Here is a 55997-nt window from a genome sequence, read left to right on the forward strand (position 1 = left end):
GCCGGGCGTGAGGCTGAAGCCCGCTACGTCGAGCGCATAGCCTGCGCCTATCTCCGTGCCCCAATGACCGTCGGCACGGCCATAGTTGAGCTCTGCGCCCAGCCCTTCCGCCTGGGCGGTGGCGGGCAGGGCGGCCAGCGCCGTGGCGATCAGGGCAGTGCGAAGGACGATCATTTCATGGCGCTAGGACGACGGCCTGCCCGCGGCAAGGCCCAAGGGGCGAGGTGAGTCGCGGATGCGGCGGAATGTTCAGCTTCCCACCCGCCTGACCGACTGGCCTTCGGGATAGGGCATGATCGCCTTGCCGTCCGGCGCGGCGGTGAAGCTGGTCTGGGTCGGATAGGCGAACTCGATGCCCTCCGCATTGAAGCGTTTCCAGATGGCGAGGCCGATGCGGTGGCGCATCTGGAAATAGTCGTGATGGTCGGGATCGGGCACGTCGAAATTGAGCTGATAGTCGAGCGAGCTGGCGCCGAACTGGATGATGCCGGCATTGACGAAGATCATGCCCTCCGCTTCGACGATATCCTTCAGCATGTCCGGGATCGCCTCCGCCTTGTCCTCGGCCGTCTGGTAGATGATGCCGATGGCATAGGTGACGCGCCGCTGGACCAGCGTCTGGAGGCTGGTGATTTCCTTCTGGAGCAGGTTGGCGTTGGAAATGACCTTCTTCTCGCCGCTCATGGCGCGCAGGCGGGTGCTTTTGAGGCCGATCTTCTCGACCCGCGCGGTCGTCTGGTCATAGGTGATGATCTCGCCCCGGCGGAACGGTTTGTCGAAGATGATCGAGAGCGCGGCGAACAGGTCGGAGAAGATGCCCTGCGCGGCAAGGCCAATGGCGATGCCGCCGATGCCCAGGCCCGCCACCAGGCCGGTGACGTTGACGCCCAGATTGTCGAGCACCACGATCGCCGCGATCGCGAACAGCGCGAAGGTGACGAGGACGCGGATCAGGCCCATCGCATTGGCCAGCGTCTCGCCCTGGCCATCCTCGGCCAGCGTCTTGCGCTCGATCAGGCCGAGGATGATCTCCCGCGCCCAGATGGCGGCTTGCAGGACGGCGGTGATGGTGAAGAGGAAGGCGACCGTGCGGTAGAGCGCGGGCGGCGCGTCGGCATAGCCCACGACCAGTCGCGCGGAGACCATGATCATGAAATAATGGGTGGTGCGCGCGGCGGCGCGACCCAGCACATTGGCGTAGCCCAGCGGGTCGCCGCGATGGCCGGTGTAGCGTTTCCCCACCTCCTTGAGCGCGGTCAGCGCGAGATAGATCAGAATGCCTGCGCCGATCGCGATCAGTATCTGTCCATAGTGAAGCTGGAACCAGCCGATGGTGGAGTCCCACATCTCGCGCAGATTGGGCGCATCGACACTGATGTCGGGCAGGGCGGGGTCTTTCTTGTCGGCCATGCTGTTCCGTCTGGTGAAGGGCGGGTCAGGCGGCCGCTGCAAGCGGCGCGCATTCCGCGATGGAATCGAGGAAGGCGATCAGGCCGCGTTCCTCGCGGGACAGATAGCGCGTCCTGCGCGGCAAGCGAAGTCCTGCGCGCCATTCATCCTGTCCGTCCCTGCACAGCGCGATCAGCGCGGGGTGAATGTAGCTTTTGCGGCTGATGGCCGGCGTGTTGCCCAGCGCCTCCGCAACCGGGGCGATCATCGCCTTCAACGAGACAGGACCGGCGGCGAGCGTTTCGAAAGCGATGGTCGATGCGCCCCAGGTGCGGAAATGCTTGGCGGTGAAGGGCGCGCCCATGGCGTCCGCGATATAGGCATTGACGTCGCTGGAGCAGATCGGCCGGGCTTCCCCATCCTCGTCCAGATATTGGAACAGATGCTGGCCGGGCAGATCCTGCACCTGGCGCACGAAGCGCAGCAGGCGGCTGTCGGTGACGGTCAGTCGATGCTGCTTGCCCGACTTGGCGCGGTAGCACAAAGTCAGCGACCGGCCCTGTATGTCGAGATGGCGGCGGCGCAGCGTGGTGGCGCCGAAGCTCTTGTTGGTGGTGGCATAATGTTCGTTGCCGACGCGCAGCTTGGCGAGGTCGAGCAAGCGCACGACGGCGGCGATGGTCCTGTCCTTGCGCAGGCCGCGCCGCGACAGATCCACCTCCAGCCGCGCGCGCAGCCTGGGCAGGGCGCGGCCGAAATCGGGACAGCCGGCATATTTCTCCGCCTCCCGCGCGGCGCGGAAGTCCGGGTGATAGCGATATTGCTTGCGACCCCGGTCATCATAGCCGGTCGCCTGGATATGGCCCCAGGGCGAAGGGCAGAACCAGCAGTCGCGATAGGCGGGGGGCAGCGCGACGGCGTTAAGCCGGTCGATCTCGTCCCGGTCGGTGATGCGTCTGCCCTGCGCATCATGATAGGCCCAGCCCCGCCTGAGCGCGCGGCGCGTGATGCCGGGAATGCTGTCGTCCGCATGGACGATGGAGGTTTGCGCCATAATGTCCTTCTCATGGCGCAAACCCGCAGATTGTCGCTTCGTTCCGAAGCAGCGCGATCAGGGCAGCCGCGCCTGGATCGGCCACAATCCCCGCTTGGCGACAGGCTGGCCGTCGGGGCGCCACGGTACCGGGCGCTGGCGCAGAACCGACAGATGTGCCAGCGCCAGCGTCGCGCAGACCGTACCCGCGAGGAAGGCGAAGGGCAGGGTGGCAGGCAACAGCAGCGGCGCGACGATGGCCGCGCCCACGCCCGCAGCGGCCAGCGCCAGCGCCCGTCCGTCGCCGTCCGGACCGCGCAGCCAGAACAGGCAGCTGCTCATGCCGATGACGAAGGCGACGATGTAGCGCATCGGCTCGCTCGCCGCCGCGCCGATGCCCAGAATCAACAGGACCAGCAGTCCGCCTATCACCGGACGGCCCAACCGGCCGAGCAGATGCGCGCAGACCGGGTAAACAAGCAGTTCGCAGAGCAGCGCCGCGCTCAGGATCGCCTGGGCGTCGTCCATCCTGCCCGCAATCAACGCCACGACCGCCGCGGCTGCCCAGGGGAGCAGGCGCCGGGGCGCCATGCGGATATGGCTGATCCAGCCCAGCGGCCCGCCGCGCAGATCCCAGCGGCGATCGGCCAGGCGCAGCTGAAAGCCGCCCAGGATGAACAGGGCTTCGACGGCCCAGGGCAGCAGGTCCGGCGCCACCATGGGCGAGGCGAGCAGCAGGCCCAGCAGCAGGCCATGGACCAGGCCCAGCGCGCGCAATTCTCCGTTCATGCCGGTAGTCCCCTCTGCATGGCGAGCGACGCCCCCAGACTTTGCCGCGCCGCCGCCTTGCGCCTGCGCGTGAGATAGGTGTCCAGCCCGATTTGCAGGGCCAGCATCATGAAGATGAAAGGCTGATAGGCGATGCCCACGAACAGCGATCCGATCATGTAGATGATATGTCCTTGTTGCAGCGCCACGGCGAAGGGCGCGATCCAGGCTTCGTCCGGTCCGTCGCGCTTGCGGTACAGCCGGCGGATCGATTCGGTGCGGACGAAGCAGATGAGGTGCAGCAGCGCCCAGAGGGCGAAGCCGACATAGCCCTGCTCGCCGAGCAGCTCGAAATAGGCGCTATGATAGGCGCGGCCGCGATCAGTGACGATTCTCCGCTCGATCCGTGTGCCACCGCCGTCCGTGACGGTGCTCTGGGCGACATAGGTGAAGCTGTTCTGGAGATAATTGTCGAAGCCGCCGCCGCCCGGATGCTGCTTCACATAGTCGAGCGTCCACATCCACACCGCGACGCGGGTGGAGGCGCTCTCGTCGCCCTGGTGATTCTCGATCGTCTGCATCCGCTGGGTGAAGCTGGCGGGCAGGAACGGAATGGAGACGAGCGCCGCCAGCAGCATGAGCGGCCCGTAGACGAATTTCCGTTTCGATCGCATCAGCATCAGCCCTGCCAGGATCACGATGCAGACGAGCCCCGTGCGTGCCTCCGTGCCGACCGGCATTAACAGGCAGGCAAGGCAGAGCGCGTAGCAGAAGCCGCTCGTCTTCCAGTCCGACGGGAAGATGGTGCCATGGTTCGCCACCCAGAGGATCAGCGGTATCAGCGCGATGGCGACGCAGCTGATGATGCTGCCTTCATACAGGCCGCTATTATTGTCGACCATCAGGTTGAGCACGCCATAGCCGCCGCCCGACAGCGCGGTCTTCATGCCGCCGTTTATGATGATCGTGCTGGCGCACAGGATCATGAACAGGGCAAGTGCCTCGATTCGCAGACGGGTGCGCAGAACCAGCGGCAGGAAGACGCCGGCGATGATCGCCTTCCACACCCAGTTCCATTTGGTCAGCGCCTCGACCGGAAAATCCGCCGTCATCGTAGTGTAGCCGCACCAGGCGAGCAGCATCAGCATCAGCCCCTGGCGTGCGGAAAAGCGGCAATCCTTTTTGTCGTCGACCAGCAGCCATGCGCCCACCATCGCGGCGAAGGCGATGAAGGAAATGGGGATGGAATTGAGCAGGAAGTAGGAGAGGCGCTGGGGCGAGACGATGTCGATATAGGCATAGACCGCCACCAGCAGGAACGGCCTGCGGAAGCCCATGAGGAAGAAGAGGCCGAGAAAGGCGACGAAGAAGAGATCACGCATCGCGGTGCGGCTCCTGCGGCTCGACGTCGCGGTCCAGATCGGCGCGCGGCAACAGGCGCCAGGCGGCGAGCAGGATCACGCCATGGCTGATCAGCAGGGACAGGGTGTCGATCATCGCTCGTTTGGATTTCCAGTGCCTCTGCGGCGACTGGTAGCGCGACAGAGTTGACGGGCCGTTAAACCTTTTGCGGCACACAGGGCGGGCTATGACTCGCATTCTCCATGTGCTGGACCACAGCCTGCCGATGCACAGCGGCTACACTTTCCGCACCAGGGCGATCCTGCGCGCGCAGATCGCCAAGGGGTGGGAGGTGCGCGGCATCACCGGACGCCGCCACAAGGCGGGCGGCCCGCAGGAAGAACTGGTCGACGGCCTGGCCTTCCACCGCACGCCCGGGGAACCGGCGACGGGCAATCCGCTGCTGCGCGAATGGCGCGACATTGCCGCGCACGCCGATTCGATCGACGCGCTGGTGCGCGCGTGGCGGCCCGATGTCATTCATGCCCATTCGCCGGTGCTCAACGCCATCGCCGCGCATCGCGTGGCGAAGCGCCACGACATTCCCATGATCTATGAAATTCGCGCCTTCTGGGAGGATGCGTCGGTCGGCAACGGCACGGGCGTCGAGGGCAGTCCGCGTTACTGGCTGACCCGCCAGCTGGAAACCCACAGTGTGCGATCCGCCGATGCCGTCGCCGTGATCTGTGAAGGGCTGCGCGGCGATCTGATTGCGCGCGGCATCGATCCGGCCAAGATCATCGTGTCGCCGAACGGGGTCGACATGGAGCAGTTCGGCGCCCCGGTGCCGCGCGATCCTGCGCTGACCGCGAAGCTGGGGCTGGAGGGAGCCGAGGTGGTCGGCTTCATCGGCAGCTTTTACGATTATGAAGGGCTGGACGACCTCATCGCCGCCATGCCGCGACTCGTGCGGGTGCGGCCCAGGGCGAAGCTGTTGCTGGTCGGCGGTGGTCCGATGGAGCAGGCGCTGCGCGATCAGGCGCTGGCATCTCCCTTCGCCGATCATATCCGGTTCGTCGGGCGGGTGCCGCATGACCAGGTCGAAAATTATTATTCCCAGGTCGATGTGCTGGCCTATCCCCGCAAGGCGATGCGGCTTACGGAACTGGTGACGCCGCTCAAGCCGCTGGAGGCGATGGCGCAGGGCCGGCTGGTGGCGGCGTCGAGCGTCGGCGGGCACCGCGAACTGATCGAGGATGGCGTCACCGGCACCCTGTTCGCGCCCAATGACCCGTCCGCCATCGCCGCCGCCCTGGCGGACCTGCTGGCGAACCCGGCCATCTGGGAGGAGCGTCGCGCCGTGGCGCGCGCCTTCGTCGAACGCGAGCGTAACTGGTCGTCAAACATTTTGCGTTACGAGCCTGTTTACCAGCGCCTGCTGGCCTGCCCCGGTCGGGCGCGGGCGGCGGCGTGAACAGGAATGAAGGTCGATGCGTTGACTGGCCCGGGAATCGGACGCGGAGCGACAAGGGTGGTGCTGGCCGCCGTAGGCGCCGCGATCGCCCTGTTGGCGACGCCGGTCGGGTTGCTCGAAACGGTCGTGGCGTCGAGTGGCCTGAGCGAGGTTCTGGCCGCCGCCGCGCCGCCGCTGGGACTGACGGCCCGGTTGTCGATGGCCGGCTTCGCCGCGCTGCTGGCGGCAGGAATAGTGGGTATTACTCGGCGCGATCCGCAAGAAGCGGATGGCGGATTGGACGATGAGGAGCGCGGGTCGCGCATCCAGGGAGCAAGCAAAATGGGTTTCGCCTTTTCAAAGCTGACCGCTCTTGCGCGAGGCCGCGCCATGCCGGAAGCCCGGTCCGATGCGCCCTCGCTGCGTCGGGCCGACGCGCACCCGGATGCGCCGTCGCGCCCGCCCATCTTCGCGAGCCGGGATTTCGAAGGGGTCGAAATTTTCGCGCGACAGGGCGCGGGGCGGCGTCCCCTGGTCGCTCATCCTGAATCCGAACCCGAATCGGTAAGATCCGTCCCCGGCTTCACCATGCCGCGCGCGCCTGAGCCGCTGGCGGAGGATGCCATGCCCCAGCCCGCCTTCCTGCGCCCGGCCGCCTCGCTCGTGGAAACGGCGAAGGAAGCACCAAAGCCGGTCGGGGATGATGAAACTGCGTCGGTCATCCCTGCATCCGATGAGCAATGGGCCGATGCGATGTCCGGCGATGCAGAAGCGATCGACCGGGACATGATGGCAGCGCCGGTCCAAATGGCGGCGACGGCATCGCTCGCACCTCTGCCCCTGCCGACTCATGGGCTGTCCATAGCCCAGCTTACCGAGCGGCTGGAGCGCGGCCTGGCCCTGCGTCGTCGCGGCCTGCCAACCGGCGCGGCCCAGGTGCTTGCCGACATGCCCGTCGTCCCGCCCGTGCCGGTGCGCGATTCGGTCGCACCCGACGCGGACGAGGCGCTTCGCGCGGCACTCGGCGCGCTGCGCAGCATGGCGGTGGCCCGCCAGCGCTGACGCGCATCTACCAGTCGCGAATCGTCAGTGCCGACATCTCGATCCAGACGCTGTCCACATGCTCCCCCTGATCGTCGATGACGATGTCGGCGACGAAATGATGGGGCAGTGTCCACTCGGCTTCCGCCAATCCCTGGGCGAACAGGGCGCCGCGTGCGGCCGCATCGTCCCCGCCCAACGTCAGCCTGACGACATGGCGGCGCCCCTCGAACAAGGCGCTGGCCCAGGGCCGGCTGGTGGCGCGTTCGATGACGGCCGGCGCGCCTGCCCGCGCCAGCAGCTGCGCCAGGAGGCGGGGCAGGGGATCGGCCGTGCGATTTCCTATTGCTTGAGAACGGACAAGGTTGGCGCGGGCGAAAAGCGGATCGACGCTTGTCATTGGCCGATGCTCCTGCGATAAGTGTTCATGAAATGTTCTATCCTCCTCCGTACCCGTGTGCCAGGTTCGCGGCCGTTGCGCAGGTCGAAGACAAGCCGCGGATCGCGCGCGCATTCGCGGCCGAATCGGGTGGGTGGCATGTCGTGCCGGTGCAGGAATTTCTCGATCGTCATCAGCAGAAGCATTCGCTCTGGTCTCCCTGTTCGATGCGACTCGACGGATATGAGTCGATAGGCATATTCCTATCTCATGCTCAATTTCCTACTTGTCTAGGAAAAATCTTATCGATAATGGATCGGATATGGATGACTCGCAGGACGCCCGGATCGCGCTTGATCGGCTGATCGCCGAACGGGGGGAAAATTATGCCGATCTCTCGCGGCTGATCGGCCGCAACCCGGCCTATATCCAGCAGTTCATCAAGCGCGGCACACCGCGCAAGCTGGACGAGAATGATCGGCGGGTGCTGGCGCGCTATTTCGGCGTGGCCGAAGCGATGCTGGGCGCCGCAGCGGTGGAGGCGCCGCCGCCACCGCGCGTGCGCGCGCTTCCCTCCGTGGTCGCCGTGCCCCGGCTGGCGCTGGGGGCATCGGCGGGCGTGGGCACATTGGACGAGGATGAACGGGCTGCGGGCGTGATGGCGTTCGATGCGCGCTGGCTTCGCCATCTTGGCGTGCGGCCGCAGCATGTGTCGATCATCCGGGTCGATGGCGAATCGATGGCGCCCACGCTGAGCGACGGCGATGACATCATGGTCGATCATGATGACGCCGCGGAACGGCTGCGCGACGGCGTCTATGTGCTGCGTCTCGACGGCGTGTTGATGGTCAAGCGCATCGCTATCGGGCCGCTGCGGGGGCGCTTCAGCGTCGTCAGCGACAATCCGCATTATCCCGACTGGGCCGATATCGACCCGGCCCTGGTCGATATTGTCGGGCGCGTGGTCTGGACCGGGCGACGCTTGCACTGAACGCGCCGCGGCTTCATTGCCGTCAAGCGGGCGTTGACCGCTGTAACAGGATGACCGGTGCAGGAGTGTTCGCATTGACCGACAATGGCGCGGTGATTCGCAAGGCGATCGAATGGCGCGGCGCGCCGATGGCGCTGGCGACCGTCATTTCCACCTGGGGATCGGCGCCGCGTCCCAGGGGCAGCCATATGCTGGTTCATCAGGATGGCCGGCTGGAAGGCAGTATTTCAGGCGGTTGCGTCGAAACGGACGTATTGCAGCGTGCGGCCGAAGTGATCGCCGGCCGGCCGGCCCATATGCAGATTTACGGCGTGGCTGACGGCGATGCCTGGGAGGTCGGGTTGCCGTGCGGCGGCGAGATTGCGGTGCTGATCCAGCCAGTCGGGGAAGGCGGCTTCGCCGCCGATCTGTTCGACCGCATCAGGACCGAAAACGCGCGGGGGCGGGCGTTGGCGCTCGCCACCGATCTCGAAAGCGGCGTGACCCGCGAGGGAATGGAGGAGGGCCGATTCGTCAACCGCTATGATCCGCCGCGTCGTCTGCTGATCGTGGGCGCGGTGCAGATCGCGCAGTCGCTGGTGCCGCTGGCGCAGGCGATCGGCGTGACGCCGGTGGTGATCGATCCGCGCGGCCGCTTCCTGACGGAGGAGCGGTTTCCTGGCGTCGAACTGGACGACCGCTGGCCCGACGAGGCGGTCGCCGCGCGCCTGCCAGGCGAATCGACCGCCATCGTCACGCTGAGTCATGACATCAAGATCGATGATCCGGCGCTTGTCGCGGCGCTGCGCGCGCCGACAGGCTATGTCGCGGCGCTCGGGTCCCGACGCAGCCATGCCGCGAGGCTGGAGCGGCTGGGCGCCATGGGGTTTTCAGCGGAGGATCTGGCACGGATTGACGGGCCGGCTGGGCTGGATATCGGCGCGGTCGGTGCGGCGGAGATTGCGCTGTCGATCACCGCGGGCATGGTCGCAGGGTTCAACGTGAAGCGCTGAAATGCAAGAATGTCCCCTGCCGCAAGGGATGGGCAGGGGACATATCCCTTACGCTGTCGGGCACAAAGGACGGAGGGGCGTTAGCAAAGCGACTGGCAGGATCAATAGCTCGGATGACGTATTTGTGAAATTTCCTGTCGCAAGATGGGATTTTACATTTGTAATATTGCGAAACATTGCGGCGCGCTTTGCCAGAAAATGTCATTATCCTATTGATTAACAATGCTTTCTAGCAGCATCGCCCGCCATTTTTGCCGCCATAACGTGCTTCCTGCCGGTCGCGAAAAAATTGGGTGCGGTCCATGACGGGTTGTTCGGGATGTAGATCGGCCATGTGGCGCCGATAGGCGTCATAGTCGGGCAGCCCGACCATCAGCCGCGCGGTGTGCGTCCATGTCCGGAAAAATCTGTGGAGCAGGCGCGTCATTCCGCCGGCACCAGTTGCGCCGGGATTTCGCGCGCGGTGGGAGCAGCGATCCGGCGCGCGGCCAGGCAGGTCCGGATCGTGAAGAGGAGGATCGAGAGCACCACCGCCAGGAATAGCGCGACCAGCGCCGCATCGACCCTGTCGTTGAAGATGATGCGCTCCATCTCCGCCATCGACTTTGCCGGGCTGAGCAGTTCGCCGGACTGAGCCGCAGCGCTGAACTTGGCGGCATGGGCCAGGAATCCGACCTTGGGATCGGCCGAGAAGAGCTTGAGCCAGCCCGCGGACAGGGTGCAGATCAGCAGCCAGGCGGTCGGCAACATGGTGACCCAGGCGAACTTGTCCCGTTTCATGCGGAAGAGCACGGCGGTCCCCAGCATCAGCGCGATGGCGGCGAGCATCTGGTTGGAAATGCCGAACACCGGCCAGAGCGTGTTCACCCCGCCCAGCGGATCGGTGACGCCCTGGTTGAGGAAGAAGCCCCAGGCCGAAACGCACAGGCCCGTGGCGATGATGCCGGGGACGTGGCTTTTCGTGTCCTTGAACGCGGGGACGGCGAGCGCGATCAGGTCCTGGAGCATGAAACGCCCGGCGCGGGTGCCGGCGTCCACGGCGGTCAGGATGAACAAGGCCTCGAACAATATCGCGAAATGATACCAGAAGGCCTTCATGGCCGGGCCGCCGACGACATGGGAGAATATCTCCGCCATCGCCACCGCCAGCGTCGGCGCGCCGCCCGCACGGCTGATGATACTCTGTTCGCCCACATCCTTCGCCGTCTGGGCGATGAGGTCAGGCGTGATCGGGAAGCCCATTGCGGTGACGGCGGCGGACGCGCTGGCGGCGTCCGTCCCGATCAGCGCGGCGGGGCTGTTCATCGTGAAATAGATGCCGGGGTCTAGGATCGACGCGCCCACCAGCGCCATGATCGCCACGAACGCCTCCATCAGCATCGCGCCATAGCCGATCATCGGCGCATGGGTCTCGCTGGCGATCAGCTTGGGCGTGGTGCCGCTGGAAATCAGAGCGTGGAAGCCCGACACCGCGCCACAGGCGATGGTGATGAACAGGAAGGGGAAGAGGCCGCCGGCCCAGACCGGGCCGTCGCCGCCGACGAACTGGGTCAGCGCCGGCATCTTCAGAGGCGGGGCCATGATGACGATGCCGACGGCCAGCGCTGCGATCGCGCCGATCTTGAGGAAGGTCGACAGATAGTCGCGCGGCGCCAGAAGCAGCCAGACCGGCAGGACGGAGGCGACCGCGCCATAGCCGATCAATATCCAGCAGAGCTGGACGGGCGTGAAGGTGAAAGCCGGACCCCAGACGGGCGAGGCGGCAATAGCCTGGCCATAGACGATGGCGGCGAGCAGGCCGATCAGGCCCAGGATCGACACTTCGCCGATGCGGCCGGGCCTGATCCAGCGGGTATAGGCGCCCATCAGCATGGCGAGCGGCACGGTGGCGGCGACCGTGAACATGCCCCATGGGCTTTCGGCAAGCGCCTTGACCACGATCAGCGCCAGCACGGCGAGGATGATGACCATGATCATGAAGGCGCCGAACAGGGCGATGGTGCCTGCAAGCTGCCCCATTTCCATGCGGATCAGTTCGCCCAGCGACTTGCCGTCGCGACGCATGGAGATGAAGAGGACCATGAAGTCCTGCACCGCGCCCGCCAGCACCACGCCGACGATGATCCACAGCGTGCCGGGCAGATAGCCCATCTGCGCCGCCAGCACCGGGCCGACAAGCGGCCCCGCGCCGGCGATCGCCGCGAAATGATGGCCGAACAGCACGGTGCGGTCGGTCGCAACATAGTCGAGGCCGTCGGCGCGGCGGATCGCGGGGGGGGGCCGCGACGGATCGAGCCGCATCACATGGCGCGCGATGAACAGGGCATAATAGCGATAGGCGACCAGGAAGCAGCTGACCGCCGCCACCACGATCCAGAGCGCATTGACGGCCTCGCCGCGCGACACCGCGACGACCCAGAGCGCGATTGCGCCGATGATGGCTGTCAGGAGCCAGGGAAGATGGCGGGTCATGGTTGGCGTCGGTCCTCGATCAGCGGCGATGGCGCACCCTAGAACCCAAGGTTCCGAAATCAAACCATCATTCCCGCGGCGGTGGGGCAGATCATTGCGTCGCGGCTCTTCCATCCTCCGCCCACTGTCCATGTGCGCGGTCGGGAGGCGAGGGCGGAAGGGCCGGGAAGCATCCGGAACGGAAGCGGCGGCCGCCCGTTCCCCTTCTTCCCCCTGAGGAAGCCAGCCCATGACCTGTGATCCCGCCGCCTTCGATCCCCCGCCCGAAGCAAGGCAATTCTACACCGAAAGCCTGGCGGAGCTGGTCGCGTCGGGCATACCCTTCATGCTGTCGAGCACCTATGCGCTGGGATGCCACACCGGGATCGTGCGGCCGACCAAGGATCTGGACGTCTTCTGCAAAGCGGGCGACGCGCCGCGCATCCTCGCCCATTTCAAGCATCTGGGCCATGACGTGGAGTTCGAGGACGAACGCTGGATCGGCAAGGTCTGGAAGGACGGCAATTTCTTCGACGTCATCTACAATATCTCCTCGGCGAGCCTGCCGGTGACGGAGGAGTGGTTTCGCGACATTTCCTATGCCGAGGTTTACGGCACCCGCGTCCGCATCACGCCGCCGACCGAATTCATCCTCTCCAAGCTCTTCATCCAGGATCGCTACCGCTATGACGGAGCGGACGTCGCCCACATGATCCTGAAGCAGCATGAGGCGATGGACTGGCAGCGACTGCTCGACGCGATGGAACTGCATTGGGAATTGCTGCTGATCCACCTGCTCAATTTCCGCTTCATCTATCCGACCGAGCGCCACTGCATTCCGCTCTGGCTGTTCGAGGAATTGCTGGGCCGGTTGCAGACACGGGCGGAACTGCCCGTGCCCAACATCCGCGTCTGCCGGGGACGGCTCCTGTCCCCGCGCGACTATCTGGTCGACATCACCGAATGGGGCTTCGCCGATGTCGTCGGGAAAGGACTGGAGGAAAGCCATGACCGCAACAAGTGAGGGCGGCCTGACCATAGCCGCGATCGGCGACCTGCATGTGACCGACACGTCGGAGCATAAATATCGGGACATGTTCGCCGAGATTTCGGAAAAGGCCGACGTGCTGGCCTTGTGCGGCGATCTCACCAATTTCGGCAAGACGCGGGAGGCGGAGATACTGGCCGAAGATCTGCACGCCTGCACTATCCCCACGGTCGCGGTGCTGGGGAATCATGATCATGAATGCGGCCAGCCGGAGGAAGTGGCGCGCATCCTTCATGGCGCGGGCGTCACCCTGCTGGACGAGCAGGCGGTGGAGATAAGGGGTGTGGGCTTTGCCGGGGTGAAGGGCTTTGTCGGCGGCTTTGGCCGGGGCGAACTGGGTGCCTTCGGTGAAAGGGCGATCAAGGGGTTCGTCGAGGAATCGATCAACGAAGCGCGCAAACTGGAAAATGCGCTGCGCAGCCTGCGCACCGACCGGGTGGCGGCGGTGCTCCATTATGCCCCGATTGCGGACACCGTGATGGGCGAGCCGCCCGAAATCTTCCCCTTCCTCGGCTCCTCGCGCCTGGCCGACGCGATCGACCGGTTCGACAATGTACGCTTCGCTGTCCATGGCCATGCCCATCGCGGCGCTTTCGAGGGCAAGACGCGGCGCGGCGTCCCGGTCTATAATTGCGCGCAGTTTGTGGTGTCGGAACAGTTCGGCCGCCCCTATGCGCTGATCGCGGTATAGGTGCGCCCGGCCGCTCTTGATCCTGCGCGCCGTCCGCTGTTCCGGCCGAGCCGGTTATGGTTTAAGGCCGGCGCGATGACCCGCTTTGCCGCCTTGCTCGCCCTCGCTCTTCCTGCCGCCTGTTCCAGCCCCCCGCGCGCCGCCGATACCGCCGCATCCGCGCAGGAGAATAGGAACGCGCTCGTCCCGGTCGTCATCCGCACCGCTGGTGGCGCCCGTCGCTTCGCCGTGGAGGTCGCGCGCACGCCCCAGGAACAGGAAAAGGGGCTGATGTTCCGCAAAGAGCTGCCGGATGACGGCGGGATGCTCTTTCCCATGGAGCCGCCGCGCACGGCCAGCTTCTGGATGAAGGACACACTGATCCCGCTCGACATGCTCTTCGTCCGCACCGACGGCACCATCGCCTTGCTCAAGGCCGAAGCCGAACCTTATTCGCGCATACCCGTGTCCGCCGGCGTGCCGGTGGCGGCGGTGCTCGAACTGCGCGGCGGGCGCGCGGCGGAACTGGGCATCGGCGAAGGCGACCGGGTCGCCTGGGGCGGCTGCGCGGTGCCGGGGGAAAAGCTCACGACCGACCTCAATTTCTGTCCCGCCCCGGCGCGATAGCGCCATATCCACCTTGCCGAGGCGGGGCGCAGCGGCTAAGCGCATGGCCCATGGGAATCCTGGCTAACATCTTCACCTGGTGGAATGGCGCCACCTTCGGCACCTGGCTCTTCACGACCCGCAAGGGCACCAAGGTGGGCGAAGACCATCAGGGCAATGTCTATTATGAAGGCGGCACCGACCCCAATGGCCTGACCCGCCGCTGGGTGATCTACAACGGCGCCAATGACGCGAGCCGCGTGCCGGCCGAGTGGCATGGCTGGCTGCATCATTCGATCGAGGGCGCGCCCGAAAGCTTCCTGCCGCCGCCGCGTATCTGGGAACGGGAATATACCCCCAACGCGACCGGCACCGCCAACGCCTATCGCCCGTCGGGCGCGCTCGAAAAGGGCGGCCAGCGCCAGAAGGCGACCGGCGACTATGAGGCGTGGAGCCCCGACGCGGCATGACCCGGCGTCCGGCGGGGGCGTTCCCGCCGATCCTGCATGGCCTTCCCCTGCTGTCCTGCGCCCTGGTGCTGGCTGCCTGTGGCGACAATGATCTGCCCGCCGCCAACCAGTCGGGGCCGGTCAAGGTCGAAGGCAGCTCGATCCGCACGGCCGACAATGGCGTGTTGCCCGGTACGCCGATGGCGCAACGCAGCGCCGTCATCGGCCTGCTCAACAAGCGCAACGGGCTGACCCGCGATTTGACGATGAAGCCGGGCGAAGCACTGCGTGTCGGCGATGCGATCGTCCGCCTCCAGGCTTGCGAAACCAGCGCGCCCTGGGAAAATGTCCAGGAAACCGGCGCCTTCGTCCAGCTCGACGTGCGATCCAGCGCCGACAATAAATGGCGTCGCGCCTTTTCCGGCTGGCTGTTCCGCGACCGGCCCGACCGCAATGTCGTGCAGCACCCGGTCTATGACGTCTGGGTCAGGAGCTGTGCGATGGAATGGCCGGAAACCGGCCCTGACACGGTCAAGCTGGGCGGCAAGGGCGAGCCGGTGTCCGCCGCCTCTCCTGCGAGCGGGGCGAACGCCAGTTCGGCCGCCAGCCCCGAACCGGCCGACAGCGGGTCCGCGCCTACGCCCAGCGGTACGCCCGCGACCGCCGCGCCCAATAACTGAAGATAATCGCGCTGGCTGATCTCGATCGCGCCCATGGAGCGCAGATGATCGGTCATGAACTGGCAGTCGAGCAGGGTGAAGCCGGCAAAGCGCAGTCGCGCCACCAGCCAGGCCAGCGCGACCTTTGACGCGTCGGTGCGGCGCGACACCATGGATTCGCCGAAAAACGCCTGGCCGAGCGCCACGCCATAGAGCCCGCCAACCAGTTCCTCGCCCTCCCAGACCTCGACCGAATGGGCGAAGCCGCGCGCATGGAGATCGCGATATGCGCGCTCTATCTCATGGTTGATCCAGGTGGAGGGGCGATCCGCCGCGGCCTGCGCGCAAAGCGCCAATATCTCGCCGAAGGCGCGGTTCGCGGTGACGCGGAACCGTTCGCGGCGAATCACTTTGGCCAGCGAGTGGGAGAGGTGAAAGCCCTCCAGTGGCAATATGGCGCGATATTTTGGCTCGACCCAGTAGACCTCGCGCGCGTCGCGATCGTCCGACATGGGGAAGACGCCGATGGAATAGGCCTGCAACAGGATCAGCGGGTCGATCATCATGCTCCATCAGGATTAGCAGACCCGGACGGAAGGACCAGCCCCTTACGACCGCTTTCGGCGCTGTCCCGCGCGGCTTATGATGCCCCATGCGCCTTGTGCTGATTTTCCTGCTGCTGGCCAGCCTTGCGGTTCCCGTCCTTGCTCGATCCGACCGCAGCGGCCATTATTATCTGCGCGGCGTGATGGAGACGGGGTCGGAACTGCTGCTGCGACCCGATGGCCGATTTCAATGGTATCTGGTGATCGGCGCGCTCGACCTGTTCGCCGAAGGGCGCTGGAGCGAGAAGGACGGCATTGTCCTGCTGAAGGCCGAGAAAACGAAGGACGTGCCGGAGCCGGGTTTCGAGACGCTGCAGTTGACGGTGCGCGACAGCGACCTGATCCCGCCGGACGGACATGGCGCCTATGTGTTGCCAATGCGCGCGGGCGATTGACACGGGCTGGCGCGTGCCTAGCGTCGTCTTCCATGAAAAACATATGCTTGGCGCTGCTGCCGCTCCTCCTCGCCATTCCCTCCGTGCACGCTGCTGACGCTCCGGTCGCCGGTCCCTATGCCGCGCGGATCGACAAGCTGCTGAAGGCCACGCCGCTGATCGATGGCCATAATGACTGGCCGGAGGCGCTGGCGGAGAAGGCGAAGGACGCCCGCTGGACGATGGACCTGACCCGGCTCGACCCGAAGCAATATCATACCGACATCACCCGCCTGCGCGCCGGCGGCGTCGGGGGGCAATTCTGGTCGGTATGGGTGTCGGCGGATCTGCCGCAGGTGCAGCAGGTGAAGGACACGCTCGACCAGATCGGCATGGTCCACAGCCTCGTCGCCCGCTATCCGCAGCATTTCCGGTTGGCCCGCACCGCCGCCGACATGCGCGCCGCGCACAGGGCAGGGCGGATCGGATCGCTGATCGGGGTCGAGGGCGGTGGCCAGATCGACGGCAGCCTGGCGGTGCTGCGCGCCTATCGGGAATTGGGCGCTTCCTATCTGACTCTGACCCACAGCCGCACCATCGCATGGGCCGACAGCGCGACCGACAATCCGCAGCATGATGGTCTCACCCCCTTCGGCGAGGCGGTGGTGCATGAACTGAACCGGCTGGGGATGCTGGTCGACCTCAGCCATGTCAGCGAAGCGACGATGCTCGACGCGCTGCGCGTGACGAAGGCGCCCGTGATTTTCTCCCATTCCAATGCCCGCGCGCTCTGCAACACGTCGCGCAACGTGTCGGACAGGGTGCTCAAGCAGGTCGCGGTCAATGGCGGCGTGGTGATGGTCAATTTCGCGGCCCAATATGTGTCCGAAGCGCGCCGCGTCTGGGGATCGGACCGCAGCGCCGAAATCACCCGCAACAACGCCCCGCCTTTCGGCGGCCTGCATATCGGCGACCCGGACGCGGCGGCGAGGGCGCTGGCCGACTGGGAAAGGGCGAACCCGGAGCCGGTGACGACCATCGGCCAGGTCGCCGATCATGTCGAGCATATCGTCAGACAAGCCGGCATCGACCATGTCGGGATCGGCAGCGACTTCGACGGGGTGGGCGCGCTGCCCCAGGGGCTGAGCGGCGTCGAAACCTATCCCGCCCTGTTCGCCGAGTTGATGCGCCGCGGCTGGAGCGACGGCGACATCGCCAAGCTGGCCGGGGAGAATGTGCTGCGTGTCATGGCGGCGGCGGAAAAGGTCGCGGCAAGCATGAAGGGCGAGCCGCAGGGCCATGCGGTGCTGGCGGTGGCCAAAGAATAAGGGGGCAGGCTGGCAAAAAGGGCTGAGGGGGTGCAAGCGCGCGAAAATGAGCCCGGCTATCGCAAAGCTCCCTCGTCCAACTTCGCCTGACCGCTCCAGCTAGGTCTCCGGCATCCCGCCCAACGGAAAATAGGGTCGCCACGGTCGTGCTTCCTCCACCGCGCGGGCGAAGGATAGCCGCTCCAGCAGCCGCCTCAGATAAGCGCGGACATGGCGCATGGCCTCCGGAACGGGATGCGACCAGTGGGCGTAGAAAAGATGCGGCGCGGCGGCGCAGTCGGCCAGGCTGAACATGTCACCCGCAGCCCATTCCCGCCCCGCCATATGCGCGTCGAGCCAGGTATAGGCCTGGTCCAGCGCAGCCCGCGCATCGGCGACGCCCGCCGGGTCTTTCTGGCCTTCGGGACGCAAAGCATCCAACACCAGCTTCTGCTGCGGCGTCGCCACATGATTGTCGAAGACACGGTCGAGCAGCCGCACCTCCAGCGCCGCGGCAGGATCATCCGGGATCAGCCGCACCGGCCCGGGATGATGGATATGAAGATGCTCGACGATGATGCTCGCTTCGAACACCGCGTTCCCGTCATCCTCCAGCACCGGGAATTTGCCGATTGGCCAGAGTTCGGACAGTCGCGCGCCATTGTCCGGGTGGTCGGGGTCGAGCATCCGGAAGGTGAAGGGAATATCATTCTCGTAAAAGGCGATCAGTGCCTTCTGGCAGTAGGAGGAGAAGGGGTGGCCGAACAATTGCAGCATCGCCATCCTCCTCCCCTGCAGGCGATCAGTGGACGAAGCGTGCCACCACGTCGCGATAGGATCGGCTGACCTTTACCTGGGCGCCCGATTCCAGCACCAGGAAACATTCGCCATTGGTGTGCGGCTTCACCTGACGCACCTGGCTAAGATTGACGATGGTGGAGCGGTGGACCCGCTGGAAATTGCGCGGATCGAGCCGCTTTTCCAGATCCTTCATCGTCTCGCGCAGGATCAACGAATTGTCGGCGGTATAGATGCACATATAGTCGCCGGCCGCATCGATCCGCTCGATCGAATCCACGTCGACGCGGAAAATCTGGCCGCGATCCTTGATGTTGATGAGCTTTTCGAACCGATTGGACGCAGGGGCATCGTCGTCCGCCGCGAAATCGCTCATCGCCTGCGGAGCGACTTCGGCCAGCACCTCGCGCAGCTTCTCGGCTTCCTGCACCTGGCGCTTTTCGCTCAGGCGCTGCCGCACCCGGTCGAGCGCGTCGGCGAGGCGGCCTTCCTCCACCGGTTTCATAAGATAGTCCACGGCCTGCGCCTCGAACGCGCGGATCGCATGGTCGCTATAGGCAGTCACGAAGATGAACAGCGGCGGCTCCACCTCCATCATGCCCTGGACGACGGAAAAGCCATCGAAACCGGGCATTTGAATGTCGAGGAACACAAGGTCGGGTTTATGCGTCTTGATGGCACGGATGGCTTCGCGGCCATTGGTGCAGGTTTCAATGATTTCGACATCCTCATGCGCTTGCAGACGCAGCTGGAGACCTTGAATGGCCAGGCTTTCGTCATCGACGAGGATTGTTCTGATGGTCATGCGGCCACTTTCGATGTTTCTTCCATGTTCAGCGGAATTTCGATGATGACCGAAAATCCGCCTGGCGTGGAACGCGTTTCGAAGCTCTGTCGTTCCCCGAAGGCCTGAATTAACCGGTCCCGGATGTTCGGCAGGCCGACGCCCGTTCCTTCGCTCATGGGAATGTGCGGTTTCATGGCGCCGTCGTTCAATCCCGGTCCGGTGTCCGATACGACGATCCGGACATTTTCACCGGCGGGCTGCGCCGCCACCGAAATCTCGGCCCCTTCTTCCTTGGGGGTCACCGCATATTTGATCGCATTTTCGACCAGCGGTTGCAACAGCAGCGACGGCAGTCGCGCATGGGCCACCATCGGATCGATGGAAAAGACCGGGCGGAGTCGATCCTCGAACCGCATCTTCTCGATCTCCAGATAGAGTTTCAGCGTCTCCACCTCCTGTTCGATCGTCACCTGGGCCGTCGGCTCGTTGATCAGGGTATAGCGCAGGAAGGAGGACAGGCGCGACAGCATCGCATTCGCCCGGTCGGTCTGCTTGAGCAGGACCAGCGTCGATATGCTGTTGAGCGTGTTGAACAGGAAATGCGGGTTGAGCTGGTAGCGCAGCATTGCCAGCTGGGCGTTGGCGGCCTGGTTTTCCAGCCGCAGCAGCTGGTCCGCCTGTTCCTCGACCGTCAGGTAGAAGTTGATCGCATAATAGAGCGCTGACCAGGCGCCCACCAGCGTCATAGACAGGTAAAAGGCGCCCAGGAAGAGTTGCAGGCCCGCCGTCTCGCTGCCCCGGTTCTGGGTGGAAAAGACCCAGGAGTCGATGAATGCGACCAGGCCCGCCGCCAGCACCACGGTCAGAATCGACACACCCCAGGTGACGATCGGCCGCTGCTTGAGCAGGAAGCGGAAGACGACCGCGATCAGCAGCGTCACCGAATAGCCGGTGACGGTCGAAATCATCACCGGCACCAGACTGGACAATGGCTGCCCATTGGCGACCGTGGAGGAGCCGCGCAGCAGGAACGCGCCCGCCCATCCCAGCGATTGCAGGTTCCAGAAGGCGCGGTTCTTGTCAGCGAAAAAGGGCTGAGGCTGGATACGGGGAGCAGACATCTCCCCCAGCCTAGAGACTTTCCGCGCCGGGGTGAAGCCGCGTCAGGCCGCCGCTGCGGGTTCTTCCGCCATCGGCGTCACCTCGTCCCGGCACAGCCAGACCAGATCGGACAGGTCGAGGGTGCGTCCGTCATGCGCCTGGATGCCGATCAGGCGGATCGGCTGGCCGTCCCGCTTGTCCGCCAGCACCTGGCAGGCCGGGGTGCCGCAGCCCCATTTCTCGCCCCATTGGCGCAGCGCGATCATGGCCGGCGCCAGATCCTGCCCCTTTTCGGTCAGCCGATATTCGACCTTGCGCCGGTCGCACTGCATCGGCTGGCGCAGCATGATGCCGTTTTCCACCAGTCGCGCTAGCCGGTTGGCAAGGATGTTGCGGGCAATGCCGAGGGTCGACTGGAACTCCTCGAAATGGCGGATGCCTGACAGGGCGCCGCGCAAGATCAGGAACGACCAGCGTTCACCCATCATCTCCAGCGCGCTTGGAAGCGCGCATTGTTCCAGATCCTGGGCCAGATTATGTTTCATGGTGGTCACGCATAGCGTAAAGCTGGGAATGTTGCAAAATCGCCGCCTAATTGCTGCAACATGGGATTTTTTTGTTGCACCACAAGGGGGTTCCAACACAATCGGGCAACGATGCTACGCCAATATGAACTCGTCGAACGTGTAAAGCGCTATGATCCGCAAGCGGACGAGGCGATGATCAACCGCGCCTACGTCTTCTCGGTCCAGAAACATGGCTCGCAAAAGCGCGCGAGCGGCGACCCCTATTTCAGTCATCCCATTGAAGTCGCAGGTATTTTGACGGACTTCAACCTGGATGACCAGACTATCGTGACGGCGTTGCTGCACGACACGATCGAGGACACGCTCGTCACCTATGAGGAGATCGAGCAGGCGTTCGGCAAGGATGTCGCGCGCATGGTCGACGGCGTGACCAAGCTCAGCAAGATCGAGGCGATGAGCGAGAATGAGCGGGCGGCGGAAAATCTCCGCAAGTTCCTGCTCGCCATGTCGGACGACATCCGGGTGCTGCTGGTCAAGCTGGCCGACCGGCTGCACAATATGCGGACGCTGCATTTCATCAAGAATCCCGACAAGCGCCGCCGCATCGCGCGGGAGACGATGGATATCTACGCCCCGCTCGCGGAGCGGATCGGCATGTATGACTTCATGCGCGAGATGCAGCTGCTCGCCTTCCGCGAGATCGAGCCGGAAGCCTATGACAGCGTCACCAAGCGGCTGGAGCAGCTGAAGGAAGGCGGCCATGACAAGGTCGACCGGATCGGCGCGGAACTGCAATTGTTGCTGGCGGGCAAGGGCATGTCGGTCAGCGTGTCGGGCCGCGAAAAACATCCCTTCTCCATCTGGAAGAAGATGCAGGAGCGCCATATCAGCTTCGAGCAGCTGACCGACGTCATGGCCTTCCGCGTCATCACCGCCACGACCGAGGACTGCTACCGCGCGCTGGGCATCATCCACCAGACCTACAAGATGGTCCCCGGCCGCTTCAAGGATTACATCTCCACGCCCAAGCGCAACGGCTATCAGTCGCTGCACACCACCGTCATCCACCAGGACAATGCCCGTATCGAGGTGCAGATCCGCAGCCGCGAAATGCACCATGACGCCGAACTGGGGCTGGCGGCGCACTGGGCCTACAAGCAGAAGGGCGATGCCGGCGACCATCATGCCGCCTGGCTGCGCGACCTGGTCGAAATCCTGGAGCAGAGCCAGGATGCGGACGAACTGCTCGAACATACCCGCATGGCGATGTATCAGGACCGGATCTTCGCCTTCACCCCCAAGGGCGAACTGCACCAGCTGCCCAAGGGGTCGACGCCCGTCGACTTCGCCTATGCGGTCCACACCTCGCTCGGCAACCAGACGGTCGGCGTCAAGGTCAACGGCCGGGTCGTGCCGTTGCGCACCAGCCTCGAAAATGGCGACCAAGTCGAGATATTGAAGTCGGAAGGGCAGGAGCCGCAGCCCGGCTGGCTCACCTTCGCCATCACCGGCAAGGCCCGCGCCGCGATCCGCCGCTACATCCGGCAGAAGCAGCGCGGCGAGGAAATCAAGCTGGGCGAAAAGCTCTATCAGGAGATTGTCGGCCGCTTTTCGCCCGACCTTGCCAAGGAACTGGGCGACAAGGCGCTGAATGCCGCGCTCAAACGGCTGAAGCTGGAGGATCGCGCCTCGCTGATGGTGGCGATCGCCACGCATCGCGTGCTCGATTCGGAGGTGATGGAGGCGCTGATCCCCGGCTCCACCACGGCCGAAGGGATGGAGGAAGCCCATCCACGCCAGCATGAACCTGTCTCGATCCGCGGCCTGACGCCCGGCATCGCCTATAATCTGGGCGATTGCTGCCACCCGGTGCCGGGCGACCGGATCGTGGGCGTGCGGCGCACGGGCGAGCCGATCGAGGTCCACACCATCGACTGCCGTTCGCTGGAGGTGGAGCAGGGCGACGACTGGGTCGATCTCAGCTGGGACAGCAAGTCCAAAGGCGGCACCGCGCGCCTCTCCGTCATCGTCAAGAACCAGCCGGGCGCCCTCGCCGCCGTCACCAATGTGTTCGGCGCCACCAAGGCGAACATTCTGAACCTCCAGCTGGTGAACCGCGAAGGGCCTTTCCATACCGACATCATCGATCTGGAAGTGGCCGACGCGCAGCATCTGAACCGCATCCTGTCGGCCTTGCGGGCGCTCGATACGGTGGTGCAGGCCGACCGGGTGTAACCCGCGCGCCCCGAACGGCAAGGAAAGCCAGGGACGGCCTTTCCCCTTTGGCGGAATCGCTATAGGGCGGATTGCATGACCAATATGTTTCTTGTGATGGGCGGCGGCGCGGTTGGCGCGGCGTTGCGCTATCAACTGGGGCGCTTCGCCGGGCAGATGGCTCCCGGCGCGGCCTGGCCCTGGGGTACCTTCGCCGCCAATCTGATCGGCGGATTCGCCATGGGGCTGCTGGCCGGATGGCTGGCGCGGGGCAGTGCCGTGTCGGGTGAGCCGATGCGCCTGCTGCTGGGCGTCGGCGTGCTCGGCGGCTTCACCACCTTTTCCGCCTTCAGCCTGGAAACGATGCTGATGATCGGGCGTGGCCAGGTCGCGCTGGCGCTGGGCTATGCGCTCGCGTCGGTGATCGGGTCCGTAGCCGCGCTGGCGCTGGGCCTCACCGTTGTAAGGAGTGTCGCGGCATGAAGGGGCGGCCTCCAGGCAAGGGCGGTGCCCGTTCGTCCGGCAATGACTCGCGCGGCGCCGGGCCGCGGGGAGGCAAGCCTGCGGGCGGACGCCCTTCGGATCGCAAGCCCGGCGCCGCGCCGGGTCGCGGCAAGCCGTCCGGCCCGCGCCAGGGCGATGGCGACAAGCCGGCCTTCAAGCCAAGAGCGCCCGCTGCGGCCAAGTCGGCGGCGGCGAAATCCGCCCCCGCAAAGGCTGCGCCCGTTCAGCCCAAGGCGGCAAAGCCCAACCCCGCCAAGGGCGTCTCGCTCGACGTGCGCCAGTTCCGGGTGAAGGCGGACGACGACGGTATCCGCCTCGATCGCTGGTTCCAGCGGCATTTGCCCGATGTCGGCTTCAATCTGGTGTCGCGCTGGTCGCGCACCGGGCAGTTGCGGGTCGATGGCGCGCGCGCCGCGCCGGGCGATCGCATCGCCGAAGGGCAGATGATTCGCGTCCCTCCCGCCGAGCAGAAGCCAGAGGCCGCCGAAAAGCCCAAGCGCGTCCGCGTGATCGATCTGACCCCGGACGAGATCGCCTATGCGCAGGAGATGGTGATCCACCGCGACGCGCAGGCGATCGTCATCAACAAGCCGCCGGGCCTCGCCACGCAGGGCGGCACCAAGACCGACGAGCATGTCGACAAGCTGCTCGACGGCCTGTTGTTCGACGCCGAATCGCGGCCCAAGCTGGTTCACCGGCTGGACAAGGACACGTCGGGCGCGCTGTTGCTGGCGCGCAGCAGTCGTGCTGCCGCCCATTTCGCCAAGGCCTTTTCGAGCCGCACCGCGCGGAAAGTCTATTGGGCGCTGGTGATGGGCGTGCCCTCGATCGAGGACGGCATGGTCGAACTGCCGATCGCCAAGCAGCCGGGCACCGGCGGCGAGAAGATGCATGTGGACGAAGAGGAGGGGCTGCCCGCCCGTTCGCGCTATCGCGTGATCGAACGCGCCGGCAATCGCGCCGCCTGGGTCGAGTTGCAGCCCTATACCGGCCGCACTCACCAACTGCGCGTGCATATGGCGGCGATCGGCCATCCGATCGTGGGGGACGGCAAATATGGCGGCAAGGACGCCTTCCTGTCCGGCACGATCAGCCGAAAGATGCACCTTCATGCGCGCCGCATCCGGGTCGATCATCCCGATGGCGGCCGGGTCGACGTGACGGCCGAATTGCCGACGCACTTCGCCAACAGCCTGCATGATCTCGGCTTCGACCTCAGCCTGGGCGATTTGCCGCTGGACGACGAGATCGACCGGACGCCGACCCGCGAGGATGAGAAGAAGGCCGCCCGCCAGCACGCCAAGCAGATTCGCAAGGGCCGCAAGGGGGAGCGCCGGTCGCGGGGGAGCGCGCGCCAGGGATGACGCCGGGGGCGCCCTATCGCTGGTCGGACGAGGTGGCGATGCGCGCCTTCGTGGCGCAGACCGGGTTCGGCCTGCTGTGCGCGGCCGGGCCGGATCGGCTCCATGCCGTCCACCTGCCGATCGTCTGGCTGGACGAGCGGCGGATCGGGCTGCATCTCCACCGCGCCAATCCGATCGTGCGGCATCTGGATGAGGGCGAGGCGCTGATCGTCGTCACCGGGCCGCACGCCTATGTCAGTCCCGACTGGTATGGCCTGCCCGACAAGGTGCCGACCTGGAACTATCTGGCGGTCGAATTGCGGGGGCCGATGGTGCGGCTGGACCATGATGCGACCGTGGCGCAGGTCGACGCGCTGAGCGCCGAACAGGAAGGCCGGCTCGCGCCCAAGCCGGCCTGGACCCGCGACAAGATGACCGAGGGCGTGTTCGAGCGGACGCTGACCGGGCTGGTCGGCTTCGAAATGCGCGTGGCGGCGATGCACGGCACCGCCAAGCTGGGGCAGGACAAGCCGGACGCCGCGCGGGCCGGTGTGGCCGATGCGCTGGCGGCGGCGGGCGACCATGCCATCGCCGCCCTGATGCGGCAGCCGCCGGCATGAACGATGGGCATGAGCGATAGGCCATGACCAACAAACTGGTCGTATTCGATTGCGACGGCACGCTGGTCGACAGCCAGCACAGCATCTGCACGGCGATGGTCCGCGCCTTCGAGGAAGTGAAGCTCATCCCGCCCGAGCGGCTGGCGATCCTGTCGGCCGTCGGCCTGTCGCTGCCGATCGCGATGGCGCGGCTCCTGCCGGAGGCGGACAGCGATTTCCACGATCATCTGGCCGATTGCTACAAGCGCGCCTTTCATGCCCTGCGCCGCGAAAATGCGGTGTCGGAACCGCTCTATCCCGGCATGGCCGACCTGGTAAGGGAACTGGACGGGGCCGGATGGCTGCTGGGCGTGGCGACCGGAAAGTCAGACCGCGGCCTCCATCTCTGCCTCACCCATCATGGCATTCTCGACCGGTTCGTCACGCTCCAGACCGCTGACCGGCACCCGTCCAAGCCGCACCCTTCCATGCTCCACACTGCCATGGCCGAAGCGGGCGCGGCGCCGGAGACTACGGTGATGATCGGCGACACCAGTTTCGACATCGACATGGGGCTGGCCGCCGGCGCGCGGACGATCGGCGTGGGATGGGGCTATCATCCCCCCGATGATCTTCTGGTCGCCGGTGCCCATGCGCTGGCGATGGACAGTTTGGAACTGCGCGGCCATATCGGCCCACCATGAACGACATGCCTCCGCCGCCTCGGCCAGACCCCGACAAGATCGCCCGCCAGCGCCATTTCGCGATTGGCCTCTTCCGCCTGTCGGGCGCCCTCATCGTCATGTTCGGCTTTCTTGCCCTCATGCAGCGCTTTTCCTGGGTGCAGGGGGACAAGGCCAAGGCGTTCGGCGCGATCATGGTCGTCACCGGCCTGGTCCAGTTCATCATCGTCCCGCGCCTGCTGCTGGCGCTGTTCCGCACAAGGCCGCCGGAATGAAGCGTTTTTACACCGATGTCACGGTTGTCGAGGGCGAGGGGATGTCGATCCAGCTCGACGGGCGGCCGGTCCGCACCCCCGCGCGCGCGCTCCTGGCGCTGCCGACCGCCGCGCTGGCCGAAGCGGTCGCGGCCGAATGGCGCGCGCAGGGCGAGGTGGTCGATCCCGCGTCCATGCCGATCACCGGTCTAGCCAATGCCGCGATCGATCATGTCGCGACCGACAGGGATAATTTTGCCGCTGGCGTGGCCCGCTACGCGCAGAGCGATCTGCTCTGCTACCGGGCCGATGGACCCGCCACGCTGGTCGCGCGGCAGGCTGCGGCCTGGGATCCGCTGCTCGACTGGGCGCGGACGCGCTATGACGTGACCTTCGCCGTGACGCACGGGATCATCCCGGTGCCGCAGCCCGACGACATGCTGGCGCGGCTGGGCACGGCGGTCGCGGCGCTCGATCCCTTCACTCTTTGCGGCCTGTCGACCCTGGTGACGTTGAGCGGCTCTCTGGTCTGCGGACTGGCGGCGGTGGAAGGGGGGCACGACATCGACGCGCTCTGGCAGGCGGCCGAGCTAGACGAGACATGGCAGGCCGAACAATGGGGCGCGGATGCCGAGGCAGCGGAACGGGCGGCCCATCGCCGCGCGGCATTTTCCACGGCCGGAGCCTTTTGCGCGATGAGCCGCATTTGAAAGATCGGGAACCGGGCTATTCCTTCGTTGATTGAAAAGCCCGACCGCGCGAAATCCGCGCCGGACCGACCTTTTCGATGCGATCATGCAAAGGAGGCCCTGACATTGGCCGAGTTCACCAAGTTTTTTCTGATGACCCTGTCGGCGCCGCTGGCGCTTGCGACGCCTGCTCTGGCGCAGCAAACCCCGGCTCCCCAGAGCGCCCCTGCGGAAGCTGCGCCGGCGGAAGCGGCCAAGGCCGAAACGGCCCCCGCCGCCAGGGCACTGACCCCGGACGAGATCGCCGCCTTCAATCAGGCAGTGACCGACTTCACCGCCGGACAGAGCGCGCAACAGACCGGCGACAATGCCGGCGCTGTCGCCAAATATGATGCCGCCATCCCCGCCATCCGCACGGCGGTGGAGGCCGACCCGACCAAGATCGACAATGTGAACTTCCTTGCCAATGCGCTCTATGCCGACGCGGCCGCCTATGGCGCGCTGGGGCAGATGGACAAGGTGATCGCGCTTTATGCTGAATCCCTGCCGCATTGGCGCAAGCTGGTGGAGGGGAAGCCGGCCGATGCGGCCAGTCGCAACATCCTGGCGGGCATCCTGATTCAGCTGGGCAACCGGAAACTCGGTGCAGGCGACACCAATGGCGCAGACCCCTTCTACCAGGAAGCGCTGGCGCTCGCGCGCAAGTCGGTCGCGGAACAGCCCGCCGATGCCGTGAACAAGAATATCCTGCTCTCGGCTCTCATCGGCGCCAGCCAGACCTCGATGGAAGAGGGGCTGCGCGACGAGGTGATCAGCATGGGCAAGGCGATGACCGCAGACGGCTCGATCGACGCAACCAACAAGCCGTCGATCGCGGCGATGATCGGGGCGGCAGGATAAGGCGCTGCCCCTGTCGCAGCGGGCCGGGGCGTCGCTCCGGCCCTTTTCCTGCCGCGCTGATCAGTAAATCCCGCCCTGGCCTTCCAGGAAGTCGGCGTCGGTGCGCTGGCGGCCGCGTGAGATGGCCGATGCAGCGCGGGCGGCGGCGACCTTGGCCTGTTCCTCGGCCTCTTCCTTGCGGATCGAGCGTCGCGGTTCGGATTCGGGCTTGAACGCTTCCCAGATGACGGCGGGCTTGGGGTCGGTTCCGGGCCACACGCCGTAGACACGCTTGCCCGATCGCCGGTCGATCGCGACCATGCGGACGCCGGCGGGCGCGATGAACGGCGTCTTGGGCATGGTTTCCAGCATCGGCGCCATCGCCGCCTTCCAGATCGGCGCGGCGACGCGGCCGCCCTGCGCCCAGCCGCCCAGGCTGCGCGGCTGGTCGTAGCCGATGTAGACGCCCGCCACCAGGTCGGGCGATCCGCCCACGAACCAGACATTGGTCGGGCCGTTGGTCGTCCCCGTCTTGCCGAACAGCGGGCGATTGAGGTCGGCCAGCACCGTCGCGGTGCCGCGCTGGATCACACCCTCGGTGATGTGGACCACCTGATAGGCGGTCATCGGGTTCATCACCTGCTTGCCCTCCATGCCGAAGCGGGGCATCGGCTTGCCGTCCCAGTTCGCCATGTTGCAGCCTTCGCATGGACGCCAGCGCTCCGGCCAGATCACCTTGCCGCGCCGGTCCTGCACATAGTCCATCACCTTGGACGGAAATTGCCGCCCCTGGTTGGCCAGAGCCGCATAGGCGTTCACCATCCGCTCCACCGTCGTCTCGCCAGCGCCCAGCGCGAAGGAGAGATAGGGCTGATAGTCGCCGATCCCCATCGCCTTGATCGTGCGAACGACGCGGTCCATGCCGGTCTGGCTGGCGGCGCGCACCGTCATCAGGTTGCGCGACTGCTCGACCCCCCAGCGCATCGTCTGCGGCCCCGCGCTGCCGCCCGAGAAGTTGCGGAAGCATTTCTGGCCGAGGCCCGCGCCCTGATAGACGCACAAGGGGCCATCGACGATGATGGAGGCCGGGGTCATGCCATTGTCCAGCGCGGCGGCATAGACGAAGGGCTTGATGGTCGATCCGGGCTGGCGCAGCGCCTGGGTCGCGCGGTTGTAGGAGGACAGGCGCGAATCGAAGCCGCCCTGCATCGCGCGGATGCGGCCCGAATGGACTTCCTCGACTACCATGCCGCCCGACACTTCGGGAATGTTGCGCAGCGCCCAGCTCGCGCCATTGCGGGCGACGACGATCAGGTCGCCGGGCTTGAGCGCGTCGAAGGCGGGGCCGCCGGTGCGGCGATAGGACATCTGCGCCATTCCGGCGGGCAGCGTGCCGGTCGTGCCGTCGGAAAAGCCGATCCGCGCGTCACTGGCGGAGCGGCCGATGACGGCGGCGACACGCCAGCTGGCATAATCGACGCTGATATAGCTGGCGGCCAATTCCCGCTGCCAGCCATTGTCGGGATTGATATGGCCGACCGGCCCGGACCAGCCGCGTCCCGCATCGAAGCGCAGCAAGCCGTTGCGCAGCGCATCCTGCGTCCGTTCCTGCGCCACCGGATCATAGGGGCTGCGCACCCACAGGCCGCCGGCATAGACGCTGTTGGGGCTGTCTTCCGCCTTCTCGCCGAACAGCTGGATCAGGCGGCGGCGCACTTCCTCCATATAATAGCCGCCCGCGCGCGCGTCGAAGCTGGAGCCGTGCGCCGCGACGGTGCCCAGCGGCTGGGCCTGCGCCGCATCGCGCTGCGCATCGGTGATCCAGCCATTCTTCTCCATCTCGCCCAGCGCCCAGTTGCGCCGTTCCAGCGCGCGCGCATGGCCGGTTTCGCTTTCGGGGCGATAATTGGCCGGCCCCTTGGGCAGGATGGCCAGATAGGCCATTTCGTGCAGTTGCAGGTCGGCGACATCCTTGTCGAAATAGGCGCGCGCGGCGGCCTGTACGCCATAGGCGTTGCGGCCGAGGAAAATCTGATTGAGGTAGAGTTCGAGTATCTGCTGCTTGGACAGCACATCTTCGATGCGCCAGGCCAGGATCATCTCCTTGACCTTGCGGGTGGGCGAATATTCGTCGCCGATCAGCAGGTTCTTGGCCACCTGCTGGGTGATGGTGGAGCCGCCCCGCGCGCGCTGGCCCGATCCCAGCTTGCTCGCATAGTCGACCACGGCCCCTGCAAAGCCGGGGAAATCGACGCCATGATGGTCGAAGAATGTCTTGTCCTCCGCGGCCAGATAGGCGCGGATCAGCAGCGGCGGATAGTCGCTATATTGCAGCTGGACGCGGCGCTCGCGGGCATAGCTGTGGACCGGTTGGCCGTTGATGTCGCGCACCATGGTGGGCAGCGGCGGCTCATATTCCAGCAGCGTCGCGGCATCGGGCAGGCCGCGCGCGAAGATCAGCCAGAAAAGGGCGCAGGCGAGCAGGAAGCCGCCCAGCAGGATCGCGGCCCAGCGGAACAGGCGGCGGCCCCAGAGCGGACGGAGCCGGTCCAGAAAGCCGCCGGCGTCGCGGCGCAGGCGATAGGCGAAGGACGTCGGGGCGGTTTCGGAACGGGCCTCTTCCATGGGGAAGAGGCTCTAGGGTCAAAATGCGCGCAAGGCCAGCGGCGTTTCGATCAACCGCCCGCCGTGCCGCCGCGCATAGCCATCTTGCGGGCGAAATGCACCTCGATCGCGCGGGCGACGCCCTGGGCGACCCGGCCTTGGCCCTCGCGCGACGACAGGAAGGCGGCATCGTCGGCATTGCTGATATAGCCCGTCTCGAACAGCACCGACGGCGTGTCGGGCGCTTTCAGCACCATGAGCGATGCGAAACGGTGATAGGCGCTGCGGAACGGCACTAGCGGCGATGCCTCGCGCTGGAGCAGCCGCGCGAAGCTGGCCGAGATGTTGAGCGATTCGCGCTGCGTCAGGTCGATCAGGATCGAGGATACGTCGCCCGACTGGCTGCCCAGATTGACGCCGTTGATGATGTCCGCCTTGTTCTCCCGCGCGGCGAGCCGCGCGGCCTCGCGGTCCGATGCCGTTTCGGACAGGGTGTAGACGGTCGCGCCCCGCGCTTGCGGGTTTTCGGCGGCATCGGCATGAATCGAGATGAAGAGGTCGGCGCCCAGCCGGCGCGCGATGCCATAGCGTTCCTGCAGCACCAGGAACTTGTCGTCGTCGCGGGTCAGCGCCACGCGCACCCGGCCGGCCTTGACCAGCTGATCGCGGATCGCCTGCGCGATGGCCAGCGTCACATCCTTCTCGCGCTTGCCATTGTCCCGGTTGATCGCGCCCGGATCATGGCCGCCATGGCCCGCATCGATCACCACCAGCGGCCGCGCGCCGTCATTGGCGCCTTCCACTGCGGGCAGCGCGACCCCGCGCGCCGCGGTCGGGATCGGTACGCTGATCGAATGGAGCCGCTTCTGCGGCCGGGCCGCCATGTCGGCGGGCGCATCGAACCGCGTGCGGCCCTTTCCGACCTCGTTGCGGAAACGGCCGTCCGACACGTTCTGGAGCGAGAAACTAAGCGACTTGCCGTCGGGCGCGATCCGGGCGTCGCCCAGAGTCGCGGGGGCGGCGAGGTCCAGCACCACGCGCGCCGTCGCGTCGTTCAGCTGCCCCTGGCGCACGGCGGCGATGGCGCCGTTACCCGGCGCGAAGCGGGCGCGTCCCATCTGCGCGCCATCGATGTCGAGCGCGATCCGGCGCGGCGCGTCGAGCAGGAAGGCTGATGCGCCCTCGACCCGGTCGTCGAAACGGACGATGACGCGGTCGTCGCGCACGTCGACGCCGGAAATCCCCCCCGCGCTGCCGGGTGCGGCAAACAATATGCCACTTGCCAGGGCAAGGCTCAGAAACATACGATGCTTGTGCAACGCACGATGATCGGCCGTCCAGCCATATTTCATGACGTTAATCCGTCCAGCGTCCCCACGCTGAACAACGGATTAAGCATCGGCACCTTTTGCCTAGGTAAAATGAGAGAGTTAACGCCGTCTTCAGGATGATTGGGGCAAAAGACCGCCGGGGCAGGTGGCATGTCACAATATTTCGGCCACCCGTTGCTCCCTGGGTCTTTGGCTGCTACCCATTCACATTCCTGCAAGAACCGCCCATATGCTAGCGGTCCTGTGGGACGATAATGACGCGCCGGCATTTTCTGGCCGGCGGTACAGAACAGGTTGACGCTGCATGAGGCATGAATTCCCTTCCACGCTTGCCCCGGTCACGGGCGCAGCGGCGTGGATGGTTCGGCCCGGCGCCTTGTCCGGCCCTGCCGATGCAGCAGACGCGCATATTTTCCTTCAAACCCGGACGATGCCGACATCCGCGCCCTTACCGGAGCGCGCCCGGCCGTCCCTTCACTATCGCGTGGCGGCGCGGCCCTGTGCCGCGGCCCGTCCACGCCGGAGACTAATAAATGACAATGCGTATGCTGATCGATGCGCGCCACCGGGAAGAGACCCGGGTCGCGGTCGTCAAAGGTAACCGGATCGAGGAGTTCGATTTCGAATCGGCCGAGCACAAGCAGCTCAAGGGCAATATCTATCTGGCCAAAGTGACCCGCGTGGAGCCCTCGCTCCAGGCGGCTTTCGTCGATTATGGTGGCAACCGCCATGGCTTCCTGGCCTTCAGCGAAATTCACCCCGATTATTATCAGATTCCGCGCGAGGACCGCGAAGCGCTGCTGCGCGAGGAGCGTGCCCACGCCGAGGAAGAGGCCGCGCTGCGCGCCGACTATGATGATGACGAGGATGAAGGTCATCATGGCGAGGACGGGGTCGAGGTCGTCGAGGCGACCCATCATCATGACGATGAGGAAAGCGCCGAGGGCGAAGCGCCCGAAGCCGCCAAGGGCGGTCGCCGCAAGCGCGAGAAGAATGGCGACGATGCCGCCGACGAACTGCGCCGCAAGCGCATGGCGCTGCGCCGCCGCTATAAGATCCAGGACGTCATCAAGCGCCGCCAGGTGCTGCTGGTCCAGGTCGTCAAGGAAGAGCGCGGCAACAAGGGCGCTGCCCTGACCACCTATTTGTCGCTCGCTGGCCGCTATTGCGTGCTGATGCCGAACACGTCGCACGGGGGTGGGATTTCGCGCAAGATCAGCAACGCGGCCGACCGCAAGCGGCTGAAGACGATCATCGCCGAAATGGCGCTGCCCTCCACCATGGGCTGCATCGTCCGCACCGCCGGCCTCCAGCGCACCAAGCCGGAGATCAAGCGCGACTTCGACTATCTCGCCCGCCTGTGGGACGAGATCCGCGAGAAGACGCTGAAGTCGGACGCGCCGGCGCTGATCCACAATGACAGCGACCTCATCAAGCGGGCGATCCGCGATATCTACAACAAGGATATCGAGGAAGTGATCGTCGAGGGCGAGGAAGGATATCGCGCCGCCAAGGACTTCATGAAGCTGCTGATGCCCAGCCATGCGCGCCGGGTGAAGCAATATGCCGACGCCGTCTCGCTGTTCCAGCGGGCCAGTGTCGAGGATCAGCTGGCGGCCATGTATAATCCGGTCGTGCAGCTCAAGTCCGGCGGCTATCTGGTCATCAACCCGACCGAGGCGCTGGTGTCGATCGACATCAACTCGGGCCGCTCGACCCGCGAGCATGGCATCGAGCAGACCGCCGTCGCCACCAACCTCGAAGCCGCCCGCGAAATCGCGCGCCAGCTGCGCCTGCGCGACATGGCGGGCCTGGTCGTCATCGACTTCATCGACATGGAGATGAACTCCAACATCCGCAAGGTCGAGAAGGCGATGAAGGAGGCGCTGAAGGACGATCGCGCCCGCATTCAGGTCGGCCGCATCTCCGGCTTCGGCCTGATGGAAATGAGCCGCCAGCGTTTGCGCACCGGCGTGCTGGAGGCATCGACCCGTCAGTGCCCGCATTGCGAGGGCACCGGCCTCGTTCGCACGGCATCGTCGGCGGGCCTGGGCGCGCTGCGCATGTTGGAAGAGGAAGCGGCACGCGGTCGCGGCAGCGTCATCACGCTACGCGCCAGCCAGGAAGCGGCCTTCTACGTCCTCAACAACAAGCGTCGCGAGCTGGACGAGATCGAACAGCGCTATGGCGTGACCATCGTGATCCTGCCCGATGGCGAGATCGAGGGCGCGCGCATGTCTGTGGAGGCCAGCGGCCCCCGTCCCGAACGCGTCGTGACCTACGCCCCGCTTGCCGAGGAGGAGGATGACATCGACCTCCCCGAGGAGGAGGAAGAAGAAGAGATCGAGGAAGCCGAAGCGGCGCCCGAACGCGAGGCGCGCGGCGAGGACCGCGAAGATCGCGAGGGGGGGCGCCGTCGCCGTCGTCGCCGTCGCCGCCGCGGGGGCCAGCGCGATGAGAATCGCGCCGAAGGCTCGACCGAGGACGAGGATGAGGGCGAAGCCGGCGACGAAGCAGAAGGCGAAGCCGCCGAAGCCGATGAGGCTGTCGCGGACGAGGCGGTTGCCGCCGAAGCCGGTGAGGGCGATGCTGAAGCCGAGGAGGGCGGGGCACGCCGCCGCGGTCGTCGCGGTCGCCGTGGCGGTCGTCGCCGTCGCGAAGGCGGCGAGGCCGTCCTGACCGACGGGGCCGAATCGGCCGATGCGCCCGAAGCGGAAGTCGTGGCCGAACCGGTGGCGGAAGAAGCACCCGCCGTCGAAGCCGTGGCCGAGGAAGCCGCCGAGCCTGCACCCAAGACCCGTCGCCGTCCCCGCGCTCGCAAGAAGGCGGACGCCGAGCCGGAAGTTGTGGCTGAGGCTGCTGCACCGGAGGAAGCGGTCGAAGCGCCTGTCGTGGTCGAAACTGTCGCGGTCGAGACAGCCGTGGAAGCGCCCGCCAAGCCTAAGCGGACCCGTCGCAAGAAGCCTGCCGAGGCCGAAGGCGAAGCGGCTCATGCCGCGGTGGAAGCCGAAGCAGCGCCTGCCGTCGAGGAAGCCGCACCGGTCAAGCCCAAGCGGACGCGCAAGAAGAAGCCCGTCCCGAGCGACGTCGAAGCCGCAGCAGAGCCTGCCGCGCAGGTGGAGGCGCAAGCCGCCGCCACGCCGATGGTTGACGCGCCTGTCGCCGAACCCGCTGACGCGGTGCCGGCCGAGGATGGCGCCATGGGCGAGGATGGCGAAGGCGGTCCCCGTCGCGGCTGGTGGCAGCGCACCTTCGGTCAGTAACGCCCGGAACGCTTGAGATGGAGAAGCGCCGCTGCCCTTCCGGTTCCGACCGGCGCGCAGCGGCGCTTTTCCGTTGTAGGGCTTCACGGCAGGTTCAGGCCGGCCATGGCATCGGCTCCGCCCGATGACCCGCCGGATGACCAGACTGCTCCAGTTCATCGCCCTGGCGCTGGCGTCGCTCGCGCTCATGGTGCGGCCGGCGCTCGCGCAGCAGATCTTGCGCGATGCAGAGACGGAGGCCTTCATGGCCGACATGTCCGGCCAGCTCATCAAGGCCGCCGGCATGGAGCCGAAAAATGTCCAGGTCATGGTCATCAACGACCCGGAGATCAACGCCTTCGTCGCGGGCGGCCAATATGTCTGGGTGCATAGCGGGCTGATCGCCCAGGCCGACAATGTGAACCAGTTGCAGGGCGTCGTCGCCCACGAACTCGGCCATATCGAGGGCGGCCACATCATCCGGTCGGGTGAAGGGATCAAGGAAGCGACCGGCGTCACCCTGCTCAGCCTGGTGCTGGGCGCGGCGGCGATCGCGGCGGGCGGCGCGGAAGCGGGCATGGGCATCATGGGCCTTGGCCAGCAGGCGGCGATGAGCAAGTTCCTTGCCTTTTCCCGCGCGCAGGAAAGTTCGGCGGACCTCGCCGGCGCGCGCTATCTCCACAGCGCGGGCCTCAGCGGGCGCGGCAGCCTGGAATTTTTCAAGAAGCTCCAGAATCAGGAATATCGCCTCGCGATCCCGCAGGACAACAGCTACGGCCGCACCCACCCGCTGTCGGGCGAGCGGATCAGCGTGCTGCGCGAAGTCTATGAGGTCGATCCGGCCTGGGACCGGCCGCCCGATCCGGCGCTGGAGGCCCGGTTCGAACGGATCAAGGCGAAGCTGATCGGCTTCGTGTCCGAACCCGGCCAGACGCTCGCCAAATATCCGGAAAGCGACCAGTCGATTCCCGCCCATTATGCCCGCGCCTATGCCTGGCACAAGAGCGCCTATCCGCAAAAGGCGCTGGAGGAGGCGAACGCCCTGCTCGCCGCCATGCCGCACGATCCCTATTTTCTGGAACTGAAGGGCCAGATTCTGCTCGAAAGCGGCAAGCCGGCCGAGGCTGTCGCGCCGCTGCGCGAGGCGGTGAAGATCACCAACCAGCCGCTCATATCCGTGCTGTTGTCCCACGCGCTGATCGCGACCGAAGATGAGGCGAACTTCGCCGAGGCCGAACAGGTGCTGCGCCTCGCCGTGCAGCGCGACCGGGAAAATCCCTTCGCCTGGTATCAGCTGGGCGTCGTCTATGAGCGGCGCGGCGACATTCCGCGCGCGGCGCTGGCGACGGCCGAACGCTACGAGATGATGGCGCAATATCCGATGGCGCTGCGCAGCGCCGACGCGGCGATGCAGGGGTTGAAGCCCGGCACGGTTGACTATCTGCGGGCGCAGGATATCGCGATGGTCTCGCGCGCGGCGATTGAGCAGCAGCGGAAGAAAAGATAGCCATGACAGACCAGACCCGGCCGACCTTTCGCGCCGCCTTATCCAACAGGACCATGCAGATGACTCTAGGCGCCTTCGCCTTCATCGCGGCTGCCGCCGGCGCCGCGCTCGCCGTGCAGGCCGCGCCCGCTTCCGTCAACGCGACCGACAAGGCGGCGATCGAGAAGATCGTTCACGACTATATATTGGAGCATCCCGAAATCATCCCGCAGGCGGTGGAAAAGCTCCAGGCCAAACGCATGTCGGGGACGATCGAATCGAGCCGCAGCGCGCTCGAAACCCCCTATGCCGGCGCGTGGGAAGGGGCGGCCAACGCGGATGTCACGGTGGTCGAGTTTTTCGACTATGCCTGTGGCTATTGCCGCGCCTCGCTGCCTGACCTCGCCAAGCTGGTCGGCTCGGACGCTAAGGTGAAGGTCGTCTATCGCGAACTGCCGATCCTCTCGGAGGAAAGCAGCGACGCCGCCAAGGTGTCGTTGCTGGCGGCCGAGCGCGGCCAGTATATGGCCTATCACAAGGCGCTTTACGGCGCGGGCAAGGTGACGCGCGACACCATCGTCGCTGCGGCAGCCAGGGCAGGCATCACGAAATCGGAAGCCGAATCGGCGATCGCGTCGAGCAAATATGACGCCGAAATCCAGTCCAACATCGCGCTCGCGCAGAAATTGCAGGCAACGGGCACCCCGACCTTCGTGATCGGCGGCCAGGTGCTGAGCGGTGCTGTGGGTTACGACGCGCTCAGGGAAGGCGTTGCGGCGGCACGCGGGAAGTAGGCCGGGTCGTATGACGGCGGTCCGAACGGATCAGAGGTTCGGGACTGGCCGCTTCCGGCATTGACTTCCCCGCCCCATTTCCCTATCGGACGCCCCCTGACTTGCGGCCGCTGCACAAGCGGCCCTTTTTTGTCACGCCCGATTCTCTAGTTGTTTTGAGGAATGAACGATGAAGCGCACCTATCAGCCGAGCAATCTGGTTCGGAAGCGCCGTCACGGTTTCCGCGCGCGCATGGCGACCCCCGGCGGCCGCAATGTGATCCGTGCGCGCCGTTCGCGCGGCCGCAAGAGCCTGAGCGCCTGATCCCAACGCCCGGAAATGTCGTCGCGCCGGCCATGATGGTCCGGCGCGCGGATTTTCTGGCGGCCAATCGCGGGCGTCGCGCGCCCATGCCGGGCTTCGTCCTGCTGGTGCGCGAGCGCGGCGATGGCGATCCGGCGATGCGCTATGGCATCACGGTCACCAAAAAAGTTGGCGGCGCTGTCATCCGCAACCGGATGAAGCGCCGTTTTCGCGTCCTGGCGCGCGAATTGCTGCCGGTCCATGGCGTGGCCGGCGCCGACCATGTGCTGATCGGCCGCGACGGTGGGATCGAGCGCGACTTTTCCCTGCTCCATGCGGAACTGACCAAGGCGCTGGGCAAGATCATGACCCGGCCGATCGATCCGCCGCGCGATTCGCGCCCGCGGAAAGGCAAGCCGCAAGCGCCGCGCAAGCCGGGGCAGGGGCCGAATCGGGAGCCGGGGCGGTGATCGCCCGCCTGCTCATCCTCCTCGCCCGCTTCTGGCAGCTTGGTCCCTCGCGCATTTTGCCCCCCACTTGCCGCTACGCCCCCTCCTGCTCGGAATATGCGATTCAGGCCGTGCGCAAATATGGCGCGATCAAGGGTAGCTGGCTGGGGTTCAAGCGGCTAATGCGTTGCCACCCATGGGGCGGCTCGGGCTTCGATCCCGTTCCCTAGACACTGATGCAATGACCGCGGAGCGCAAATAGCGTGGACGACAAGAAGAATATCATCCTGGCGGTGCTGCTGACCGCGGCCATCCTGTTCGGCTGGCCCTATGTCTCGAACTATTTCTTCCCGGCCGCCAATCCGCCGGCGACGAAGATCGAGGGCGGCAAGACCACGCCCGTCGCCGCGCCCGGCACCGATACGGCGGACGGCCCCGCCGTGATTCGCGACCGCGCCCTGGTGTTGAAGGACAGCCCGCGCGTCGCGATCCGCACGCCCAAGCTCATCGGCTCGATCAACCTGAAGGGCGCGCGTATCGACGACATCGTGCTGCCGACCTACAAGGAAACGATCGACAAGGGCTCGCCCGACGTCCGCCTCTACAGCCCCTCGGGCACGCAGGACGCCTATTTCGCCGGCTTCGGCTGGCAGGGCGAGGGGCTGAAGGTGCCGACCAAGGACACGGTCTGGACCGCGCAGGGCAGCGAACTGACGCCGACCAGCCCCGTCACCCTGACGTGGAACAACGGCGCGGGCCAGCTTTTCGAAATTCTCCTGTCGGTTGACGACAATTACATGATCTCGGCCGCGCAGAAGGTGTCGAACACGGGCGCCGGCGCCGTGGGCGTGAAGCCCTATGCCTATATCAGCCGCACCGGCATCCCCAAGGACCCCGATACCTGGACCATCCATATCGGCCCGATGGGCGTGTTCAACGGCGCCGCCAATTACGATGTGAACTACAAGGATCTGGATAAGGGGCCTTCGACCCAGAGCTTCCAGTCCAAGGGCGGCTGGATCGGTTTCACCGACAAATATTGGCTCTCCGCTCTGGTCCCCGGCAAGGACGCCGATTTCGCCGGCCAGTTCCGCAAGGGCGCCGGCACGCAATATCAGGCCGACGTCGCGCTCGGCTCGACCATGCTCGCGCCCGGCAAGGCTGCGACGCAGACGCTGCGCCTGTTCGTCGGGGCCAAGGAAGTGAAGACGCTCCAGGCCTATGAGCGCGACGGCGTCACCCTGTTCGATCGCGCGATCGACTGGGGCTGGTTCTACTGGTTCGAACAGCCGATCTTCGCGCTGCTGCACTGGCTGTTCGGAACGCTCGGCAATTTCGGTGTGGCCATCATCTGCCTGACCTTTGTGGTCCGCGCTCTGATGTTCCCCGTCGCCCAGCGCCAGTTCGCCAGCATGGCGGCGATGCGCGCGGTGCAGCCCAAGATGAAGGCGCTCCAGGAAAAATATAAGGACGACAAGCAGCAGCTCCAGATGAAGATGATGGAACTGTACAAGCAGGAGAAGGTGAATCCGCTCGCCGGCTGCCTGCCCATCTTCATCCAGATCCCGATCTTCTTCGCGCTTTACAAGGTGCTGATGCTGACGATCGAGATGCGCCACCAGCCCTTCGTGCTGTGGATCAAGGATCTGTCCGCGCCAGATCCGCTGCATATCCTCAACCTGTTCGGCCTGCTGCCCTTCACCCCGCCGTCCTTCCTGGCGATCGGCGTGCTGGCGCTGCTGCTGGGCATTTCGATGTGGTTGCAGTTCAAGCTGAACCCGGCCCAGATGGACCCGATGCAACAGCAGGTCTTCGCGATCATGCCGTGGATGATGATGTTCATCATGGCGCCCTTCGCCGCGGGTCTGCTGGTCTACTGGATCACCAACAACTGCCTGTCGATGGCGCAGCAATGGTGGCTCTACAAGCGCCACCCCGTGCTGAACGCCGCGACGGCGAAGTGAAAATCATCCTCCCGCGTAAGGGGAGGTCGTAGCCCGCAAGGCTGACGGAGGGGTGTCTCGCTCTCGATGGCGGGACACCCCTCCACCATTTGCTGCGCCAATGGTCCGCCTCCCCGGCAGGGGGAGGAAGGAGATAAGATATGACAGAAGACGAAAACACTGCCCTGATCGAGGAAGCGCGCAAGCTGTTCGCCGGCCCGATCGCCTTCCTCAAGTCCGCGCCGGACCTCAAGTTCCTGCCCGACATGGCCGTGAACGAGGTCGCCTTCGCGGGCCGCTCCAATGTCGGCAAGTCGTCGCTCCTCAATGCGCTGACCAACCGCAACGGTCTTGCCCGCACGTCCAACACGCCGGGCCGCACGCAGGAGCTCAATTTCTTCGACGTGGGCGATCCGCTGCGATTCCGCCTCGTCGACATGCCCGGCTATGGCTATGCCAAGGCGCCCAAGGACATGGTGCGCAAATGGCGCTATCTGGTGAACGACTATCTGCGCGGGCGCGCAGCCCTGAAGCGTGCGCTGGTGCTGATCGACAGTCGCCACGGCATCAAGGATGTCGATACCGACATGCTCGACATGCTGGACGGGGCCGCGGTCAGCTACCGCATCGTCCTCACCAAGACCGACAAGATCAAGGCGAGCGACTTGGCCGCCGTCACCCAGGCCACGGCCGAAGCGATCCGCAAGCGCCCGGCTGCCCATCCCGACATCATCGCCACGTCGAGCGAGAAGGGCATGGGCATCCCCGAACTGCGCGCCGCCGTGCTGGAAAGCGTGACGCAGGGATAAACGAAAGGCCTTTCGTTTCGAGCCTGTCGAGCAGCGTGAAAAGCGCTTAGCGACCCGCTGCGCGATGGCGCTCGAAACGAAAGGATGCTGCGCTGTTACGCCGCCTGCCTCTGTCCCGGCCGGCCCAGTTCCATGTCCATCAATATCTGCACGGACCGCACCGCGCTGCAAAAGGCGCAGGCGACCGCGTCGCTGCACGCATGGACGACCGGCGCGATCCGCCTGCCCTGCAACAGGTTGATGAGCATATTCTCGTCCTCGGACAATAATGGCCCCCGGCCGGTCGCCAGCCGTCGGCCGAGCGCGGTTTCGGTCAGCGCCATCAGGCTGTCGATCGCGGGGAGCAACTGCGCCCAGCCATGATGGCCGAGCCGCGCATGGAGCCGCGCCAGCACGGGCTGGCCTGCCCGTCGTGCCGCGCTCCAGCAGCGCACGGCTTCTAGGAAGAGATAGAGCGCCGCCGGGCTATGGCGCGCGATCAGGGAAGAAGGATGCGTCATGGGATAGCCTTTCGTGAAGCCTGTCCCCCTTGTCCGGCCGCTCGTTCTCTGCGGAACGAGTCGTGCCGCCAGTCTGTTAGGACGCTGTTATGTCCGTAAAATTTCACCGGCACAGGGGATGCGACACGGGGCGGGCGAAATTTGCGCCCGGTTGTCGTGCGCCAGCGGCTTGACGAACGGCCATTTCCTCAAGAAGGACGGCGGTTCGACAAAATCCGGGCGAGCGCCTAGATGGGATGTTCCTGCCGCCGGGCCGGAAGAGTGGAGAAGCAATCATGCGCGCCGAAGCGCAGCAATATATTGACCGCATCGACGCCGCGCTGGACCTGCTGCGCCGTTTCCTCGACTGGGACCGGGCGCTGCGCCGGCTGGACGAACTGAACGCGCGCGTCGAGGATCCGACCCTGTGGAACGACCAGAAGGCCGCGCAGGAGGTGATGCGCGAACGGACCCGGCTGGACGGGGCGATCGGCGCGACCCGCCGGATCGAGCGGGAAAAGACCGACAATGCCGAACTGATCGAGATGGCCGAGGCCGAGGGCGATGAGGACATGGTCGCCGAGGCCATTGGCGCGCTCAAGACGCTGGCCGACCGCGCCGACGAGGACAAGATCAAGGCGCTGCTGGCCGGGGAAGCCGACGCCAGCGACACCTATCTGGAAATCCACGCGGGCGCGGGCGGCACCGAAAGCCAGGACTGGGCCGAAATCCTCAGCCGCATGTATCGCCGCTGGGCCGAACGGCGCGGTTTCAAGGTGGAACTGGTCGACTATCAGGCTGGCGAAACCGCCGGCATCAAGTCGGCGACCTTCCTCATCAAGGGCGAGAATGCCTATGGCTATGCCAAGACCGAAAGCGGCGTTCACCGCCTGGTCCGCATCAGCCCCTATGACAGCGCCGCGCGCCGCCACACCAGCTTCTCGTCGGTCTGGGTCTATCCGGTGATCGACGACAATATCGATATCGAGGTCAAGGAAAGCGACCTCAAGATCGACACCTATCGCGCCTCGGGTGCCGGTGGCCAGCACGTCAACACCACCGACTCCGCCGTCCGCATCACCCACGTCCCCTCGGGCATCATCGTGGCGTCTCAGAATGACCGGTCGCAGCACAAGAACCGCGCGACGGCCATGAACATGCTGAAGGCGCGTCTCTACGAAGCCGAACTGCGCAAGCGCGAGGAAGCGGCGTCGACCGACTATGCCGCCAAGACCGAGATCGGCTGGGGCCACCAGATCCGCTCCTATGTGCTCCAGCCCTATCAGCTGGTGAAGGATCTGCGCACCGGCGTCACCTCGACCGCGCCCGACGACGTGCTGGACGGCGCGCTCGATCCCTTCATGGCGGCCGCGCTCAGCCAGAAGGTCACGGGCGAGAAGGTCGATGTGGAGGATGTCGACTGATGGTTCGGGCGGCATTGGCGGGCGCGCTTGTCCTGCTGGCCGCCTGCGATCAGCTGACCGGCGGCAATGAGGCCGAGCGTCCCGCCGCCGCACAGGATTTTCCCCGTGCCGACCGCCCGGTCGCGCCCATCGTGTCGACCCGCTGGTCGAGCGAGGAAGCCCGCGACCGCGTCAACGAGGCGGACGACATCATGGGCCGCGCCGATGTCCGCCCCGGCATGACGGTGGCGGATCTGGGCGCAGGGGAGGGCTATTACACCGTCCGTCTGGCCGATCGCGTCGGCGCGAAGGGCCGGGTGTTGGCGGAGGATATCCTGCCCGAAGTGATCGAGGCGCTGTCGCGCCGCATCACCCGCGAGAAATGGGACAATGTCAGCGTCAAGCTGGGCGCACCCGAAGATCCCCGGCTGCCCCGGGACAGTTTCGACCGCATCTTCATGATCCATATGTATCACGAGATTTCGGAGCCTTATGCCTTCCTCTGGCATCTCAGTCCTGCGCTGAGGAAGGATGGCGAACTGATCGTGGTCGATGCCGACCGGCCGACCGACCAGCATGGGACGCCGCCGCGCCTGCTCGCCTGTGAACTGGCCGCCATGGGCTTCCGCATGGAGGAACTGGTCCCCAAGCCCACTGCCGGCGGTTATTTTGCGCGCTTTCGGCGCGTCGCTGCGCGCCCGGACCCGGCCAGCATCGTGCCCTGCGCGCTCAACGACGGGAAAGGTTAGCGGCCTCGCCGCCACCGCCGGAACAGCGACAGGCCCAGTATTCCGCTTCCCACCACCGCCGCGATCGCCCCGCCTGCGGACGCCAGCGCCCAGGCGCCGGCTACGAGCAGGCCCGTCAGGAAATCGACGATGATGAGGGTCAGGTGTATCATTTCCGGAACAAGACGGCACTAATGGCCGAGTTCCTTGGCTTCCTGATATTTCAGTTCCAGAAACCGGTTCTGCGTCGCCAGCTTGTCGAGGTCGCCGCTGGCCAGAGTCTCGCTCATGCGCGCAATTTCGGCGTCGATGACGCCCAGCCCCTCGACCAGTTGCTTTTCGGGCACGCGGCCGTTGCGCTCCTCGCGCCGCAGCGGTTCGGGAATCGACTGATAGCCGGTGACGAGTTCGGGCAGATGGTCCGACAGCAGCCGGCGGATTTCCAACGCAGCCGGCTCCTGTTCGCCCAGTCGCTCCAGTTGCGGCGCCAGCGTCTCCAGCCGCACCCCGATGCTGTCCACCAGCGTGACGGCCGGAGCGGGCAGCGCCTTGCGCTGGTTCTCCAGCCAGATTTCGGTCTTGAGCGGCAGGGCGGCGAGTTCGGTCGCGGCGAGCGTTTCCGTCTTCACCCGGCTTTCCGTCGGCATGAGCGCGATCAGCAGCACCGCCGCGATCATCACGCCCAGCGCGATCATCACGCCGGTAATGCCCAGCGGCAGGATGAAGCCCGCCACCGCGCTGCCAAGTACCACAGCCAGCACCGCCCAGAAGGCATATTTGACCTTGCGCATCAGCCCGGCATTGCGCCGCTGGCGCGCGCGCGCCGACAGGCTGCGCCCGCGATCGCTATGGCGACGCAGCACCGCCTCGGCATCTGCCAGCACGCGTTCGGACCGGCTCACAGCATCCGCCTCCGTTTGCTTCTCATGTATCGATAAGCGGCTGGCGCCGTGCCTGCGTTGCTCGACTGCGCCCGAAACGAGCCGATGATGCCGGCGATCATCTTCACCCCTCGATCGCGCTCAGCAGCGGGTTGTCCGCCCGCACTTCCTTGGCAGCCTGCGCCTGTCCCTCGGCGCGGGCGATATAGCCCTTGGACTTTTCGACCTCGTTCGACAGCGTGTTCACTGTCGTTTTCATGTTTTCGAGCGCCTTGAGCTTGAACGTGTCGATATTGTCCATCGTGTCGTAGATATTCTGGAAGGCGCGCTGGAGCGTTTCGATGGGAATAGTGCTGGACGCGGCCTGCTCGTGGATCTGCGCGGTCTGGCTTTTCAGCAGCTCTCCGGTCCGGTCGATCATGTTGGCGGTGGTGGTGTTGAGCGCGGTAATCTGCTCCAGCACCAGCCTCTGCCCGACCAGCGCCTGCGCCACCGTCACCGCAGTGCGCAGCGCGGCGACCGTGGTGGTGCTGGCCCGGTCGACGCCCTTCACCAGCTCGACATTGTTCTTCTTGACCAGGTCCAGCGCCAGATAGCCCTGCACCGTGACCGCCATCTGGGTCAGCAGATCCTGCGTGCGCTGGCGGATGTAGAAGAGCGCGCTGTCGCGGATCGCCTTGGCCTTGGCCGGGTCGGTCGCGTCCAGCTCCAGCGCCTTGGACTCCAGCCGGGCGTCCATGGTCTTGCTGATGTGGATCATCTGCTCCAGACGGCCCATGGTCGCCCACATATTCTGCCGCTCGACATCGATCGCGGCATTGTCCTTGATCAGCGTGTCCTTGCCACTGGCGAGGCTGCCGAGGATCGCGTTGATGTGGCTCTGCGCGCTCTTGTAGCCGTCGAAATAGTCGCGCATCCTGTTGCCGAAGGGGATGATGCCGAACAGCTTCTTGGGCGCCATCAGGTTGCCGCGCTTGCCGGGGTCCAGATCCTCCACCGTGCGGCGCAGTTCGGCCAGGTCCGCGCCGACCTTGGTGTCGCTGTCCATTGCGCGGACCGGCCGGTCGAGGAAACGGTTGGAGTGGCCCGCCGCCTCGGCGATTTCCTTGCGTCCCATGTTGGTCAGCTGGTCGACCCGCGCCCCGAATTCGGGCGAATTGGCGTCCTGCGCGACCAGGTCCGCGACGAAGGCGTCGACCTTCTCGTCCAGCCTGGACTTCTTCTCGTCCTCGATCGGCACCAGGCCTGCCGCCTTTTCCGGCGAGACTGCGGGCACCGGGTCGGGCGGCGTCAGGTTCAGCGTGTCGCCACCTGCTGATGCAGTAGCGGTCGTGGTGGGCGCGGTGCTGGCCATATCATCTCCCAATGACAAATCGCACAAGCTGTCATATGTGACTATAACAGTGGCGCTTCAATGGCGAATATGGCGCGGCCCCGCGCCCGATGCAATCAGCGCGTCCCTTCCGCGTAGTAACGCTCCATGTCGAGCCGCATCTGGTGCAGCGCCTCCGGGTTGAGGTAGATCATGTGGCCGGCCGGATAGTAACGGAACTGCAAATTCTGCCGCAGCTTCGGCTCCAGCATCATGTGCTTGAGGTCACGTTCGGTCGAAAAGAAGGGCGTCGCCATGTCATAATAGCCGTTCAGCGACAGCACGCGCAGATGCGGATTGGTTCGCATCGCGGCGCTCAGGTCGGCGGTGACGTCGGCGACATTCTGTTTGCCGCCTTCGGGCGCCTGATGGCTCCAGTCCCATTTGAAATCGCCGCCCTCGCGCGCGCTCAGGCGATAACTGAGGTCGGTCTTGTAGCCGATCTGGCGCGTCACCTGATCCAGGAAGCTGCCGACATAGAGGCCCGTGATGCTGGTGCTGGACGGATCATATTCCGGTTCCTCGCCCGCCGCATCGGCATCGATGCCCTTGTAGCGGCTGTCGAAGCGGCCGATCGTCTCATGGCCCTCGCGCAGCAATTCCTTGCGGAAGCGCGACAGGCTGACGCGCAGGTTGGCGCGCTTGAGATACTCGACCGACAGGCCTGTGAAGCGGCTCAACTGCTGCGCGATCTGATCGGTTTCCTGCGGGCTGATGTCGGACCCCTTGAGCAGCGCGGTGGCATAGGGGCCATTGGCGAAGACGCGCGATTCCTCGACGAACGCCTCCAGGCTTTCGGGGCGGCCGCCCGGTACGCGGTTATGATACCAGGCGGTCGCGGCATAGCTGGGGATATAGCCGACATGGATCGCATCGAAGCCCGACTGGCGCACGCCATAATTCATGATCGACGACAGCAGCACCACGCCGTTCAGCGCCAGCCCGCGATCCTCCAGCTGATAGGCGAGCGCCCCCGACCGGGTCGTGCCATAGCTTTCGCCGAAAATATATTTGGGGTCGCCCCAGCGGCCATTCTTGGTCGTATAGCGGATAATCGCCTTGGCGAAGGCGTCGACATCCTGGTCCACGCCATAGAAATCGGACGGCTTGGCGTCGCCCAGCGGCCGCGAATAGCCCGCGCCGATCGCGTCGAGGAACACCATGTCGGTGCTGCCGATCAGGCTGTCATTGTTCGGGCCGACATCGAAGGGGGCGGGCTTGACCGCTTCGGGATTGCCGGTGCGGACATGCTCCGGCGCGAAACTGCCCATGCGCAGCCAGAGCGAGGAGGAACCGGGGCCGCCATTGTAGAAGAAGGTCACGGGGCGGTTCTTTCCCGCCGCCGTGTAGGCGGTATAGAACATGCTCGCGACCGGCTTGCCCTTTTCATCGCGGATGGTGAGCGTGCCCGCGGTCTGGGTGTAGGGGATGGACTTGCCATCGACGCGGGCCGTGCCCTTGCTGCTCTGGGTCACTTCCTCGACCGGCGCGCTGGCCCAGTTGGCGGCGACCTGTTCGGCCACCTTGTCGGCATGGTGTTTCGCAGCGTCCGGAGCGTCCTTCTGCGCCAGGGCCGGGGCGGCAAGCGCGATGAGGGAGGCGAACGAAAGGGTAGCGGCAGACCGCATGAAGGCTCCTTGCAGGATATGGTATATTGTCAGCGACGCGCGGCACCATAGAAAGCTGGTCGCGCGGGGCAAGGGGCAATTGCACTGATGTAAAGCAGTCTCAGGCCGGGCGCAGCGCTTCGATCACCGCCGCTATATCCTCGTCGCTATTGTAGATATGGGGCGAAAAGCGGATCGCCCCGCCCGCCAGTTTCGACGCGGCGGTGGCGATCTTCGCCTGCCACAGTTTCGCCCGCATCGCGGCCACGTCGCGGCCGGGAAAGGCGACGGTGATGACCGGCCCGGTGATCGCCGCCGCCCCGCTGCCGATGACCCGCGCGCCCGCCACGGCGGCCATCGCCTGCCGCATGGAGGCGGCCCGCGCCTGCGCCGCCTGCTCGATCGTTGCCTCGCCCACGCCGTCCAGTACGTCCAGGGTCGCGGCAAAGGCCATCAGCCTGGGATCGTCGCGTTGGCCCAGTATCTCATATTTCTGCGCCGTGTTCAGGTTGGCCGGATCGGTCAGCCAATAGCCATGGCTCATCATGATCGGCTGCAATTCCGCCTGCCGCTCGCGCCGTACATAGAGGATGCCGCCTTCCAGTGGTCCCATCAGCCATTTGTGCGTGCTACCCGAATAGCTGTCGACGCCCAGCGCGGCGAGGTCGAGCGCCATCCAGCCGAAGGTCTGCGCCCCGTCAGCGTGCAGCCAGATATTCCGCGCCCGCGCCAGTTTCGCGATTTCCGCCACCGGATAGATGATGCCGCTGACATTGCTCATGTGCGACAGGAAGATGGCGCGCGTATTGGGCGTGACGGCGGCAGCGATCCCGTCCAGCAATTGCTGCGGCGATGTCGCCTCGACCGGCACCGGCACGACATGCAGGTCCAGCCCCTCGCGTTCGGCCCTCAGTTTCCAGCTGTCCCAGGTCGACGGATGATTATGGTCGGTCAGGATGATCCGGTCGCCGGCCTTGAGCGCCAGGCCCCGTACCGCAACCGTATTGGCCTCGCTCGAATTGCGGACCAGCGCGATCTCCTGCGCTGTGACCTTCAGCCGCGCGGCGATCCGCGCCCGCAGCGCGTCGGCGGCTCTGGGATAGAGCGCGCGCCGCTCGGTCGACGGATCGGTCTGGAAGGCCCGCGTCTCGCGTTCATGCACCGCCGCCACGCTGCGGAAGGTCGGGGCGATATTGGCCGCGTTGAAATAGCGGATGGCGGGATCGAGCAGCATTGCCTCGCGCAGCGCCGGCTTGCCGGCCGCGCTCAGCATCTCGGCCGAAAGCGCCAGTGGCGCGGCGGCGGCGGCCGCCTGCATCAGGGTGCGGCGGCTGATCGGCGGTCGGTCGGACATGCGCGTCTCCTTGTCTGGCACGGCGTTCGACGGATCGGGCGGCCCAACCCGCCATATCGTCCTTACCCTTGCCGCAGCGCGGCATTTCCTGTAGGGGCGCGCCCGATAGTCCTGGACAGGCGTGGTGCCGGCCGGGAGAACCCGAATCCCGAAGGCACAATATGTCCCTGCGTAATATCGCGATCATCGCGCACGTCGACCATGGCAAGACCACCCTAGTCGACCAGCTTTTCCGTCAGTCCGGCACCTTCCGCGACAACCAGCGCGTCGAAGAGCGCGCGATGGACTCGAACGACCTCGAAAAGGAGCGCGGCATCACCATCCTGGCGAAGCCTACCTCGGTCGAATGGAACGGCACCCGCATCAACATCGTCGACACGCCCGGCCACGCCGACTTCGGTGGCGAAGTCGAGCGCATCCTGTCGATGGTCGACGGCGTCATCCTGCTGGTCGATTCGTCCGAAGGCGCGATGCCGCAGACCAAGTTCGTGACCGGCAAGGCGCTGGCGCTGGGCCTCAAGCCCATCGTCGTCGTCAACAAGGTCGACCGTCCCGACGAGCGCATCCAGGAAGTGCTGGACGAAGTGTTCGACCTGTTCGTGACGCTGGAAGCCAATGACGAGCAGCTCGACTTCCCCGTTCTCTATGCGTCGGGCCGCAACGGCTATGCCAGCGAAGATCCGCAGCGCCGCGAAGGCACGCTGGAACCGCTGTTCCAGAAGATCGTGGACCATGTGCCGCCGCCGGCGCTGGACCAGGATGCACCGTTCAGCTTCCTCGTCACGCTGCTCGACCGCGACAATTTCCTCGGCCGTATCCTGACCGGCCGCGTGCAGTCGGGCACGGTCAAGGTCAACCAGCCGATCCACGCGCTGGACATGGACGGCAATGTGATCGAAACCGGCCGCGCGTCGAAGATCATGTCCTTCCAGGGTCTGGACCGCGTGCCTGTCGATGAAGCCAAGGCCGGCGACATCATCAGCCTTGCGGGCCTGACCGTCGCGACCGTCGCCAACACCATCTGCGACACGTCGGTCGCAACGCCCATCCAGGCGCAGCCGATCGATCCGCCGACCCTGTCGATGCGCTTTGCCGTGAACGACTCGCCGATGGCGGGCCGCGAAGGCAGCAAGGTGACGAGCCGCATGATCCGCGATCGCCTGGCCCGCGAAGCCGAATCCAACGTCGCCATCAAGGTGACGGAATCGGAAGACAAGGACAGCTTCGAAGTCGCCGGCCGTGGCGAGCTTCAACTGGGCGTCCTCATCGAAACCATGCGCCGCGAAGGCTTCGAACTGGGTATCTCGCGTCCGCGCGTGCTGTTCGGCGAGGACGAGAATGGCAACAAGACCGAGCCCTATGAAACCGTCGTCATCGACGTGGACGATGAATTTTCCGGCACGGTCGTCGACAAGATGAACATCCGCAAGGCCGAGATGACGGACATGCGTCCCTCGGGCGGCGGCAAGACCCGCATCACCTTCTCAGCGCCTTCGCGCGGCCTGATCGGCTATCATGGCGAATTCCTGTCCGACACGCGCGGCACCGGCATCATGAACCGCCTGTTCGAGAAGTACGGCCCCCACAAGGGCAAGATCGAAGGCCGCAAGAATGGCGTGCTGATCTCGAACGGCGCGGGCGAAGCCAACGCCTATGCGCTGGGTCCGCTGGAAGATCGCGGCATCCTGTTCGTGGGCGTGGGCGAAGCGCTGTATGAAGGCATGGTGATCGGCGAGAATGCCAAGCCCGAGGATCTCGAAGTCAATCCGATGAAGTCGAAGGCGCTGACCAACTTCCGCGCCAGCGGCAAGGACGATGCCGTCCGCCTGACCCCGCCGAAGAAAATGACGCTGGAACAGGCCATCGCCTATATCGACGATGACGAAATGGTCGAAGTGACGCCCAAGACCATCCGCCTGCGCAAGCGCTATCTCGACCCGAACGAGCGCAAGCGCATGAGCCGCGCCAAGGCCGCCTGATGTTTCAGAGCGGCCCGCACAAGGCCGCCTGATGTTTCAGAGCGGCCCTGATCGAGCCGCCGCCTGATCGCTGCCCGTCGAAAGGGGCCTGTGTGACGCCACGCAGGCCCTTTTTCGTGCCCCTGCGATATAAAATGAGAGCATCTCGCTTTTGGCACCGCTGGCGCTAGAATTGCCCGCCGGACCGGATTGGAGGGGGCAAATGGCACAGACGGGCATGATGACGGGCGGGGCGGAATGGCGCCGCGCGCCACTGCTGCCGATCGCGGCGGGGCTGGGCTATGCCACCAGCGTCATCCATATCTACGGCCTTGGCCCCTATATCGAGCCGGTCAGCCAGTCCTTCGGCTGGTCGCGCACCCAGACGACCATCGGTCTCACCCTGGCGACATTGGTGCAGGCGGTCTTCTCGATCCCGATCGGGCTGATGGTCGACCGGCTGGGGCCGCGCCTGTTCGGTCTGGCGGGCGTGCTGCTCACCACCGGCGCCTTCGCCCTGCTCGGCACGGCGAACGGGGACCGGGGGCAATGGCTGTTCCTCTGGGCCTTGCTGGCCTTCGCGACCTTGCCGGTCCAGGCGACGGTCTGGACCAGCGCGGTCGCCTCGCGCTTCGCCGCCTCGCGTGGCCTGGCCTTTGCCGTCACGCTGTGCGGCGCCTCGCTCGCCGGCGCGATCTTTCCGCTGCTCGGCAGCTGGCTGATCGCGCGCCATGGCTGGCAGGGGGCGGCGCCGATCCAGGCCGCGATCTGGGCGGTCATCGCCTTTCCGATGATCCTCCTCTTCTTCCGTGGCGCGCATGACCGCCGGGGCAAGGCCGCGCCCGCCGACCGGCCGGACCTGCCGGGCGCGACTCTGGGGGAGGGGCTGCGGTCCTCCATCTATCACCGCCTGCTGCTGGCCAGCCTGCTCTTCACCTTCACCATCATCGCGCTGGTCGTCCATTTCGTGCCCATCCTGACCGATCGGGGCGCGGATCGCATGGCGGCGGCCGGCACCGCCGCGCTGGTCGGGGTATTTTCGGTCGTCGGCCGGCTCGCGACCGGCCTGCTGCTCGACCGGTTCCGGGCGTCACTGGTCGGCGCGACCGTCTTCCTGCTGCCCGCCGCCGGTTGCCTGCTGCTGCTGCTCGGGGGCGGCGGCTGGGGCGCACAGGCCCTTGCCGCCGCGCTGGTCGGGCTGACCTTGGGGGCGGAGGTGGATGTCATCGTCTATCTCACCACCCGACATTTCGGCCTGCGCACCTTCGGCGGCCTCTATGGCGGGCTGCTGATGGCGCTCTCGGTCGGCACCGCGACCGGGCCGCTCGGCGCGTCGGCACTGTTCGACGCCACCGGCAGCTATGCCGCTTTCCTGTGGCTGACGATCGCGCTGATGGCGGGGAGCAGCCTGACCTTGGCCAGCCTGCCCCGCCCCGTCTATCCGGCTGGCGCGGGCTGACGCTACAAAGCCGCTACATTGCGCAATCACGCCGTGACATGGCGTCGCTACAGCCCGGTCCATGGAGGGTCCGCAAGGACAGAAGGGACTGGGTAGATGAGCGGAATGGCGGACGAAGCGCACGACCATGGGTTGCTGCACGATCTGGAACGGATGCACGCGCTCGCGCGTGAGGGGATCGGGCGGCGGCGCACCTTGCGCCTGCTCTTTTCGGCGAGCGGCGCGGCACTTATCGGGGCGTGCGGCGGCGGTTCCTCCGGCAGCAGTTCGGCCACGACCGCGACGCCGACCCCCACACCTACTCCTACGCCCACCCCGACGCCGACCCCGACCGGCAGTTGCGTGGCGGACCCGGAGGAGACCAACGGGCCCTATCCGGCCGACGGCTCCAACAGCAGCAACGGCAGCGTCGTCAATATTCTGGACGACAGCGGTATCGTGCGCGCCGACATACGCTCCAGCTTCGGATCGTCGAGCGGCACGGCGGCGGGCGTCACGATGCAACTCACCATCACCGTCGTGAACGTCAACAGCGGCTGCGCCGCGCTCGAAGGCTATGCCGTCTATATCTGGCATTGCACCCGCGACGGCCTCTATTCGCTCTACACCGTGCCGGGCGAAAATTACCTGCGCGGGGTGGGCGTGACCGACGCCAATGGCCAGGTGACGTTCACCAGCATTTTTCCCGGCTGCTATGACGGGCGCTACCCGCATATCCATTTCGAGGTCTATCCCAGCCTGGCGCGGGCGACCAGCTACGCCAATCGCCTGCTGACGTCGCAATTCGCCATGCCCGCCGACCCGTGCAACACGGTCTACGCCACCAGCGGTTACAGCAGCAGCAAGACCAACTTCGCGAAGATCACCACCAGCAGCGACAATGTGTTCGGTGACAATAGTTCCGCCCAGGTCGCGGCGATGACCCCCACCATGACCGGCGACATCACCAACGGCTTCACCGGTACGGTGACGGTCGGCCTTTCGATCTGATGGCGTCCGATCCGACGGGCGCCGGCATGACAGGAATGGCGCGGATGACTTTGCAGTTGACCCCTTCACCCGATATGGTCGCCGCCCATATGGACGGGTCAAACATATTGGTGGTCGATGATGACGCGGACATCCGCGCGCTTCTGTCCGATTTTCTCGAACAGCATGGCTTTGTCGTGAAGGCGGTGGCCGACGGGGCGGCGATGGATCGTGCCCTGACGGCCCAGGATTTCGACATTGCCGTGCTCGACGTGATGATGCCGGGGGAGGACGGGCTGTCGATCCTCCGGCGGCTGGCGGCCCGCGGCGGCCCGCCGGTCATCATGCTCTCGGCCATTGGCGGCGATGTCGACCGGATCGTCGGTCTGGAAATGGGGGCGGAGGATTATCTGCCAAAGCCCTGCAACCCTCGCGAGCTGCTCGCCCGCATCCGCACCGTGCTGCGCCGGCATCGGCGCCAGGCAAGCGAGGCGCCCGCCGCGGGCGGCCAGCGGCTGCGCTTCGCCGGCTGGCTGATCGACATGGGCGCGCGCCTGCTTACCGATCCCGACAATGTCGTCGTCACGCTGACCGACGGCGAGTTCCGCCTTCTGCGCGCCTTTATCGAACATCCGCGCCGGGTGCTGAGCCGCGATCAGCTGCTCGATTATTCGGCCGGCAGCGACAGCGACAGCTATGATCGCGCGATCGACGTGCAGGTCAGCCGCCTGCGCCGCAAGCTGGAGCGCGGCGCCAAGGGGGACGGGGCCGACGAACTGGTACGCACCATCCGCAACGAAGGTTATATGTTCACGGCAGAGGTGCGCCCGGCGTGACTTCGCGCCTTGATCGCTTGAACCCGTCGATCCTGACGCGCATCGTGGCGCTGGTTGCCGCGACGCTGCTGCTGGCGCTGGGCGCGATGATGCTGGTCGCCTTTCGCGGCCCGCCGCCCCATGCCCGGCCGATGTTCCTGACCGAGGCGGCGCAACTGCTGCGCGGCGGCACGAGCGGCCCTTCGGCGTGGAGCGTCACCCGCTATCATTCTGATCGCGCGCCCGATGCCGGACCCGATCAGGAAGTCGATGCCGGATCGGCGGCGCAGATCGCCGCCCTGCTGGGCGTTGCGGCGCAGGACATCCGCCTGTTGCGCAATCGCCCGCCCGATCAGTTGCGCGAGGGGGCGATGAAGCAGGATCGCGACCGCGGGCCGCCGATGTTGCATCGCGCCTTCGTGCTGGCGCAGCATAGCGGTGAAGGATGGACGGTGATCCAGGCCTGGCAAGGGGCCAATGGCCGCTGGTACGCCATTACCCTGTCGCTGATGGCCGGCATTTTCATCCTGCTGCTGCTGCCTGCCTATTGGGTGGCGCGGCGGATAACCCAGCCGATCCGTCGCCTGGCCGAGGGCGCGGCGACCGAGCGGCCCGAACGCGCCGAGCCGCTGCCGCTCACCGGCCCGCCCGAGGTGCGTGCCGTCGGTGCCGCCTATAACCACATGCGCGCCCGCATCGCCGACTATCTCAACGAGCGCACCGCGATGCTGGTGGCGATCGCGCATGATCTGCGCACCCCGATGACGCGTCTGTCCTTCCGTCTCGAACAATTGCCCGACGGGGCCCGCGCCAAGGCGCAGGCGGATGTCGCGGAAATGCGTGCCATGGTGACCGACATGCTCGATTTCATGCGCGGCGGATCGGACGGGGCGGAGCGGGTGCGCGTCGATCTGTCCGCGATCGTCGAGACGCTGGCCGATGACCTGGCCGACATGGGGCAGGATGTGGTCGTGACCGGCAGCGCGCGAGCGGTGGTGCGCGGCGACGCGGTGGGCCTGCGCCGCTGCCTCGCCAATCTGGTGGAAAATGCGGTGCGCTACGGCGGTGGCGCACGCGTCGCGCTGGTGGTCGCCGGCGCGCGCGTCGTGGTGACGGTGGAGGATGAGGGGCCAGGCGTCCCGCCCGAAGCGATCGACCGGCTGTGCGAACCCTTCTATCGCGGCGAAGCCTCGCGCAATCGGGAAACCGGCGGCGTGGGCCTCGGCCTTTCGATCGCGCGCTCGATCGCGGAAAGCCATGGCGGCACGATCGGCTTCGCCAACCGGGCCGAAGGTGGCCTGCGCGCCCGCCTGGTGCTGCCGCTGGATCGGTGATGCCGCGGCAAAGCCCGCTCCGATCAAGCCCTTGACCGCCAAAGCGGCTGGCCATCCCCCTGTCGGGCCCATATAGTCGCGCGGTTTGTCATCTCCCGCGAAAGCGCTTCATGCATCTTCTCATCGGCCTTGCCGGCATTCTCCTGATCCTCGCCATCGCGTTCGCCCTGTCCTCCGACCGCCGCGCCATCCGGCCCCGGGTCGTGGGCGCGGCCTTCCTGTTGCAGGCGGGGATCGCGATGCTGGTCCTCTATGTGCCGGCCGGCCGGGCCATCATCGGCGGTATGTCGAAGGGGGTCGCCAACCTGCTTGGCTATGCCCAGGCGGGTACCGACTTCATCTTCGGCCCGCTCGCCAGGCCCGAGATCGGCGGCGCCAGCTTCGCCATCGCGGCGCTGCCGGTCATCATCTTCTTCGCCAGCCTGGTGTCGATCCTCTATTATCTCGGCATCATGCAGTTCATCGTTCGCTGGGTTGGCGGTGCGATCGAGAAGGTGACGGGCGTGTCCAAGGTCGAAAGCCTGTGCGCGGCCGCCAACATCTTCGTCGGGCAAAGCGAAAGCCCACTCGTCATCCGCCCCTATCTGGCGGGCCTCACCCCGCCGCAGCTCTTCGCCGTCATGACCAGCGGCATGGCGGGCGTCGCGGGCACCATCCTCGCCGCTTATGCCTCCATGGGGATCAAGATCGACTATCTGCTCGCCGCCAGCTTCATGGCGGCGCCCGGCGGGCTGCTGATGGCCAAGATCATGATGCCCGACGA

General features: G+C 65.8%; 57 protein-coding genes and 1 pseudogene (2 of these 58 running past the window's edge). 35 read left to right on the forward strand and 23 right to left on the reverse strand.

The features are described 5' to 3' along the window. From K3M67_RS00570 to K3M67_RS00595, 6 genes are all read right to left on the reverse strand, one after another. A protein-coding gene (locus K3M67_RS00570) for a hypothetical protein (RefSeq protein ID WP_066864221.1) crosses the window boundary here: on the reverse strand, positions 1–174 show its 5' end (the start). Its footprint begins 219 nt before the window's first position; only the first 174 of its 393 coding nucleotides appear in the window; its start codon is at positions 172–174; its stop codon lies off the left edge, out of view. Between the two features lie 75 nt (positions 175–249). Then, entirely contained in the window at positions 250–1410 is a 1161-nt protein-coding gene (locus K3M67_RS00575; RefSeq protein ID WP_066864218.1) for a mechanosensitive ion channel family protein, read from the reverse strand. 25 nt (positions 1411–1435) lie between these two features. Then, positions 1436–2443 carry a DNA topoisomerase IB gene (locus K3M67_RS00580; protein WP_285831993.1) on the reverse strand — a complete coding sequence of 336 codons (1008 nt, stop codon included), beginning with the start codon at positions 2441–2443 and terminating at the stop codon, positions 1436–1438. Between the two features lie 57 nt (positions 2444–2500). Continuing rightward, positions 2501–3211, reverse strand: a complete 711-nt coding sequence (locus K3M67_RS00585) for a hypothetical protein (protein WP_285831994.1) — start codon at positions 3209–3211, stop codon at positions 2501–2503. Continuing rightward, positions 3208–4572 carry a putative O-glycosylation ligase, exosortase A system-associated gene (locus tag K3M67_RS00590; RefSeq protein ID WP_285831995.1) on the reverse strand — a complete coding sequence of 455 codons (1365 nt, stop codon included), beginning with the start codon at positions 4570–4572 and terminating at the stop codon, positions 3208–3210. Before K3M67_RS00590 ends, K3M67_RS00585 begins: the two co-directional genes overlap by 4 nt. Further along, positions 4565–4687: a hypothetical protein gene (locus tag K3M67_RS00595; protein WP_269747279.1), complete on the reverse strand. Its 123-nt coding sequence runs from the start codon at positions 4685–4687 to the stop codon at positions 4565–4567. Before K3M67_RS00595 ends, K3M67_RS00590 begins: the two co-directional genes overlap by 8 nt. Before the next feature lie 91 nt (positions 4688–4778). Here K3M67_RS00595 and K3M67_RS00600 point away from each other — a divergent pair, with 91 nt between their 5' ends. Together K3M67_RS00600 and K3M67_RS00605 are read left to right on the forward strand one after the other, a co-directional pair. Beyond that, the gene (locus K3M67_RS00600) at positions 4779–6005 is read left to right on the forward strand and encodes a TIGR04063 family PEP-CTERM/XrtA system glycosyltransferase (protein WP_285831996.1); all 1227 of its coding nucleotides are present in this window, start codon (positions 4779–4781) and stop codon (positions 6003–6005) included. Positions 6006–6062: 57 nt separating this feature from the next. Beyond that, the gene (locus K3M67_RS00605; RefSeq protein WP_285831997.1) at positions 6063–7046 is read left to right on the forward strand and encodes a hypothetical protein; all 984 of its coding nucleotides are present in this window, start codon (positions 6063–6065) and stop codon (positions 7044–7046) included. A 7-nt stretch (positions 7047–7053) separates the two neighbouring features. Here K3M67_RS00605 and K3M67_RS00610 read toward each other — a convergent pair whose 3' ends face one another. Both K3M67_RS00610 and K3M67_RS00615 read right to left on the reverse strand, forming a co-directional pair. Continuing rightward, a complete protein-coding gene (locus tag K3M67_RS00610) occupies positions 7054–7425 on the reverse strand; it encodes a hypothetical protein (protein ID WP_285831998.1) in 372 nt (123 codons plus the stop codon). Continuing rightward, positions 7422–7610, reverse strand: coding sequence for a hypothetical protein (locus K3M67_RS00615; protein ID WP_285831999.1), 189 nt, complete (start codon positions 7608–7610; stop codon positions 7422–7424). The genes K3M67_RS00610 and K3M67_RS00615 overlap by 4 nt, the downstream gene beginning before the upstream one ends. 116 nt (positions 7611–7726) lie before the next feature. On the opposite strand from K3M67_RS00615, the gene K3M67_RS00620 reads away from it, so the two are divergent. Both K3M67_RS00620 and K3M67_RS00625 read left to right on the forward strand, forming a co-directional pair. Then, entirely contained in the window at positions 7727–8395 is a 669-nt protein-coding gene (locus K3M67_RS00620) for a S24 family peptidase (protein WP_066864200.1), read from the forward strand. A gap of 74 nt (positions 8396–8469) precedes the next feature. Beyond that, complete coding sequence (locus K3M67_RS00625) at positions 8470–9387, forward strand: XdhC family protein (protein ID WP_066865233.1); 918 nt, start codon at positions 8470–8472, stop codon at positions 9385–9387. Positions 9388–9616: 229 nt separating this feature from the next. On the opposite strand, the gene K3M67_RS00630 is transcribed toward K3M67_RS00625, so the two are convergent. Then, positions 9617–9814 (reverse strand): YbdD/YjiX family protein, encoded by a 198-nt coding sequence (locus tag K3M67_RS00630; protein ID WP_066864198.1) that lies wholly within the window; start codon positions 9812–9814, stop codon positions 9617–9619. Beyond that, positions 9811–11859, reverse strand: a complete 2049-nt coding sequence (locus K3M67_RS00635) for a carbon starvation CstA family protein (RefSeq protein WP_285832000.1) — start codon at positions 11857–11859, stop codon at positions 9811–9813. The genes K3M67_RS00630 and K3M67_RS00635 overlap by 4 nt, the downstream gene beginning before the upstream one ends. Before the next feature lie 229 nt (positions 11860–12088). Here K3M67_RS00635 and K3M67_RS00640 point away from each other — a divergent pair, with 229 nt between their 5' ends. From K3M67_RS00640 to K3M67_RS00660, 5 genes and pseudogenes are all read left to right on the forward strand, one after another. After that, the gene (locus K3M67_RS00640) at positions 12089–12862 is read left to right on the forward strand and encodes a nucleotidyltransferase family protein (RefSeq protein WP_285832001.1); all 774 of its coding nucleotides are present in this window, start codon (positions 12089–12091) and stop codon (positions 12860–12862) included. Next, positions 12846–13577, forward strand: a complete 732-nt coding sequence (locus K3M67_RS00645; RefSeq protein WP_285832002.1) for a metallophosphoesterase family protein — start codon at positions 12846–12848, stop codon at positions 13575–13577. Before K3M67_RS00640 ends, K3M67_RS00645 begins: the two co-directional genes overlap by 17 nt. Before the next feature lie 75 nt (positions 13578–13652). Further along, complete coding sequence (locus K3M67_RS00650) at positions 13653–14183, forward strand: DUF192 domain-containing protein (protein WP_066865231.1); 531 nt, start codon at positions 13653–13655, stop codon at positions 14181–14183. Positions 14184–14233: 50 nt separating this feature from the next. Beyond that, on the forward strand, positions 14234–14632 hold the full coding sequence (locus K3M67_RS00655) for an NADH:ubiquinone oxidoreductase subunit NDUFA12 (RefSeq protein ID WP_066864184.1): 399 nt from the start codon (positions 14234–14236) through the stop codon (positions 14630–14632). A 245-nt stretch (positions 14633–14877) separates the two neighbouring features. Then, positions 14878–15048, forward strand: a pseudogene (locus K3M67_RS00660) (DUF2155 domain-containing protein); the annotation flags it as partial. Between the two features lie 35 nt (positions 15049–15083). Here the strand turns inward: K3M67_RS00660 and aat are convergent. Beyond that, entirely contained in the window at positions 15084–15836 is a 753-nt protein-coding gene (gene aat, locus K3M67_RS00665) for a leucyl/phenylalanyl-tRNA--protein transferase (RefSeq protein WP_066864178.1), read from the reverse strand. An 86-nt stretch (positions 15837–15922) separates the two neighbouring features. Here aat and K3M67_RS00670 point away from each other — a divergent pair, with 86 nt between their 5' ends. Together K3M67_RS00670 and K3M67_RS00675 are read left to right on the forward strand one after the other, a co-directional pair. Beyond that, complete coding sequence (locus tag K3M67_RS00670) at positions 15923–16270, forward strand: hypothetical protein (protein WP_066864175.1); 348 nt, start codon at positions 15923–15925, stop codon at positions 16268–16270. A 32-nt stretch (positions 16271–16302) separates the two neighbouring features. Next, positions 16303–17577 carry a dipeptidase gene (locus K3M67_RS00675; protein ID WP_285832003.1) on the forward strand — a complete coding sequence of 425 codons (1275 nt, stop codon included), beginning with the start codon at positions 16303–16305 and terminating at the stop codon, positions 17575–17577. Between the two features lie 99 nt (positions 17578–17676). Here K3M67_RS00675 and K3M67_RS00680 read toward each other — a convergent pair whose 3' ends face one another. From K3M67_RS00680 to K3M67_RS00695, 4 genes are read right to left on the reverse strand one after another with little or no spacing between them, the layout of a single operon-like run. After that, on the reverse strand, positions 17677–18333 hold the full coding sequence (locus K3M67_RS00680) for a glutathione S-transferase family protein (RefSeq protein ID WP_285832004.1): 657 nt from the start codon (positions 18331–18333) through the stop codon (positions 17677–17679). A 25-nt stretch (positions 18334–18358) separates the two neighbouring features. Beyond that, the gene (locus K3M67_RS00685; protein ID WP_066864166.1) at positions 18359–19159 is read right to left on the reverse strand and encodes a LytR/AlgR family response regulator transcription factor; all 801 of its coding nucleotides are present in this window, start codon (positions 19157–19159) and stop codon (positions 18359–18361) included. Then, positions 19156–20262 carry a sensor histidine kinase gene (locus K3M67_RS00690; protein WP_066864164.1) on the reverse strand — a complete coding sequence of 369 codons (1107 nt, stop codon included), beginning with the start codon at positions 20260–20262 and terminating at the stop codon, positions 19156–19158. Before K3M67_RS00690 ends, K3M67_RS00685 begins: the two co-directional genes overlap by 4 nt. A gap of 42 nt (positions 20263–20304) precedes the next feature. Next, entirely contained in the window at positions 20305–20787 is a 483-nt protein-coding gene (locus K3M67_RS00695) for a winged helix-turn-helix transcriptional regulator (RefSeq protein WP_066864161.1), read from the reverse strand. 111 nt (positions 20788–20898) lie between these two features. On the opposite strand from K3M67_RS00695, the gene K3M67_RS00700 reads away from it, so the two are divergent. The 8 genes from K3M67_RS00700 (at position 20899) to K3M67_RS00735 (ending at position 27955) form a co-directional block, all read left to right on the forward strand. Then, a complete protein-coding gene (locus tag K3M67_RS00700; RefSeq protein WP_285832005.1) occupies positions 20899–23004 on the forward strand; it encodes a RelA/SpoT family protein in 2106 nt (701 codons plus the stop codon). A gap of 75 nt (positions 23005–23079) precedes the next feature. Beyond that, entirely contained in the window at positions 23080–23466 is a 387-nt protein-coding gene (crcB, locus tag K3M67_RS00705) for a fluoride efflux transporter CrcB (protein ID WP_066864155.1), read from the forward strand. Beyond that, entirely contained in the window at positions 23463–24851 is a 1389-nt protein-coding gene (locus K3M67_RS00710; RefSeq protein WP_066864152.1) for an RluA family pseudouridine synthase, read from the forward strand. The genes crcB and K3M67_RS00710 overlap by 4 nt, the downstream gene beginning before the upstream one ends. Next, on the forward strand, positions 24848–25450 hold the full coding sequence (locus K3M67_RS00715; RefSeq protein WP_285832006.1) for an FMN-binding negative transcriptional regulator: 603 nt from the start codon (positions 24848–24850) through the stop codon (positions 25448–25450). The genes K3M67_RS00710 and K3M67_RS00715 overlap by 4 nt, the downstream gene beginning before the upstream one ends. A gap of 23 nt (positions 25451–25473) precedes the next feature. Then, positions 25474–26133 (forward strand): HAD-IA family hydrolase, encoded by a 660-nt coding sequence (locus K3M67_RS00720; RefSeq protein ID WP_285832007.1) that lies wholly within the window; start codon positions 25474–25476, stop codon positions 26131–26133. Continuing rightward, positions 26130–26387, forward strand: a complete 258-nt coding sequence (locus K3M67_RS00725) for a hypothetical protein (protein WP_285832008.1) — start codon at positions 26130–26132, stop codon at positions 26385–26387. The genes K3M67_RS00720 and K3M67_RS00725 overlap by 4 nt, the downstream gene beginning before the upstream one ends. Continuing rightward, positions 26384–27076 (forward strand): ATP12 family chaperone protein, encoded by a 693-nt coding sequence (locus K3M67_RS00730; protein WP_285832009.1) that lies wholly within the window; start codon positions 26384–26386, stop codon positions 27074–27076. Before K3M67_RS00725 ends, K3M67_RS00730 begins: the two co-directional genes overlap by 4 nt. 105 nt (positions 27077–27181) lie before the next feature. Further along, a complete protein-coding gene (locus K3M67_RS00735) occupies positions 27182–27955 on the forward strand; it encodes a hypothetical protein (RefSeq protein WP_502958886.1) in 774 nt (257 codons plus the stop codon). Positions 27956–28015: 60 nt separating this feature from the next. Here the strand turns inward: K3M67_RS00735 and K3M67_RS00740 are convergent, their stop codons facing one another. Next, positions 28016–30559: a penicillin-binding protein 1A gene (locus K3M67_RS00740; protein WP_285832010.1), complete on the reverse strand. Its 2544-nt coding sequence runs from the start codon at positions 30557–30559 to the stop codon at positions 28016–28018. Positions 30560–30609: 50 nt separating this feature from the next. Continuing rightward, on the reverse strand, positions 30610–31890 hold the full coding sequence (locus tag K3M67_RS00745) for an N-acetylmuramoyl-L-alanine amidase (RefSeq protein ID WP_066864134.1): 1281 nt from the start codon (positions 31888–31890) through the stop codon (positions 30610–30612). 512 nt (positions 31891–32402) lie between these two features. Here K3M67_RS00745 and K3M67_RS00750 point away from each other — a divergent pair. The 8 genes from K3M67_RS00750 (at position 32403) to yihA (ending at position 40875) form a co-directional block, all read left to right on the forward strand. After that, positions 32403–35132 (forward strand): Rne/Rng family ribonuclease, encoded by a 2730-nt coding sequence (locus K3M67_RS00750; protein WP_285832011.1) that lies wholly within the window; start codon positions 32403–32405, stop codon positions 35130–35132. Between the two features lie 136 nt (positions 35133–35268). Next, complete coding sequence (locus K3M67_RS00755) at positions 35269–36618, forward strand: M48 family metalloprotease (protein ID WP_066865226.1); 1350 nt, start codon at positions 35269–35271, stop codon at positions 36616–36618. A 2-nt stretch (positions 36619–36620) separates the two neighbouring features. Further along, entirely contained in the window at positions 36621–37391 is a 771-nt protein-coding gene (locus tag K3M67_RS00760; RefSeq protein WP_066864127.1) for a DsbA family protein, read from the forward strand. A 169-nt stretch (positions 37392–37560) separates the two neighbouring features. After that, complete coding sequence (gene rpmH / locus K3M67_RS00765) at positions 37561–37695, forward strand: 50S ribosomal protein L34 (protein WP_013848777.1); 135 nt, start codon at positions 37561–37563, stop codon at positions 37693–37695. A gap of 32 nt (positions 37696–37727) precedes the next feature. Continuing rightward, on the forward strand, positions 37728–38144 hold the full coding sequence (gene rnpA / locus K3M67_RS00770; protein WP_502958887.1) for a ribonuclease P protein component: 417 nt from the start codon (positions 37728–37730) through the stop codon (positions 38142–38144). Beyond that, the gene (gene yidD / locus K3M67_RS00775; protein WP_066864124.1) at positions 38141–38353 is read left to right on the forward strand and encodes a membrane protein insertion efficiency factor YidD; all 213 of its coding nucleotides are present in this window, start codon (positions 38141–38143) and stop codon (positions 38351–38353) included. Before rnpA ends, yidD begins: the two co-directional genes overlap by 4 nt. 33 nt (positions 38354–38386) lie before the next feature. Next, positions 38387–40087: a membrane protein insertase YidC gene (gene yidC, locus K3M67_RS00780; protein WP_285832012.1), complete on the forward strand. Its 1701-nt coding sequence runs from the start codon at positions 38387–38389 to the stop codon at positions 40085–40087. A gap of 140 nt (positions 40088–40227) precedes the next feature. Then, positions 40228–40875: a ribosome biogenesis GTP-binding protein YihA/YsxC gene (yihA, locus tag K3M67_RS00785; RefSeq protein WP_066864119.1), complete on the forward strand. Its 648-nt coding sequence runs from the start codon at positions 40228–40230 to the stop codon at positions 40873–40875. A gap of 95 nt (positions 40876–40970) precedes the next feature. Here the strand turns inward: yihA and K3M67_RS00790 are convergent, their stop codons facing one another. Further along, the gene (locus K3M67_RS00790) at positions 40971–41375 is read right to left on the reverse strand and encodes a hypothetical protein (RefSeq protein WP_285832013.1); all 405 of its coding nucleotides are present in this window, start codon (positions 41373–41375) and stop codon (positions 40971–40973) included. A gap of 275 nt (positions 41376–41650) precedes the next feature. Here K3M67_RS00790 and prfB point away from each other — a divergent pair, with 275 nt between their 5' ends. Both prfB and K3M67_RS00800 read left to right on the forward strand, forming a co-directional pair. Beyond that, a complete protein-coding gene (gene prfB / locus K3M67_RS00795) occupies positions 41651–42778 on the forward strand; it encodes a peptide chain release factor 2 (protein ID WP_066864113.1) in 1128 nt (375 codons plus the stop codon). Then, positions 42778–43506 (forward strand): class I SAM-dependent methyltransferase, encoded by a 729-nt coding sequence (locus tag K3M67_RS00800; RefSeq protein WP_285832014.1) that lies wholly within the window; start codon positions 42778–42780, stop codon positions 43504–43506. The genes prfB and K3M67_RS00800 overlap by 1 nt, the downstream gene beginning before the upstream one ends. On the opposite strand, the gene K3M67_RS00805 is transcribed toward K3M67_RS00800, so the two are convergent. The 5 genes from K3M67_RS00805 to K3M67_RS00825 form a co-directional block, all read right to left on the reverse strand. After that, complete coding sequence (locus tag K3M67_RS00805) at positions 43503–43658, reverse strand: hypothetical protein (RefSeq protein ID WP_198163015.1); 156 nt, start codon at positions 43656–43658, stop codon at positions 43503–43505. The genes K3M67_RS00800 and K3M67_RS00805 overlap by 4 nt on opposite strands. An 18-nt stretch (positions 43659–43676) precedes the next feature. Then, a complete protein-coding gene (locus K3M67_RS00810; RefSeq protein WP_066864108.1) occupies positions 43677–44387 on the reverse strand; it encodes a hypothetical protein in 711 nt (236 codons plus the stop codon). Between the two features lie 103 nt (positions 44388–44490). Then, a complete protein-coding gene (locus tag K3M67_RS00815) occupies positions 44491–45720 on the reverse strand; it encodes a toxic anion resistance protein (RefSeq protein WP_285832015.1) in 1230 nt (409 codons plus the stop codon). A gap of 95 nt (positions 45721–45815) precedes the next feature. Next, a complete protein-coding gene (locus K3M67_RS00820) occupies positions 45816–47366 on the reverse strand; it encodes a S10 family peptidase (protein WP_066864102.1) in 1551 nt (516 codons plus the stop codon). A gap of 100 nt (positions 47367–47466) precedes the next feature. Next, complete coding sequence (locus tag K3M67_RS00825) at positions 47467–48699, reverse strand: aminotransferase class V-fold PLP-dependent enzyme (protein WP_066864099.1); 1233 nt, start codon at positions 48697–48699, stop codon at positions 47467–47469. Positions 48700–48860: 161 nt separating this feature from the next. Between K3M67_RS00825 and typA the strand changes: the two genes are divergently transcribed. From typA to K3M67_RS00855, 6 genes are all read left to right on the forward strand, one after another. Further along, positions 48861–50678 carry a translational GTPase TypA gene (gene typA, locus K3M67_RS00830; RefSeq protein ID WP_285832016.1) on the forward strand — a complete coding sequence of 606 codons (1818 nt, stop codon included), beginning with the start codon at positions 48861–48863 and terminating at the stop codon, positions 50676–50678. Positions 50679–50880: 202 nt separating this feature from the next. Then, a complete protein-coding gene (locus tag K3M67_RS00835) occupies positions 50881–52116 on the forward strand; it encodes an MFS transporter (RefSeq protein WP_285832017.1) in 1236 nt (411 codons plus the stop codon). A 96-nt stretch (positions 52117–52212) separates the two neighbouring features. Then, the gene (locus K3M67_RS00840) at positions 52213–53106 is read left to right on the forward strand and encodes a peptidase associated/transthyretin-like domain-containing protein (RefSeq protein WP_285832018.1); all 894 of its coding nucleotides are present in this window, start codon (positions 52213–52215) and stop codon (positions 53104–53106) included. A 44-nt stretch (positions 53107–53150) separates the two neighbouring features. Next, on the forward strand, positions 53151–53921 hold the full coding sequence (locus tag K3M67_RS00845) for a response regulator (RefSeq protein ID WP_285832019.1): 771 nt from the start codon (positions 53151–53153) through the stop codon (positions 53919–53921). Next, on the forward strand, positions 53918–55234 hold the full coding sequence (locus K3M67_RS00850; protein ID WP_066864083.1) for an ATP-binding protein: 1317 nt from the start codon (positions 53918–53920) through the stop codon (positions 55232–55234). The genes K3M67_RS00845 and K3M67_RS00850 overlap by 4 nt, the downstream gene beginning before the upstream one ends. A gap of 110 nt (positions 55235–55344) precedes the next feature. After that, on the forward strand, positions 55345–55997 hold the 5' end (the start) of the coding sequence (locus K3M67_RS00855) for a NupC/NupG family nucleoside CNT transporter (protein ID WP_066864081.1). Its footprint extends 661 nt past the window's final position; 653 of the gene's 1314 nt are visible here — the first part of the coding sequence; the start codon lies at positions 55345–55347; its stop codon lies beyond the right edge, outside the window.

Origin of the sequence: Sphingobium sp. V4 (assembly GCF_029590555.1) — a bacterium.
Lineage (GTDB): Bacteria > Pseudomonadota > Alphaproteobacteria > Sphingomonadales > Sphingomonadaceae > Sphingobium.

Bases quoted from the DNA above. Each gene is read 5' to 3' on its own strand.
- K3M67_RS00620 (WP_066864200.1), top strand. From the start codon at position 7,727: ATGGATGACTCGCAGGACGCCCGGATCGCGCTTGATCGGCTGATCGCC.
- K3M67_RS00720 (WP_285832007.1), top strand. From the start codon at position 25,474: ATGACCAACAAACTGGTCGTATTCGATTGCGACGGCACGCTGGTCGAC.
- K3M67_RS00710 (WP_066864152.1), top strand. From the start codon at position 23,463: ATGAAGGGGCGGCCTCCAGGCAAGGGCGGTGCCCGTTCGTCCGGCAAT.
- K3M67_RS00835 (WP_285832017.1), top strand. From the start codon at position 50,881: ATGGCACAGACGGGCATGATGACGGGCGGGGCGGAATGGCGCCGCGCG.
- K3M67_RS00725 (WP_285832008.1), top strand. From the start codon at position 26,130: ATGAACGACATGCCTCCGCCGCCTCGGCCAGACCCCGACAAGATCGCC.
- K3M67_RS00640 (WP_285832001.1), top strand. From the start codon at position 12,089: ATGACCTGTGATCCCGCCGCCTTCGATCCCCCGCCCGAAGCAAGGCAA.
- K3M67_RS00590 (WP_285831995.1), bottom strand. From the start codon at position 4,572: ATGCGTGATCTCTTCTTCGTCGCCTTTCTCGGCCTCTTCTTCCTCATG.
- K3M67_RS00755 (WP_066865226.1), top strand. From the start codon at position 35,269: ATGACCAGACTGCTCCAGTTCATCGCCCTGGCGCTGGCGTCGCTCGCG.
- K3M67_RS00745 (WP_066864134.1), bottom strand. From the start codon at position 31,890: ATGAAATATGGCTGGACGGCCGATCATCGTGCGTTGCACAAGCATCGT.
- K3M67_RS00760 (WP_066864127.1), top strand. From the start codon at position 36,621: ATGACAGACCAGACCCGGCCGACCTTTCGCGCCGCCTTATCCAACAGG.
- aat (WP_066864178.1), bottom strand. From the start codon at position 15,836: ATGATGATCGACCCGCTGATCCTGTTGCAGGCCTATTCCATCGGCGTC.
- K3M67_RS00685 (WP_066864166.1), bottom strand. From the start codon at position 19,159: ATGACCATCAGAACAATCCTCGTCGATGACGAAAGCCTGGCCATTCAA.
- K3M67_RS00670 (WP_066864175.1), top strand. From the start codon at position 15,923: ATGCGCCTTGTGCTGATTTTCCTGCTGCTGGCCAGCCTTGCGGTTCCC.
- rpmH (WP_013848777.1), top strand. From the start codon at position 37,561: ATGAAGCGCACCTATCAGCCGAGCAATCTGGTTCGGAAGCGCCGTCAC.
- rnpA (WP_502958887.1), top strand. From the start codon at position 37,728: ATGATGGTCCGGCGCGCGGATTTTCTGGCGGCCAATCGCGGGCGTCGC.
- K3M67_RS00650 (WP_066865231.1), top strand. From the start codon at position 13,653: ATGACCCGCTTTGCCGCCTTGCTCGCCCTCGCTCTTCCTGCCGCCTGT.
- K3M67_RS00820 (WP_066864102.1), bottom strand. From the start codon at position 47,366: ATGCGGTCTGCCGCTACCCTTTCGTTCGCCTCCCTCATCGCGCTTGCC.
- yihA (WP_066864119.1), top strand. From the start codon at position 40,228: ATGACAGAAGACGAAAACACTGCCCTGATCGAGGAAGCGCGCAAGCTG.
- K3M67_RS00815 (WP_285832015.1), bottom strand. From the start codon at position 45,720: ATGGCCAGCACCGCGCCCACCACGACCGCTACTGCATCAGCAGGTGGC.
- K3M67_RS00805 (WP_198163015.1), bottom strand. From the start codon at position 43,658: ATGATACACCTGACCCTCATCATCGTCGATTTCCTGACGGGCCTGCTC.
- K3M67_RS00800 (WP_285832014.1), top strand. From the start codon at position 42,778: ATGGTTCGGGCGGCATTGGCGGGCGCGCTTGTCCTGCTGGCCGCCTGC.
- K3M67_RS00840 (WP_285832018.1), top strand. From the start codon at position 52,213: ATGAGCGGAATGGCGGACGAAGCGCACGACCATGGGTTGCTGCACGAT.
- K3M67_RS00585 (WP_285831994.1), bottom strand. From the start codon at position 3,211: ATGAACGGAGAATTGCGCGCGCTGGGCCTGGTCCATGGCCTGCTGCTG.
- K3M67_RS00825 (WP_066864099.1), bottom strand. From the start codon at position 48,699: ATGTCCGACCGACCGCCGATCAGCCGCCGCACCCTGATGCAGGCGGCC.
- K3M67_RS00790 (WP_285832013.1), bottom strand. From the start codon at position 41,375: ATGACGCATCCTTCTTCCCTGATCGCGCGCCATAGCCCGGCGGCGCTC.
- K3M67_RS00695 (WP_066864161.1), bottom strand. From the start codon at position 20,787: ATGAAACATAATCTGGCCCAGGATCTGGAACAATGCGCGCTTCCAAGC.
- K3M67_RS00610 (WP_285831998.1), bottom strand. From the start codon at position 7,425: ATGACAAGCGTCGATCCGCTTTTCGCCCGCGCCAACCTTGTCCGTTCT.
- K3M67_RS00675 (WP_285832003.1), top strand. From the start codon at position 16,303: ATGAAAAACATATGCTTGGCGCTGCTGCCGCTCCTCCTCGCCATTCCC.
- typA (WP_285832016.1), top strand. From the start codon at position 48,861: ATGTCCCTGCGTAATATCGCGATCATCGCGCACGTCGACCATGGCAAG.
- K3M67_RS00635 (WP_285832000.1), bottom strand. From the start codon at position 11,859: ATGACCCGCCATCTTCCCTGGCTCCTGACAGCCATCATCGGCGCAATC.
- K3M67_RS00655 (WP_066864184.1), top strand. From the start codon at position 14,234: ATGGGAATCCTGGCTAACATCTTCACCTGGTGGAATGGCGCCACCTTC.
- K3M67_RS00750 (WP_285832011.1), top strand. From the start codon at position 32,403: ATGACAATGCGTATGCTGATCGATGCGCGCCACCGGGAAGAGACCCGG.
- K3M67_RS00715 (WP_285832006.1), top strand. From the start codon at position 24,848: ATGACGCCGGGGGCGCCCTATCGCTGGTCGGACGAGGTGGCGATGCGC.
- K3M67_RS00680 (WP_285832004.1), bottom strand. From the start codon at position 18,333: ATGCTGCAATTGTTCGGCCACCCCTTCTCCTCCTACTGCCAGAAGGCA.
- prfB (WP_066864113.1), top strand. From the start codon at position 41,651: ATGCGCGCCGAAGCGCAGCAATATATTGACCGCATCGACGCCGCGCTG.
- K3M67_RS00645 (WP_285832002.1), top strand. From the start codon at position 12,846: ATGACCGCAACAAGTGAGGGCGGCCTGACCATAGCCGCGATCGGCGAC.
- K3M67_RS00580 (WP_285831993.1), bottom strand. From the start codon at position 2,443: ATGGCGCAAACCTCCATCGTCCATGCGGACGACAGCATTCCCGGCATC.
- K3M67_RS00700 (WP_285832005.1), top strand. From the start codon at position 20,899: ATGCTACGCCAATATGAACTCGTCGAACGTGTAAAGCGCTATGATCCG.
- crcB (WP_066864155.1), top strand. From the start codon at position 23,080: ATGACCAATATGTTTCTTGTGATGGGCGGCGGCGCGGTTGGCGCGGCG.
- K3M67_RS00595 (WP_269747279.1), bottom strand. From the start codon at position 4,687: ATGATCGACACCCTGTCCCTGCTGATCAGCCATGGCGTGATCCTGCTC.
- K3M67_RS00575 (WP_066864218.1), bottom strand. From the start codon at position 1,410: ATGGCCGACAAGAAAGACCCCGCCCTGCCCGACATCAGTGTCGATGCG.
- K3M67_RS00615 (WP_285831999.1), bottom strand. From the start codon at position 7,610: ATGCTTCTGCTGATGACGATCGAGAAATTCCTGCACCGGCACGACATG.
- K3M67_RS00690 (WP_066864164.1), bottom strand. From the start codon at position 20,262: ATGTCTGCTCCCCGTATCCAGCCTCAGCCCTTTTTCGCTGACAAGAAC.
- K3M67_RS00600 (WP_285831996.1), top strand. From the start codon at position 4,779: ATGACTCGCATTCTCCATGTGCTGGACCACAGCCTGCCGATGCACAGC.
- K3M67_RS00845 (WP_285832019.1), top strand. From the start codon at position 53,151: ATGACTTTGCAGTTGACCCCTTCACCCGATATGGTCGCCGCCCATATG.
- K3M67_RS00730 (WP_285832009.1), top strand. From the start codon at position 26,384: ATGAAGCGTTTTTACACCGATGTCACGGTTGTCGAGGGCGAGGGGATG.
- K3M67_RS00740 (WP_285832010.1), bottom strand. From the start codon at position 30,559: ATGGAAGAGGCCCGTTCCGAAACCGCCCCGACGTCCTTCGCCTATCGC.
- K3M67_RS00630 (WP_066864198.1), bottom strand. From the start codon at position 9,814: ATGACGCGCCTGCTCCACAGATTTTTCCGGACATGGACGCACACCGCG.